41 protein-coding genes and 1 tRNA gene (2 of these 42 only partly in view) are annotated in these 57,671 nt (G+C 68.6%); 23 read left to right on the top strand and 19 right to left on the bottom strand.

Annotated features, from left to right (window positions below):
* Both ahcY and R5O87_RS06905 read left to right on the top strand, forming a co-directional pair.
* Nucleotides 1–1,374, top strand: partial view of an adenosylhomocysteinase gene (gene ahcY, locus R5O87_RS06910; protein WP_410555818.1) — the 3' portion only. The gene continues 108 nt to the left of window position 1, outside the view; 1,374 of the gene's 1,482 nt are visible here — the last part of the coding sequence; the start codon falls outside the window, past its left edge; its stop codon occupies nucleotides 1,372–1,374.
* Between the two features lie 151 nt (nucleotides 1,375–1,525).
* Nucleotides 1,526–2,758: a L,D-transpeptidase gene (locus R5O87_RS06905; protein WP_410555817.1), complete on the top strand. Its 1,233-nt coding sequence runs from the start codon at nucleotides 1,526–1,528 to the stop codon at nucleotides 2,756–2,758.
* A 61-nt stretch (nucleotides 2,759–2,819) separates the two neighbouring features.
* Here R5O87_RS06905 and R5O87_RS06900 read toward each other — a convergent pair whose 3' ends face one another.
* Entirely contained in the window at nucleotides 2,820–3,629 is an 810-nt protein-coding gene (locus R5O87_RS06900) for an RDD family protein (protein ID WP_410555815.1), read from the bottom strand.
* Nucleotides 3,630–3,699: 70 nt separating this feature from the next.
* Here R5O87_RS06900 and R5O87_RS06895 point away from each other — a divergent pair, with 70 nt between their 5' ends.
* Both R5O87_RS06895 and R5O87_RS06890 read left to right on the top strand, forming a co-directional pair.
* Nucleotides 3,700–4,692, top strand: a complete 993-nt coding sequence (locus R5O87_RS06895; RefSeq protein WP_410555814.1) for a stage II sporulation protein M — start codon at nucleotides 3,700–3,702, stop codon at nucleotides 4,690–4,692.
* 155 nt (nucleotides 4,693–4,847) lie between these two features.
* On the top strand, nucleotides 4,848–6,206 hold the full coding sequence (locus R5O87_RS06890) for a TIGR01906 family membrane protein (protein WP_410555813.1): 1,359 nt from the start codon (nucleotides 4,848–4,850) through the stop codon (nucleotides 6,204–6,206).
* 69 nt (nucleotides 6,207–6,275) lie between these two features.
* Here R5O87_RS06890 and R5O87_RS06885 read toward each other — a convergent pair whose 3' ends face one another.
* Complete coding sequence (locus R5O87_RS06885; protein ID WP_410555812.1) at nucleotides 6,276–8,105, bottom strand: AMP-dependent synthetase/ligase; 1,830 nt, start codon at nucleotides 8,103–8,105, stop codon at nucleotides 6,276–6,278.
* 55 nt (nucleotides 8,106–8,160) lie between these two features.
* Complete coding sequence (locus R5O87_RS06880; protein ID WP_410555811.1) at nucleotides 8,161–9,867, bottom strand: dolichyl-phosphate-mannose--protein mannosyltransferase; 1,707 nt, start codon at nucleotides 9,865–9,867, stop codon at nucleotides 8,161–8,163.
* Between the two features lie 186 nt (nucleotides 9,868–10,053).
* On the opposite strand from R5O87_RS06880, the gene rsmI reads away from it, so the two are divergent.
* Complete coding sequence (rsmI, locus tag R5O87_RS06875; RefSeq protein ID WP_410555827.1) at nucleotides 10,054–10,899, top strand: 16S rRNA (cytidine(1402)-2'-O)-methyltransferase; 846 nt, start codon at nucleotides 10,054–10,056, stop codon at nucleotides 10,897–10,899.
* Between the two features lie 312 nt (nucleotides 10,900–11,211).
* The gene (locus tag R5O87_RS06870) at nucleotides 11,212–12,711 is read left to right on the top strand and encodes an NAD-dependent succinate-semialdehyde dehydrogenase (RefSeq protein ID WP_410555810.1); all 1,500 of its coding nucleotides are present in this window, start codon (nucleotides 11,212–11,214) and stop codon (nucleotides 12,709–12,711) included.
* A gap of 104 nt (nucleotides 12,712–12,815) precedes the next feature.
* Here R5O87_RS06870 and R5O87_RS06865 read toward each other — a convergent pair whose 3' ends face one another.
* From R5O87_RS06865 to R5O87_RS06850, 4 genes are all read right to left on the bottom strand, one after another.
* Nucleotides 12,816–14,225, bottom strand: a complete 1,410-nt coding sequence (locus R5O87_RS06865) for an MFS transporter (RefSeq protein ID WP_410555809.1) — start codon at nucleotides 14,223–14,225, stop codon at nucleotides 12,816–12,818.
* Between the two features lie 240 nt (nucleotides 14,226–14,465).
* On the bottom strand, nucleotides 14,466–17,072 hold the full coding sequence (locus R5O87_RS06860; RefSeq protein WP_410555808.1) for a transglutaminase TgpA family protein: 2,607 nt from the start codon (nucleotides 17,070–17,072) through the stop codon (nucleotides 14,466–14,468).
* On the bottom strand, nucleotides 17,069–18,493 hold the full coding sequence (locus R5O87_RS06855) for a DUF58 domain-containing protein (RefSeq protein WP_462836398.1): 1,425 nt from the start codon (nucleotides 18,491–18,493) through the stop codon (nucleotides 17,069–17,071). Before R5O87_RS06855 ends, R5O87_RS06860 begins: the two co-directional genes overlap by 4 nt.
* A 14-nt stretch (nucleotides 18,494–18,507) precedes the next feature.
* Nucleotides 18,508–19,617, bottom strand: coding sequence for an AAA family ATPase (locus R5O87_RS06850; RefSeq protein WP_410555806.1), 1,110 nt, complete (start codon nucleotides 19,615–19,617; stop codon nucleotides 18,508–18,510).
* 223 nt (nucleotides 19,618–19,840) lie between these two features.
* Here R5O87_RS06850 and R5O87_RS06845 point away from each other — a divergent pair, with 223 nt between their 5' ends.
* The 5 genes from R5O87_RS06845 to R5O87_RS06825 all read left to right on the top strand — a co-directional run bounded on the left by R5O87_RS06845 (nucleotide 19,841) and on the right by R5O87_RS06825 (nucleotide 26,072).
* Nucleotides 19,841–20,728, top strand: a complete 888-nt coding sequence (locus R5O87_RS06845; protein ID WP_410555805.1) for a TatD family hydrolase — start codon at nucleotides 19,841–19,843, stop codon at nucleotides 20,726–20,728.
* A gap of 293 nt (nucleotides 20,729–21,021) precedes the next feature.
* On the top strand, nucleotides 21,022–22,182 hold the full coding sequence (locus R5O87_RS06840) for a ubiquitin-like domain-containing protein (RefSeq protein ID WP_410555804.1): 1,161 nt from the start codon (nucleotides 21,022–21,024) through the stop codon (nucleotides 22,180–22,182).
* Nucleotides 22,183–22,343: 161 nt separating this feature from the next.
* Entirely contained in the window at nucleotides 22,344–23,231 is an 888-nt protein-coding gene (gene rsmA, locus R5O87_RS06835; protein WP_410555803.1) for a 16S rRNA (adenine(1518)-N(6)/adenine(1519)-N(6))-dimethyltransferase RsmA, read from the top strand.
* Nucleotides 23,231–24,199: a 4-(cytidine 5'-diphospho)-2-C-methyl-D-erythritol kinase gene (locus R5O87_RS06830; protein ID WP_410555802.1), complete on the top strand. Its 969-nt coding sequence runs from the start codon at nucleotides 23,231–23,233 to the stop codon at nucleotides 24,197–24,199. The genes rsmA and R5O87_RS06830 overlap by 1 nt, the downstream gene beginning before the upstream one ends.
* A gap of 34 nt (nucleotides 24,200–24,233) precedes the next feature.
* Nucleotides 24,234–26,072 carry an ABC-F family ATP-binding cassette domain-containing protein gene (locus tag R5O87_RS06825; protein ID WP_410555801.1) on the top strand — a complete coding sequence of 613 codons (1,839 nt, stop codon included), beginning with the start codon at nucleotides 24,234–24,236 and terminating at the stop codon, nucleotides 26,070–26,072.
* A gap of 80 nt (nucleotides 26,073–26,152) precedes the next feature.
* Here the strand turns inward: R5O87_RS06825 and R5O87_RS06820 are convergent, their stop codons facing one another.
* Nucleotides 26,153–26,752, bottom strand: a complete 600-nt coding sequence (locus tag R5O87_RS06820; RefSeq protein WP_410555826.1) for a TetR/AcrR family transcriptional regulator — start codon at nucleotides 26,750–26,752, stop codon at nucleotides 26,153–26,155.
* Nucleotides 26,753–26,998: 246 nt separating this feature from the next.
* Between R5O87_RS06820 and R5O87_RS06815 the strand changes: the two genes are divergently transcribed.
* From R5O87_RS06815 to sufU, 9 genes are all read left to right on the top strand, one after another.
* Nucleotides 26,999–27,070 (top strand) — tRNA-Gln (locus R5O87_RS06815).
* Between the two features lie 124 nt (nucleotides 27,071–27,194).
* Nucleotides 27,195–28,685 carry a bifunctional UDP-N-acetylglucosamine diphosphorylase/glucosamine-1-phosphate N-acetyltransferase GlmU gene (gene glmU / locus R5O87_RS06810; protein WP_410555800.1) on the top strand — a complete coding sequence of 497 codons (1,491 nt, stop codon included), beginning with the start codon at nucleotides 27,195–27,197 and terminating at the stop codon, nucleotides 28,683–28,685.
* 5 nt (nucleotides 28,686–28,690) lie between these two features.
* Nucleotides 28,691–29,671: a ribose-phosphate diphosphokinase gene (locus tag R5O87_RS06805; protein WP_410555798.1), complete on the top strand. Its 981-nt coding sequence runs from the start codon at nucleotides 28,691–28,693 to the stop codon at nucleotides 29,669–29,671.
* 324 nt (nucleotides 29,672–29,995) lie between these two features.
* Nucleotides 29,996–30,610 carry a 50S ribosomal protein L25/general stress protein Ctc gene (locus tag R5O87_RS06800; RefSeq protein WP_410555797.1) on the top strand — a complete coding sequence of 205 codons (615 nt, stop codon included), beginning with the start codon at nucleotides 29,996–29,998 and terminating at the stop codon, nucleotides 30,608–30,610.
* Nucleotides 30,611–30,728: 118 nt separating this feature from the next.
* Nucleotides 30,729–31,313: an aminoacyl-tRNA hydrolase gene (pth, locus tag R5O87_RS06795; protein ID WP_410555796.1), complete on the top strand. Its 585-nt coding sequence runs from the start codon at nucleotides 30,729–30,731 to the stop codon at nucleotides 31,311–31,313.
* A gap of 174 nt (nucleotides 31,314–31,487) precedes the next feature.
* A complete protein-coding gene (locus tag R5O87_RS06790) occupies nucleotides 31,488–34,226 on the top strand; it encodes a helix-turn-helix transcriptional regulator (RefSeq protein WP_410555795.1) in 2,739 nt (912 codons plus the stop codon).
* The gene (locus R5O87_RS06785; RefSeq protein WP_410555793.1) at nucleotides 34,204–36,969 is read left to right on the top strand and encodes a LuxR C-terminal-related transcriptional regulator; all 2,766 of its coding nucleotides are present in this window, start codon (nucleotides 34,204–34,206) and stop codon (nucleotides 36,967–36,969) included. The genes R5O87_RS06790 and R5O87_RS06785 overlap by 23 nt, the downstream gene beginning before the upstream one ends.
* Nucleotides 36,970–37,474: 505 nt before the next feature.
* Entirely contained in the window at nucleotides 37,475–38,800 is a 1,326-nt protein-coding gene (locus R5O87_RS06780; RefSeq protein ID WP_410555792.1) for a SufS family cysteine desulfurase, read from the top strand.
* Nucleotides 38,801–38,842: 42 nt separating this feature from the next.
* Nucleotides 38,843–39,292 (top strand): Fe-S cluster assembly sulfur transfer protein SufU, encoded by a 450-nt coding sequence (sufU, locus tag R5O87_RS06775; RefSeq protein ID WP_387099937.1) that lies wholly within the window; start codon nucleotides 38,843–38,845, stop codon nucleotides 39,290–39,292.
* 25 nt (nucleotides 39,293–39,317) lie between these two features.
* Here the strand turns inward: sufU and nhaA are convergent, their stop codons facing one another.
* The 4 genes from nhaA to R5O87_RS06755 form a co-directional block, all read right to left on the bottom strand.
* A complete protein-coding gene (gene nhaA / locus R5O87_RS06770; protein WP_410555789.1) occupies nucleotides 39,318–40,685 on the bottom strand; it encodes a Na+/H+ antiporter NhaA in 1,368 nt (455 codons plus the stop codon).
* A 172-nt stretch (nucleotides 40,686–40,857) separates the two neighbouring features.
* A complete protein-coding gene (locus R5O87_RS06765) occupies nucleotides 40,858–41,079 on the bottom strand; it encodes an SCO4848 family membrane protein (RefSeq protein ID WP_410555788.1) in 222 nt (73 codons plus the stop codon).
* A 4-nt stretch (nucleotides 41,080–41,083) separates the two neighbouring features.
* Nucleotides 41,084–41,581, bottom strand: a complete 498-nt coding sequence (locus R5O87_RS06760) for a DUF2505 domain-containing protein (protein WP_410555787.1) — start codon at nucleotides 41,579–41,581, stop codon at nucleotides 41,084–41,086.
* Nucleotides 41,582–41,628: 47 nt separating this feature from the next.
* Entirely contained in the window at nucleotides 41,629–43,143 is a 1,515-nt protein-coding gene (locus R5O87_RS06755) for an SDR family oxidoreductase (protein WP_410555825.1), read from the bottom strand.
* Between the two features lie 272 nt (nucleotides 43,144–43,415).
* Here R5O87_RS06755 and mfd point away from each other — a divergent pair, with 272 nt between their 5' ends.
* Together mfd and R5O87_RS06745 are read left to right on the top strand one after the other, a co-directional pair.
* A complete protein-coding gene (gene mfd, locus R5O87_RS06750; protein ID WP_410555785.1) occupies nucleotides 43,416–47,186 on the top strand; it encodes a transcription-repair coupling factor in 3,771 nt (1,256 codons plus the stop codon).
* Nucleotides 47,187–47,191: 5 nt separating this feature from the next.
* Nucleotides 47,192–48,013 (top strand): metal-dependent hydrolase, encoded by an 822-nt coding sequence (locus R5O87_RS06745; protein WP_410555784.1) that lies wholly within the window; start codon nucleotides 47,192–47,194, stop codon nucleotides 48,011–48,013.
* Nucleotides 48,014–48,110: 97 nt separating this feature from the next.
* Here R5O87_RS06745 and R5O87_RS06740 read toward each other — a convergent pair whose 3' ends face one another.
* The 6 genes from R5O87_RS06740 to nirB form a co-directional block, all read right to left on the bottom strand.
* Nucleotides 48,111–48,344 (bottom strand): hypothetical protein, encoded by a 234-nt coding sequence (locus R5O87_RS06740; protein WP_410555783.1) that lies wholly within the window; start codon nucleotides 48,342–48,344, stop codon nucleotides 48,111–48,113.
* Between the two features lie 46 nt (nucleotides 48,345–48,390).
* Entirely contained in the window at nucleotides 48,391–49,146 is a 756-nt protein-coding gene (gene deoC, locus R5O87_RS06735) for a deoxyribose-phosphate aldolase (RefSeq protein WP_410555782.1), read from the bottom strand.
* 83 nt (nucleotides 49,147–49,229) lie between these two features.
* Complete coding sequence (locus R5O87_RS06730; RefSeq protein WP_410555781.1) at nucleotides 49,230–50,096, bottom strand: FAD-dependent oxidoreductase; 867 nt, start codon at nucleotides 50,094–50,096, stop codon at nucleotides 49,230–49,232.
* A 262-nt stretch (nucleotides 50,097–50,358) separates the two neighbouring features.
* A complete protein-coding gene (locus R5O87_RS06725) occupies nucleotides 50,359–51,537 on the bottom strand; it encodes a uroporphyrinogen-III synthase (RefSeq protein ID WP_410555779.1) in 1,179 nt (392 codons plus the stop codon).
* 14 nt (nucleotides 51,538–51,551) lie between these two features.
* Nucleotides 51,552–52,586 carry a uroporphyrinogen-III C-methyltransferase gene (gene cobA, locus R5O87_RS06720; RefSeq protein WP_410555778.1) on the bottom strand — a complete coding sequence of 345 codons (1,035 nt, stop codon included), beginning with the start codon at nucleotides 52,584–52,586 and terminating at the stop codon, nucleotides 51,552–51,554.
* Nucleotides 52,587–52,588: 2 nt separating this feature from the next.
* Nucleotides 52,589–55,249 carry a nitrite reductase large subunit NirB gene (nirB, locus tag R5O87_RS06715; protein ID WP_410555777.1) on the bottom strand — a complete coding sequence of 887 codons (2,661 nt, stop codon included), beginning with the start codon at nucleotides 55,247–55,249 and terminating at the stop codon, nucleotides 52,589–52,591.
* Nucleotides 55,250–55,545: 296 nt separating this feature from the next.
* Here nirB and nirD point away from each other — a divergent pair, with 296 nt between their 5' ends.
* On the top strand, nucleotides 55,546–55,911 hold the full coding sequence (gene nirD, locus R5O87_RS06710; protein WP_410555776.1) for a nitrite reductase small subunit NirD: 366 nt from the start codon (nucleotides 55,546–55,548) through the stop codon (nucleotides 55,909–55,911).
* Between the two features lie 30 nt (nucleotides 55,912–55,941).
* On the opposite strand, the gene R5O87_RS06705 is transcribed toward nirD, so the two are convergent.
* Nucleotides 55,942–57,671, bottom strand: partial view of a phospho-sugar mutase gene (locus R5O87_RS06705; RefSeq protein WP_410555775.1) — the 3' portion only. The gene runs 85 nt beyond the window's last position; only the last 1,730 of its 1,815 coding nucleotides appear in the window; the start codon falls outside the window, past its right edge; its stop codon occupies nucleotides 55,942–55,944.

Here is a 57,671-nt window from a genome sequence, read left to right as displayed (position 1 = left end):
TTCGGAGCCAGCCAGCCCCTCAAGGGCGCCCGCATCGCCGGGTCGCTGCACATGACGGTGCAGACCGCCGTGCTCATCGAGACCCTTACGGCCCTCGGCGCCGAGGTCCGCTGGGCCTCCTGCAACATCTTCTCCACCCAGGATGAGGCCGCCGCCGCCGTCGTGGTTGGCACCGGCACCGTGGAGGACCCGCAGGGCGTTCCCGTGTTCGCCTGGAAGGGTGAAACGCTGGAGGAATACTGGTGGACCGCCGAGCAGATCCTCACCTGGCCCGGTGCTGACACGGACCCCGAGCTGGGCCCGAACATGATTCTCGACGACGGCGGCGACGCCACGCTGCTGCTGCACCGCGGCGTGGAGTTTGAGGCGGCAGGCGCCGTTCCGGTCGCCGCAGCCAACGACCCCGAGGAATACGGGATCGTCCTGGACGTCCTGCGCCGGACGCTGGCCGAGGACCCGAAGAAGTGGACCCGGCTCGCCGCCGGCATCCACGGTGTCAGCGAAGAAACCACCACAGGCGTGCACCGCCTCTACCAGCTCGCCGAACAGGGCAAGCTGCTCTTCCCGGCCATCAACGTCAACGACTCCGTGACGAAGAGCAAGTTCGACAACAAGTACGGCATCCGGCACTCCCTGCCGGACGGCCTCAACCGGGCCACCGACGTTCTCATCGGCGGCAAGGTCGCCGTCGTCTGCGGCTACGGCGACGTCGGCAAGGGTGCCGCCGAGGCGCTCCGCGGCCAGGGTGCCCGCGTGATCGTCACCGAAATCGACCCCATCTGCGCGCTGCAGGCCGCCATGGACGGCTACCAGGTGGCCAAGCTGGAGAGCGTGCTGGAGCAGGGCGACATCTTCATCACCACCACGGGCAACAAGGACGTCATCATGGCCGAGCACATGGCCGGCATGAAGAACAAGGCCATCGTGGGCAACATCGGGCACTTCGACAATGAGATCGACATGGCAGGCCTCGCCCGGATCCCCGGCATCCGGAAGGTCGAGATCAAGCCCCAGGTCCACGAATGGGTCTTCGGCGGCGACGCGGCGGACAGCACCCGGTCCATCATCGTCCTGTCCGAAGGGCGCCTGCTGAACCTCGGCAACGCCACCGGCCACCCGTCGTTCGTCATGAGCAACTCCTTCGCCAACCAGACCATCGCCCAGATCGAGCTGTTCACCAAGAAGGACCAGCCCGAAGGCGAGCGGGAATACGAAAACCAGGTCTACGTGCTGCCCAAGATCCTGGACGAGAAGGTGGCGCGCCTGCACCTCGATGCCCTGGGCGTGGAGCTGACCGAACTGTCCAAGGACCAGGCCGATTACCTGGACGTGGACGCGGCCGGCCCGTTCAAGCCGGAGCACTACCGCTACTAGCAGCGCGTCTTACCCAGGATCCCGGCGCGCCGTGCACCTCACGGCGGCCGGGGTCAGCTATGCCGTGCGATAAAATTGGCTGGTCAGCGTTACCGCTGGGCACACGGACGGATGCCGATGGGCAGCCCGGTGGGACACGGAGAAACCAGTCATGACGGAAAAGAACAACCGGAAAACCGGCAAGATCATCGCCGTCGTTGCCATTTGCGCTGCTGTTGCGGCCGGCGGAATCGGCGTCGCCACCGCTCCTGGCTGGGCCAACCCGGCGCCCCAATCCGAAGCCTCCAGCCCCGTGCGCAACGAGCCCGGCCTGGCCACTCCTGTGGTTAAGGCCGTGGAGCTTGGCGTGACACCGCTCGACGGCGCCAAGGGTGTCAACCCCGCGGTGGCGCCCTCCGTCAAGGCGGTCAACGGCCGTGTCCAGGACGTTGTGCTGGAGCCGGCCGCCGGGGGAGAGGCCGTCAAGGGCACTGTCAGCGCCGACGGCAGCACATGGACGGCCGTGGACCCGCTGGCCTTCAACACGCCGTACAACTACAGCTACACGATCGTGGATGGGGCGGGCCGGGAAACCAAGAAGGTCCAGACCTTCACCACCGTGGAGCCCGCCAACGAGGCAGACGCCGCCGTGTTCCCGGAGAACGGCTCCACGGTGGGCGCGGGCCAGCCCATCGACATCGTCTTCAGCGAGCCCGTTACCAACAAGGCCGCGGTGGAAAAGGCCGTCAAGATTACGGTCTCCTCCAAGCAGCCCGTGGCCTGGCACTGGTACTCGGACCAGAAGGTCCGCATCCGCCCCGAGAAGTTCTGGGCCTCCAACAGCCAGGTCACCGTGGACATGAAGCTGTTCGGGCTGGACTTCGGCAACGGCATGATCGGCAACTTCAACGCCAAGGTGCAGTTCAAGGTGGGCCAGCAGCGCCTGGCGGTGGTGGACGACAACACCAAGACCATGAAGGTCTACTTCGACGGCAAGCTGGTCAGGACCGCACCGGTCACCCTCGGCGGCTCCGACTGGCTTTCCCCGTCCGGCTACGCCGTGATCATGGAGCAGGAACGGCACTCCAAGTTCAACGCCGGAAGCATCGGCCTGAAGCCCGGCGACAAGGGCTACTACCCGCCGCTGACCGTGGAGTACGCCAACAGGCTCACGTCCTCCGGCGTCTACGTCCACCAGGCGCTTGAGTCGGCATGGGGCTACGTCGGCGTATCCAACGTCTCGCACGGCTGTGTCGGGCTGCTGCCTGTGGACGCCTCCTGGTTCTTCAACAACATGAAGTCCGGCGACGTCGTCCAGGTCCTGAACACGGGGGCTGCGCCGGTGGAGCCCCTCGAGGGCTACGGCGACTGGAACATCCCCTGGGCCCAGTACGCGAAGCGCTGACGCGCAATACCAGGCGCTGACGCGCCGCGCCAAACGCGCCGCGCCTAACGCCAGGGCAGTACTAGCTGTCCGACGCCCTGAACGGCAGCAGGTGCAGCCGTTCCCCGATCCGGTTGCTTTCCGTCCGCGCCGCGCCCAGCCGGCGGAGTTCGCGCGCGCGGCGTTCGGCCAGCACCGCAGCCAGATAGTCGTCAGGAGTGGTTCCCGGCGGCGGTGACGGTGCCACATACCCGGACATCTCGGTGGCGAGGGCTGCGGCCATGCCGCTGCGCGACAACGGCGACATCCGCGGCGCCTGGCGCATGAACTGGGCGGCACGGCGCCCGAGGGCATCCGGAATCCGGCCGATGTCCGCGGCGTCCGCCCAGGCGGCGAGGTGCCGCGGCGTGACGGGGACGATCGTGGGCTCCACCGGGACCCGGCGCCGCAGTGAGTAGGTGCCCGCCACAATGTCGCCCAGCCGGCGGGACCGGCCATCGAAGAGGGCGACGGCGATGGCAACGCCGCCGAAGGTCAGGTAGATCTCCAGGAAGCCGACCAGCGCCCTGACGACGGCGTGGCGGAAACGGATGGCCCCGCCGTCGTCACGCACTATCCTCAGCCCGGCCGCCAGTTTCCCGAGCGAGAGGCCCCTGGTCAGGGTCTCCACGGTTGCCGGGATGATGACGAAGCACAGCACCACGCTGACGAGGGTCAGCGCCGTGGCGGCAGCCTCGTCGAACTCATCCCGGGCGGCGCCCACTGCCATCATGATGCCTATCAGCAGCGCGGTATGCACCACGACGTCGAGCAACAGGCCGAGGGAGCGTGCCGCGAAGGACGCCGGACGGAGTTCAAGGACAACTGCCTCGCCTGTGATGAGTGGACTCAAATTCCTGCCCCGTACGTCGTTCCGGCCACCGGTCGCCTAAGTCTAGTTCTCCGCAGGCTAGGGTAGGAGCGTGGACATGGACGCCTTCTCCGCCGTCAACTCGGACATATGGTCGCGGCTGCATCATCTGGCGAACAAGCGGCGCCTGAACGGTGCCGACGCCGACGAACTGCTGCGCCTGTACCAGGTCACCTCCGCGCACCTGTCCCTGCTGCGTTCCACCGGGCCGGAAAGCGGCCTGTCCGCGTCCCTGTCCGCCACGCTGGCGCAGGCGCGCACCCGCTTCACCGGTGCGCGGTCGAACTTCATGGAGGACCTGGCGCAGTTCTTTGTGCTCTCGCTCCCGGCCGCCCTGTACCGGATCCGCTGGCTGACCGTGGCCTGCGGCGCCGCGTTCTGCCTTGTGGGCTGCGCCTTTGCCCTGTGGATCGGCACCTCGCCCGAGGCCCTGCGGGCCGTTGCCTCGGAAGCGGAAGTCCAGCGGTACGTCGAGCAGGACTTTATCGACTATTACTCGGAGAACCCGGCGGCGTCGTTCGCCGGTGCCGTCTGGACCAACAACGCCTGGATCAGTGCCCAGGCGGTGGCCTTGGGCATCACCGGTTTCTGGGTGCCCATGATCCTGTTCAGCAACGCCCAGGGCGTGGGCGTGGCCGCCGGAGTGTTCGCCGCGGTGGGAAAGACGGACGTGTTCTTGAGCTATATCCTGCCGCACGGCCTGATGGAGCTGACGGCGGTGTTCGTGGCCTGCGCGGCCGGGCTGAGGATCTTCTGGGCTATGGTGTCGCCGGGCAACCGGACCCGGTCCCGCGCCGTCGCGGCAGAGGGCCGGTCCATGATCACTGTGGCGCTGGGCCTGGTCCTGGTGCTGTTCGTCTCGGGCCTCGTGGAGGGCTTTGTTACGCCCAGCGCATTGCCGGTGTGGGCGAAAATCAGTATCGGCGCGGCCGTGCTGGCGGCATACTGGTTATATGTGCTGGTGTGCGGCGGACGGGCCTACCGCTCCGGCGCCCGCGGCGACCTGGGAAGCCAGGACACCGGCTCTACTGAACTTGCAGCCTGATTATTACTGCCGGCCGATTATTCATGCAGGTGGCGGGGTGGCACATCGCGGTGCCGGAGCGGCTGACGGTAGGCTCTTGGGGAGATACAGAGCGCTGCGTGGCCCGGCATTCCCGGTGACCATGGAGTGTGGACGCCTACGGAAGTGAAGCTGCAGTGAAAGACAATACTCCGACACCGTCCGAACGCCTTGATCCGCGGCTGGATCCGGCGGCGAACCCCGCCCTGGATCCCGCGGAAGACACCGACGAGCCGGCGTTTGAATGGATGAAGCCCGCGCCTGCAGCGCGCGCCGAGGGGGAGGGCGCCGCCGGTGCTGCCTCCGCCTCTGCAGCACGTCCGGCCGCCGGTGCTGCCGCAAACCAGCCGGCTGGTGCCGCTTCACGTCCGGCAGCCGCTTCCGCTGCAGCCGGTTCGGCTCGAGCCGCTTCAGTTGGGGCCGGTTCGGCTGCCGTCCAGCCGGAAAGCCGTGCCGACCGCAAGGCGGCGGAGGCGGCTGCCGCCGGGAACGGCGAAACCAACCCGGACGCTGAAACCGACCGGGACGCTGGGCCCGGCCGGATCGCGCCGGCAGGCCAGGACGCCGGCTCAGGGCGGAGCGCGGACACGCGCCAGCCGGGCCGTTCCTCCGCCATGGGCACGCACTACAGCGAGCCGCTCCCCACATCGGCGCTGCAGGTCCGTCCCCCGCAGGAGGAAGTGGAGCGCCGCAACGCGGAGCGCGAGCAGGCAGCCAGGGCCAAGCCGGTGCTGCCGCGGTTCCTCCAGGTCCTGCTGGCCATCTTCTACCCGGTGATCCTCCTGGTCCTCGCCGTGCGCGCCGTGACCAGCCCGCTCTTCCTCTGGGCCGAGTACCACCGGCCCGGCTTCCCCGGGGACGGCTACGGCTTCAACGCGGACGACCGCATGACCTACGGCTCCTACGCCGTGGACTACCTGAGCAACTGGTCCGGTCCGCGCTACCTGGGCGAACTGGTCAACCGCAGCGGCGAAAAGCTGTTCAAGGACGGCGAGGTCAGCCACATGGCCGACGTCAAACTCGTCTTCCTGTCCGCCTTCGGGGCCGGGGCACTGCTGGTCCTGATCAGCATCATCGCCATCATCTACCTGCGGCGGCGCACGCCCGGCGGAGTCCGCCGGGGGCTGTTCGCCGGCTCCATCGTGACCCTGGTGCTCATCATCGGCCTGGGCACGCTGGCCGCCCTCGGCTGGCAGCAGTTCTTCACCGAGTTCCACCAGATCTTCTTTGCCGCCGGATCCTGGACGTTTGCGCTGGAGGACACGCTCATCCGGCTCTTCCCCGGGCAGTTCTGGATTGACGCCGGCCTGGTCATCGCAGCGCTTGTCCTGATCTTGGCCGTGGTGACGCTGATCCTGACCTGGCCCACCCGCAGGCGCCGCGGTCTGGCCCCGGCCCGGAAGGGCCGCAAGGGCGGCGACGCGGAGGACAGCGGCGTGAAGGACGACGCCGACGACGTTCCGGAGACGGGCACAGCCCGGCCCGTCAACCTGTAGCGGCCGGCCCGCACCGGCTGGCCGGCGGTGGCCGGTTAGCTGGACAGGCGAGCCGGCCGGAAGGCCCGCTCAGCCGTACAGCTGCTCGATTTCCGCTTCAAAGTCCTTGACGACGGCGGCCCTCTTGAGTTTGAGGGAGGGCGTCAGGTGCCCGGACTCCACGGTGAAGGCGGCATCCAGTACCCGGAACTTGCGGATGGATTCGGCCTTGGACACGAGGCTGTTGGCCTGGTCCACCGCCTCCTGGAGGGCAGTCCGCACCGCGGGATCCGTCCGGGCTTCCGCGGGGCTGAGCAGCGGAACGCTGTTCGCCGCGCACCACTGCTCGAGGCCCTCGGGGTCGAGGTTGACCAGGGCGGAAACGAACGGTTTCCCGTCACCCACCACCACGGCGTGGCCCACGAGCTGGTGTTCGCGGATCTTCTCCTCAAGCGGCCCGGGAGCAACGTTTTTTCCGGCGGCGGTGACCAGCAGGTCCTTTTTGCGGCCCGTGATGGTGAGGAACCCGTCGGCGTCCAGCGAGCCCAGGTCCCCGGTGCGGAAGAAGCCGTCCGTGAACGCCTCGGCGTTGGCCGCCGCGTTGGCGTGGTAGCCCTTGAACACGCCGATGCCACGGACCAGGACCTCACCGTCCTCGGCGATGCGGATGGTGGTGCCCGGCGCCGGGATCCCCACCGTGCCCACCCGGGTGAGCCCGGCGGTGTTCACCGTGCACGGCGCGGTGGTCTCCGTCAGGCCGTAGCCTTCGAGCAGGGCGATCCCGGCACCCCGAAAGAAGTGCGCGTCGCGGGCGTTGAGGGGGCTGGCGCCGGAAACGGCGTACTTCATGCTGCCTCCGAACACCTGGCGCAGCCGGGGATACACGAGGCGGTCGAACAGTGCGTGCTGGGCCCGCAGCAGGGCTCCCGGACCGCTGCCTTTCCCGCGCGCGGCGGCGTCCAGCGACTCCGAGTATCGGACGGCCACCCGTGAGGCGGCACTGAACAGCCGCGACTTGCCCGCGTCCTTCGCTTTTTGTTCCGCCCCGGCATGGACCTTCTCGAAGATGCGGGGTACAGCCAGCAGGAAGGTCGGCTTGAACGTTCCCAGGTCATCCAGCAGCTGCGCGGCGCCGGAGCTGTGGCCGAGGGTCACTCCGGCCGTGAGGCACACCACCTGCACGGCCCGGGCCAGCACGTGGGCCAGCGGCAGGAACATCAGGGTCCGGGCGTTCTCCTGCTGCAGCAGCTCGGGCAGGAAGGCCACGACGTTCCTGGCCACGAGGGCGAAGTTGCCGTGCGTGATCTCACAGCCCTTGGGCCGGCCCGTGGTGCCGGAGGTGTAGACGAGGGAGGCGACGTCCTGCAGCGCGGCTGCGGAGCGGTGCCGCTCCAGTTCTGCGTCTGACACCCCGGCTCCCGCGGCGGCGAGGCTGGCAAGGTTGGGGGCTTCGCCGTCGTAATCCATCCGGACCACCGGCACCAGGCGGCCGGCGAGCACGCTGGAGGCGGACAGGACCTGGTCCAGCAGCGCCGCCTTCTGGCGGTCCTCCACGAAGATCCGCCCTGCGCCGGAGTCGGACAGGATCCACTCCACCTGGCTTGCTGAGGAGGTTTCGTAGATGGGCACGGTCACGCCGCCGGCAAACCAGATGGCGAAGTCCACCAGCGTCCACTCGTAGCGCGTGGCGGAGAGCACGGCCACGGTGTCCCCGGGTGCCAGGCCGCCGGCAATGAGGCCTTTGGCCAGGGCCGTGACCTGGTCAAGAAAGTGCCCGGCGGTGACGTTCTGCCAGCCGCCGGTATCCCGGCGGGCGTAGACGGCGTGTGAAGGATTGTGCCGGTAGCAGTCCAGGAGCAGGTCGGTGACGTTGCTGCTGTCCTCCAGTGCAACCATCAGTTCCGTGCTTGCTTCCCTCACAGGCGGGTCTCCATATCGTTGATGATCACGTCCGGGTTCCACCTGCAATCGTGCCTCAGATCCAGGAAGGCATCCACATTCTGAACCGCCAGTCCTGGTAGGTGATCATTTCGGCGGTCCAGACGGGGTAGAAGAAGGAGGAGATGAGCACCGCGGCCACCACGAAGAGGGCAACCCCGTACAGCCCGGAGCGCCGGCGCCACGGCGGATCGGTGGATTTCCCCAGCACCAGTCCCAGGCAATACACGAGCGCCAGGACCAGGAAGGGCTCAAAGGACACCGCATAGAAGAAGAACATGGTGCGTTCCGGGTACATGAACCACGGCAGGTAACCGGAGCCGACGGCGGCCAGCACCGCTCCGGCGCGCCAGTCGCGTCTGCCCGCCCACCAGAACAGCAGGATGACGAGCGAGATGGCGGCGCTCCACCAGATCAGCGGGTTGCCGACCGAGAGGATGGCCGTGGTGCAGTTGGTGAAGTCGCAGCCGGGAGTGCCCTGCTTGGGGGACTCGTAAAAGAACGAGGTGGGCCTGCCCATCACGAGCCAGCTCCAGGCGCTCGCCTCGTACGGATGCTCGGAGCTGAGCCCCTGATGGAACTTGTAGGCCTCAAGGTGGTAGTGGGCCAGGGACCGCAAGGAGTCCGGCAGCCAGCCCCATTCCGCGCTGGGGTTCGTCTCCGCCCATCGCCGGTAGTAGGCATCGGTGGACCGGAACCACCCGGTCCAGGTGGCTAGGTAGGTCACGGCAGCCACGGGCACGATGCTGACGAAGGCGAGGAGCCCGTCCTTGATGATGCCGGCGCTAATCCAGCCGCGGATGCCGGCGGTCCGGCGGGCGCTCAGGTCCCAGAACACGGTCAGGAGCCCGAAACCGGCCAGGAAGAACAGCGCCGACCACTTGGTGCCGACGGCCAGGCCCAGGCAGATGCCCGCCACTATCCGCCACCAGCGGACGCCCAGCCACGGGCCGGACAGCAGCTGGAGCGCTGATGGCCTGCCGGCAGGGGAGGCGGCCGCCTGCCTCCCGAGCCTGGCCGCGAGTCTGCGCCGGCCGTCGTCGCGGTCCAGCAACAGCGCGCCGAACGCGGCCAGGACCCAGAACATCAGGAAGATGTCCAGCAGCGACGTACGGGACATGACCAGATGGTGCCCGTCGACGGCGAGCAGCAGGCCGGCTGCCCCGCCCAGGATCAGGGAGCCGAAAAGCTTCTGGGCTATCAGCGCGAGGAGCGCGACGGACAGGGTGCCGGTCAGCGCGGCGGCGAACCGCCAGCCGAAGGGGTTGTCTGCCCCGAACAGCCACATGCCCGCCGCGATCATCCATTTGCCCACGGGAGGGTGCACCACGTATTCGGGGGTGTTCAGCAGCACGTTGGGGTTGCCGGCCACGAATGCGTCATTGGCCTTGTCCGGCCAGCTCCGCTCGTAGCCGCTCACCAGCAGCGAATAGCCGTCCTTGACGTAGTACGTCTCGTCAAACACGAGGGCGCGGGGGACCTCCAGCCGGACGAACCTCAGGATCCCGCCCACGACGGCGGTTATGGCCGGAACCAGCCAGAACCAGAGCCGGAGCGACGGCGGGTAGTCCCGCCAGGTGCGGATGCCGCCGATCAGGCGCCGGGTCAGGGCATCTGCCGTGAAGGCCTCCGAGGGGCGGGCGATCCAGCGCTTCCCGTGCAGGCCGCGGCCTTCCGCGGCCAGTGCGGAAGGCGGGGTACTTGCTGGTTCGGCCCCGTCAGGCCGCACGGAGGTCTGCGTCACGAGCCCATGCTACCGTTTGCGGCTGGTTCGAACCCGAAGAAAGGCGTGAAGGCCGGGCGGCAGTAGGCTGGATCCGTGGACCATGAAGCGAGCACCGCCCCTGACAGCAGTTCCGACCCTTCCGGCAGTGCAGAACCGGCGGGCAGCCCCGAAGCGGCGGGCACCGCCGGCAGAACCCAGCAGGACCTGCGCAGCGGCGGCCCCGGACGGATTGTCCTGGCGGCAACGCCCATCGGCAATGTGGGCGACGCTTCCGCCCGGCTGGTGGAGCTGCTGGCAACGGCGGACATTGTGGCGGCCGAGGACACCCGCCGCCTGCACCGCCTGGTGCAGAGCCTGGAGGTCGCCGTGACCGGGCGGATCATCAGCTACCACGAGCACAACGAGGCCACCAAGACCGCTGAGCTTCTGGAGCAGGTCCGCTCCGGAAAAACGCTCGTGATGGTAACCGACGCCGGCATGCCCGCGGTCTCCGACCCCGGCTTCAGGCTGGTCGAAGGCGCCGTGGCCGCCGGCCTCACGGTCACGGCCGTCCCCGGCCCCTCCGCGGTCCTCACCGCGCTGGCCCTGTCCGGCCTTCCCACCGACAGGTTCTGTTTTGAAGGGTTCCTGCCGCGGAAGGCCGGCGAACGCGCCTCGCGCCTGGCGGATCTCGACGCCGAACGCCGCACCATGGTCTTCTTCGAGGCGCCGCACCGGCTTGAGGCCATGCTGCGGGCGCTGCACGAGCGCTTCGGCCCGGACCGGCGCGCGGCAGTATGCCGCGAACTCACCAAGACCTACGAGGAAGTCCTCCGCGGTTCGCTCCGCGAGATGCTGCAGTGGGCGGAGGCCAACGAGGTGCGCGGTGAGATCGCCGTGGTGGTGGCAGGCGCACCGGAGCGCGCACCCGGCACGCCGGAGGACGGGGTGGCCGCCGTGAACGAACTCGTGGCCAAGGGTGTGCGGCTCAAGGAAGCCGTGGCGGCCGTCGCCGAGGAAACCCGCGTGAGCAAGCGGGAACTGTATTCAGCGGTGCTCGCGGCGCGGTAATCCCCTCACAGGAGACTCTGCTCCGGTGAGCTGGTCCCAGCGCTGCCCACGCACCCCGCCCCAGCGGTGGCGATTGGCCTGAGGCGGCCGCTTGGTGGTGCGCTTTCAGCCGCCCCGCGGCGCCGCCGGAGCTGCTGTGCAGCTGCACAACAAATGGCCGGACGGGCAGTGCGCCGATGCGTAGACACTGCCGAGATTCCGGCAGTACCGTGGCTTTAATCCAGCCAAGCAAGCAGCGGGCGGCAGGCGGCGGCAAGCCGTGTGCAGGAGCTGCACATAACCGGCAATCCGATTGCTGACGAGGGAGTCACCGTGTCTGTTACTACACAGTCCACTGCTACCGCAGAACGCGAAAGCGAATTGCTCGCGTCTGTTCCCACCGGCCTGCTCATCAACGGCGAGTGGCGCCCCGCGGCGTCGGGCAAGACGTTCGACGTCGAGGACCCGGCCACCGGGAAGACGCTGCTGAGCATCGCCGACGCCGGTCCTGAGGACGGCAAGGCGGCGCTGGACGCGGCCGCCGCTGCACAGGAGTCCTGGGCCAAGGTGCCGGCGCGGGAGCGCGGCGAGATCCTGCGGCGCGCCTTTGATCTGGTCACCGAGCGGGCCGAGGACTTCGCGCTGCTGATGACCCTGGAAATGGGCAAGCCGCTGGCCGAAGCCCGCGGCGAGGTCACCTACGGCGCGGAGTTCCTGCGCTGGTTCTCGGAGGAGGCCGTCCGCGCCTTCGGCCGTTACTCGGTCTCCCCGGACGGCAAGTCCCGGCTGCTGGTGACCAAGAAGCCGGTGGGTCCGTGCCTGCTGATCACGCCGTGGAACTTCCCGCTGGCCATGGCGACGCGGAAGATCGCCCCGGCCGTCGCGGCCGGCTGCACGATGGTGCTGAAGTCCGCGAACCTGACCCCCCTGACCTCGCAGCTGTTCGCGGCAGTCATGCAGGAGGCGGGCCTGCCCGCCGGCGTCCTGAACGTGATCCCGACCTCCACGGCAGGTGCCACGACCGGCCCGCTGATCAAGGACCAGCGCCTGCGGAAGCTCTCCTTCACCGGTTCCACCGAGGTGGGCCGCCGCCTGCTGTCCGACGCCTCCGAGACGGTCCTGCGGACCTCGATGGAGCTCGGCGGCAACGCCCCGTTCGTGGTGTTCGAGGACGCGGACATCGATGCCGCCGTCGCCGGTGCCATGCTGGCCAAGCTGCGGAACATGGGCGAGGCCTGCACCGCCGCGAACCGCTTCATCGTGCACGAATCCGTCGCCGATGAGTTCGCGGAGAAGTTCGCGGCGAAGATGAAGGACATGACCACCGCCCGCGGCACCGAGCCCGAGTCCAAGGTCGGCCCGCTCATCGACGCCAAGAGCCGGGACAAGGTCCACGAACTGGTCACCGACGCCCTCTCCTCCGGCGCCACCGCCGTCGTGGGCGGCGCCCCCGTGGACGGTCCGGGCTACTTCTACCAGCCCACCATCCTCAAGGGTGTCACCGAGGGAACCCGGATCCTGGCCGAGGAGATCTTTGGCCCCGTCGCCCCGATCACCACCTTCTCCACCGAGGACGAGGCCGTGCGCCTGGCCAACAACACCGAATATGGGCTGGTGGCCTACGTCTTCACGAAGGACCTGAACCGCGGCATCCGGATGGGCGAGCGGCTCGAGACCGGCATGCTCGGCCTGAACGCCGGCGTTGTCTCCAATGCGGCGGCACCCTTCGGTGGCGTCAAGCAGTCCGGCCTGGGCCGTGAAGGCGGCCTGGAAGGCATCGAGGAATACCTGTACACCCAGTACATCGGCATCGCCGACCCCTACGCCGGCTAACGAGGCAGGCTCCGGACACACGCAGCGCAACGACAAAACGGCACTGGCCCGCAGGAATCCTGCGGGCCAGTGTCGTTTTGTGTGCCGGGAGGCTCTCCCAGCGTTTAGCGTGCCGCGGCCCGGGCCTGCGCGTACTCGTCGCGGGAGACCGGGGTGGCGTCCGGCGTCCCCAGCTGCTGGAGCGGAATGCGGTGCGTCTCCCTGGCGGACCAGGCCGCTATGGCCCCGATGACGGTGATGCCGAAGCAGATGGACCCGACGGTGAGCGGAACGTTGGCCGAACCCGGGGGAGCGACCACGGCGAAGAGGCTCGGAAGGAAGGATGTGATCAGGAGGCCGATGTTCTGGGAGATGGCGAAGCCGGTGACCCGCGTGCGCGAGGGAAAGAGCTCCTGGAAGAAGCTGGCGAAGGTGGCGTTCCAGACCTGGTACAGCGTGCCCCACATGAGGATGGCGAGGACGATGGTGAGCGGCACGTTGTTCTGGCTGACCGCGTACAGGTATCCGTACGCCAGCGCGCCGGAGCCCAGCGAGCCGACGATCATCAGCGGCCGGCGGCCGAACCGGTCCGAGAGATTGCCGAACCACGGTATGAGGGCGAGCGCGATGACGTTGGCCAGCACCGGAATCCAGAGATAGACCGTGGTGCTCATGCCGATGCCGTACCCGGGCTGCGTGGCGTAGGCTGCGCCGAACACTGCGACGGTGACGCCCACAACGTTGACCAGCGTCATGCAGACCGCCCGCACCACGTTCAGCCCGCTTTCGCGCAGAACCTGGACCACCGGCATCCTGGGAACGTCCTTGTGCGCCTTCTCCTCAACAAAGACGGGAGTCTCCTCCACGCGTCGGCGGATCATGTAGCCGGCGAACACCACCAGGGCGCTGAGGAGGAACGGGACCCGCCAGCCCCAGGCATGGAAGTCTTCGGAGGACAGCACAGCCGAGAGCGGGAGGAAGACGGCAGCGGCGATGATCTGCCCGGCCTGGGTGCCCTGGAGGGCGAAGCTTGCGTAGAAGCCGCGGCGTCCGAACGGTGCGTGCTCCACGATCATGGCACTGGCCCCGCTCAGTTCCCCGGCCACGGCGAAACCCTGGACGAGGCGAAGCACCAGCAGCAGGGCCGGGGCCAGGAGGCCGGCCTGGTCGTAGGTCGGCAGCAGGGCCACCGCGAAGGTGGAGACGCCCATGAGCAGCATGGCCAGGACCAGGACGTTCTTGCGGCCGTGCCTGTCACCCCACTGGCCGAGGACGAAGGCGCCGATCGGGCGGGCGACGTATCCCACGGCGTAGGTGCCGAGCGAGGCGATCAGCGCGACGGTCGGGTTTCCGGCAGGGAAGAAAACGGTGGGAAAGGCCAGGGCGGCTGCCTGGGCGTAGATGAACCAGTCGTAATACTCCAGGGCGCTGCCCACCCACCCGCTGGCGGCAGCCTTCCTGGTGCTGTTCGACCGGCGCGTACCGTTCTGAATCGATTCAGTCGATGTCCGCAGCTTGTGCGTGTCGCTCTTCATGTCGTCCTCCTTTGGACAAATCGTCTGCCCCGCCGGATCCCTGCATTGGGTTTCGGATCCTGCGGGAAGGTCGCGCCTTGCGCCGCCGGGCTTGCTGCTCCGCGAGCATCTTCGATGATTGCCCACCATTGGATGCCGGACCGGACTACCTTGGAATGCGCTTTCCCACTGCCTCAACGATAAGGTGGCGGCCGTCACATGTCAAACGTCAGGACGAGCCTTCATGACGGGGCCCGCCGGCTAGCCTTCCCGGAGGCGCCGGAGTCCGCTGCGGGTCCTGCGCCACAGCCCCGAGGCGGCGCGTCCCACCCGGAGCGCTACCCGGCCGAGGACGCGGAAAGGCCATGCCGCCACGGCTCCCCAGCGGGAGAGAACCGAGGGGGGCAGCCAGTCGGCGCGGAGCCTGCCGACCATGCCGGCATTGCGGCGCAGCGTCTGCCGCACCTGGCCGATGTGCTTGACGGCGGTTTCCTCCTGCAGGCCGCGGCGCGTGCCGTCCTGGCCGGCGGGCCGGCCGTACTGATGCCGCTCGTAGGCATCCGTCAGGTCAGTCACTGCCTGGACGGTTCCGGCGTCGGGACTGTGTCCGGTGTCTGGCCCAGTGCCGGACCCGGTGCCCACGCCTGCTCCGGTGCCCACGCCTGCTCTGGTGCCTACGCCTGCTCCGGTGCGAGGGTCGGGTTCTGGCCCGGCCCGCCGCCCCATGGCTGCGGAGCCGCGCAGCCGGGCCGAGAACGTCCGCGGAGTCTCGCTCGGTTCAGGACGCACACCGTAGTCCGTGGCCAGATCCTGGAGCTCGGACCAGACGAGTGGCGGCTCAGCCAGCCGGTCCCTGCCGGTGCCTGTTCCCCTGAGGCGCCTTGCCCTGATGCTTCCGCGCACCAGGCGGGGCGAGGCGGCCAGGAGGACCAGCAGCAGAACCCCGGCGGCAGTGTAGAGCGCAGGCGCCAGCTGGTTCCCGGCGTCGGCCGTTCCGCTGCCCGGCAGGGGCAGCGGGGCCGGTGCCGGCACCGACGGTGCCGTGGCACCGTTGCTCGGCACCAGGCCGTCGTTGTTCTGGTCGTTGGTGCTGGCGCCGCCGGACGTTGAGGAGTCCTGCGCGTAGGGCGGCACCACGCCGCGCGAGGGGGTGGGTTCAAACGGAACCCAGCCGAGGCCCTGGAAGTACAGCTCGGGCCAGGCATGGGCATCACGGGCGTCGACCTCGAATTCCGGGAGCGCTCCCTGGCCGGCAACGGACACCGTGGCGCCGGTCAGCCTGCCCGGCGCGTAGCCCACGGCGATCCTGCTCGGGATGCCTTCGAGCCGGGCCATCACCGCCATGGCGGAGGCGAAGTGGATGCAATAGCCGCTCTTCTGGGTCAGGAAGTCCGCCAGGACCGACAGTCCGTTTCCGTCATAGCCGCCCTGGACGGGTGACTCCAGGGAATACGTGAAGTCCGGGCCGCGCAGGAAACGCTGGATCGCCATTGCCTTGGCATAAGCTGTGCGGCCGTTGGCCGTGACGGACTCGGCGGTGGTCCGCACGATGTCCGGAACATTCGACGGCGGCCGGATGAACTCCTCGGGGATGCCCCGGACGGGGGCGGAGGACGCGTCCAGCAGTTCCGTGGTCAGCTTCGGGACCGAGGACTGCACCAGATACTGCTGGTCGCGGGAGTTGGTGTCGGTGCCTTTAATGCTCAACGTGGCGGGATCCCAGCTCCACCGCCCGGTCAGCCCGTTGACGGATTCGGGGGCGTACGGGACCGGGAGGTACGGGCTGGTGAAGTCCCCGGTGTTGACCACCGTCACCTGCCGGGTCTGTTCGGGTGCCAGGATCTCGTGGCCCACGTCCATCCGTCCGGTGCCTGCCCGGCGGCTGGAATTCCGGTCATCCGGGGACCACGACTCGCCGTCGAAGCGGTCAACGGTGACAGAGCGCAGGTAGAGCGGTGTGCTGGCGTTGGTGGCGTAGGTGATCCTGCCCTCGCCCGTGGGGGTCCGCAGGCTGTTGCCGAGGCTGATCATGGGGTTCAGACCCGTGGCGGTACCCCAAGGGTTCAGCCGGGAACCCTGCGGGAACGTCCCCTGGTCGAAGCCGGGAACCACAATCTGGAGCAGCAGCGTCACCACCACGGCCACCGCTCCGGTCAGGGTGGCCCGCCTGAGCTGGCCGGGGTTGCGGGCCGTGTCCGCCTGCGTCCGCGCATCGGGGGCAAACCACTGGCTGCCCGCGAGGATCGCCAGATAGCCCGCCGCCGTCACCACGAAGCCCAGCCATCCGACACTCTGCGGCTTGATCATGGCCGGAACCACCAATACCGCCAGCAGGCCCAGGCCGCTGGTGGCGGGCATGCCCAGGGGGACGGCCAGGGCATCGACGAGGATGACGACGAGTCCCAGCGCCGCGCACGTCACCAGCACGATGCCGGCGTTGGGCGCCACCGGCGAGCTCTCGGCCAGCACCGTCTCGCTGGCCCGCCGAAGATGCCTGCCCAGCGCGTCGAGCGTGGCCTGGGACGGGAGGAAACCCGCGATGCTGTCACGCCGGAAGAAGGTGAACGTCAGGATGAAGGCCAGGGACACCAGGCCTCCGGCCGCTACCAGCACGGGTGCGGCGCGGAAAGTGCGGAGCAGGGCCATGGTCAGCGAGACCACCACCACCGTGGTCAGGACCGGCAGGAACCATGCCCATCCCCGAAGGACGCCGTTGAGGGCCACGGACGCGCCGCAGACGGACACCGCCACTGCGCCGGCCATGACCCACGGGTACGCCCCGGCCCCGAACCGTCCGCCGCCGGGGGAAGCCGGCGCGGGCTGGGGCTGGGCACCCGCTTCCGCCTGCCGGTGTGATGTCAGTGTCATCGCCCTACCTCCGCCCCGCGGCGGACGTCCGCCGCAGCCGTCCACATGGCGGCGTCGCCCTCGTCGAAGTACATCCAGGCTGCCGGCAGCGAGGTGGACGCCTCGACGGCGACGGCGCGCCAGCCGCCCAGCCGCAGTGCCTCAAGCACGTCGTGGCAGTCCGCAGCTTTGTCCGTGATCACCACGGCAAACGCGTTGGCGGCGTAGCCGGCTGCGGGGGCGAGCGCCCGTGCCTCGGCGAGGGAGATCTTCCCGAGGAGCGCCAGGACCGGGCCGCGCATCCGGTGCGCCGCGAGCTTGTCCATGAGCCGGTCGTCAAAGACGGACTGGGCCGGATCGGCACCTCCCGCATGCTCGCGGCGGCCGGCGTCGTGCTCCCTGCGCGCGTGGTGCGGGCCCGTCAGCTGGATCGCGGCCAGGCTTTCGGCGATGGACTGCAGGCCGGCCGCGCCGCTGTACTCCTCGTTGTCCGGCTCCGGGGCCGAGGACGAACGGTGGAAGGCAGGCTCGCCGGCCGCATCCAGGAACCGCAGAGAGTAGTTGAGCTCGGCGAGGTGGGCGCCCACGGACATCGCCGCGGTGACGGCCCACTCGAAGGTATCGCTGGTGACGAGGTCGCTGCCGTCGTCGCCCGGGCTGCCGAATACCGAGCCGTAGCCCGAGGAATGGGCCACGAACCGGTGGTCCAGAATGACCGTGGCCTCGGGGGTGGTGACGGATTCCTCCTGCCGGACCATGAGGGCGCCGTGCCGGGCGGTGGCCGGCCAGTGCACCCGGCGCATCGGGTCGCCGTGCCGGTATTCGCGCGTCATGACGTCGTCGTCGCTGGGGTTGGCCCGGGTCCGGGTGGCGGTGATTCCGTCGTTGCCGCGCGCGCCGGCAAGGCCGGTGGACGGAAGTTCGACGGCGGCCGGCGTCACGGTGAGCGTGTCGCCGTCGTCGATTGAATGGCGGTGCAGGGACAGCCCGAACGGATCCGTGAATTCGGCGGTGACGGGGCCGATGGTGAACTGGCCGCGCTTTCCCGAGCGGAGGTGGTACTCGTAGCGGCTGGTGCCGCCGGAGGCGGACCTGGCGGGAAAGCGGAACGCCGGGGATTCACCGAACCGCGGCGGCAGCCTCTCCTCCATGATGACCCGGCCTGTGCCGAGCCCGGTCCGGGCGACGGCGAGCCGGACCGTGGTGATGGAGTCTGTCTCGACCGTGGAAGGACTGAACTCCCGGTACACCCGGAACCGCGGTTTGACCACCCTAATGCCGGCCAGCGAAACGAGCGGCAGGACAACCAGCAGGACGCCGAGGGCCAAGAGGTCGCGGCGGCCCATGACCTGGGCGCAGAGCAGCGAGACGGCACCGGCCGCCAGGAGTCCCCAGCCCCGGGAGCTAAAGAGATGTCGGGGGAGGCTGTCCAGCAGTGCCACGGTGACGGTCCTGACTAGCGGCTATGGCGGAGTTCGGGCGATGTCCGCCCGGCGTTTGCCGTGTCCGTCATCTCCTGGCTGACGGGGATCCGGGCCAGAATGCCGCGGATCACGCCCTGCGGGGTCTCGCCCGTGCTGGCGGCCTTGCGGTCCAGGATGATGCGGTGCGCCAGCACCGCCTCCGCAACGGCCACGACGTCATCCGGCAGCACGAAGTCACGGCCGTCCAGCGCCGCCGTCGCCTTCGCAGCCCGGAGCAGCTGCAGCAGGGAGCGCGGGCTCGCGCCCAGGCGCAGCATGGCGCTGTCCCGGGTGGCCCGCCCGACGGCCACGGTGTACTCCTTGACGGCTTCGGAGACGAAGACCTGCTGGACGGTGGCGATCATGGCGGCGACGTCCGCCGCGGTGACGACCGCCTTGACCCGGGCCAGCGGGGACGTGGCCTGGTGGGTCTCGAGCATTTCGATCTCGGAGTCCTTGTCCGGGTATCCCATGGAGATCCGGGCCATGAAGCGGTCCCGCTGGGCCTCCGGGAGCGGATACGTCCCTTCCATCTCGATGGGGTTCTGGGTGGCCACCACCATGAACGGCTCGCCCAGCTTGTAGGAGTGTCCGTCCACCGTGACCTGGTGCTCCTCCATGCATTCGAGCAGGGCGGACTGCGTCTTGGCGGAGGCACGGTTGATCTCGTCGCCAATCACGATGTTCGCGAACACGGCACCCGGACGGAACTCGAACTGGCGCGAGGACTGGTTGTAAATGGAGACGCCGGTGACGTCGGAGGGAAGAAGGTCGGGGGTGAACTGGATCCGGCTGACGGAACAGTCGATGGTGCGCGCCAGCGTCTTGGCCAGCAGTGTCTTGCCCACTCCGGGGACATCCTCCAGCAGCAGGTGGCCCTGGGCGAGCAGGACCGTCAGTGCCAGCTTCGCGGCCTCGGCCTTGCCATCGATGACGGTGTTGATGGCGCTGAGGATGCGTTCGCTCGCCGCCCGGAAGGCGGGGGCCTCCAGGGGGACGGTCTTGTGTCCGTTGAGGGGGTTGACGCCGCGCGCAACGCTTCCAGTGAAGCCCTGTCCGCCGGGAAGTGCTTCGTCGATCGTGATGCGTCGGTGCGGTTCCATCGGCAACCTTTCAGCCCAGAATGAAGCGGAACGAAGCGGCGGAGGTCTGCCGTTGCCCTCGTAGGCGCTCACGTCCGTCCGTATCCAGCGTACTAACACAACTGCCGTGGCTAACAGAGAGTTCCCCGTAAATCTCCGGGTAATGCCGAGCATCATCTTCTGGCACTGCAGCCGGGATGATTGGGTGCGAAGGACGCGGCCGGGCGGCCGCTAGGCTGGAGGAATGCGGCATTCCCTGACTCCCCGGCCCTACCGTGCTCCCGGCAGCGACGGCTCCGGCAGGCGCGGCTTCCCGCCGGCGCCCGAACCGTTGCCCGTTCCCGTGATGGACAACCACACGCACCTGGACTTCCCGACTGACGATGTCCGGGTGGACATCGCGGCTGCCCTCGACGCCGCTGAAGCGGTGGGTGTCTGTGGTGCCGTGCAGGTCGGCTGCGACCTCGAATCCTCGAGGTTTAGCGTGCGCGCCGTGGACCTGGATCCGCGCCTTTTGGGGGCGGTGGCCCTCCACCCGAACGATGCGCCGGAGTACGCCGCCCGCGGCGAGCTTGAGGACGCCCTGGCGGAGATCGAGGAGCTCGCCGCCCACCCCCGCGTGCGCGCCATCGGCGAAACCGGCCTGGACTTCTTCCGCACCGAAGGCGAGGGGCTTGCCCATCAGCGATACTCCTTCCGCAGGCACATCGACATCGCGAAGCGGCTGGACAGGACTCTGCAGATCCACGACCGGGACGCGCACGACGACGTGGTCCAGGTCCTGCGCGAGGAGGGCACTCCGGAACGGGTGGTTTTCCACTGCTTTTCCGGGGACGCGGAGCTCGCGCGGATCTGCAACAGCGAAGGGTGGTTTATGTCCTTCGCGGGCACGCTGACCTTCAAGAACGCCACCAATCTCAGGGAGGCTCTCGCCGTGGCCGACCCGGAGCTGGTGCTGGTTGAAACCGACTCGCCGTTCCTCACCCCGCACCCGCACCGTGGGCGCCCCAACGCCAGCTACATGGTGCCGTACACCGTGCGATCAATGGCGGAATTGACAGAAACGGACCTGTCCGAGCTGTGTGCCCAAATAAGCACAAATACCGTGCGGGCATACGGATCCTGGGACTAGGGCACGGGGGACTGCGCGCGCCAAAATACATACTTGGTAGGCAAATATTTTGGACGGTTTATAACGCTTCGGTTACAGTGAAAAACTATTAGCCGGGGTCGGGGAAGGCCTCCGGATGATGTAACTCACTTTCGTGACAGGCGGGGCGCCCTCGGATGCCCTGCCATGTGAGTGTGGCGACGCACATGCCTGCGGCATGCTCCGGCCTGCCCGGGGCCACCTTTCGGTGACCGCCGCGGGTACTCCTGTGCGTTTTTCCCCGTGCCCGGATGGCTCAAAAGTTACGGGCAATCGTGGTCAACTTCTTCACGTCAGACGGCAAGTTCAGTTTCATCAAGGTCGGCACGCAGCTGGTGGTGCTCTCGGCCCTCGTGCTGGGGCTTGTTGCCTTTGTGGGCAGCAACAAGACGGTCACCCTGAATGTCGACGGGAAAGTAAGCTCCGTCCAAACCTTCGGCGGCACCGTCGAGCAGGTGGTCAAGAGCGCGAACGTCGAGCTGCACCCGGCCGACCGCGTCTCTCCCGCGCTGGATACCAGTGTTGAGAACGGATCCGTCATCAACGTGAACATGGCCAAGGCCGTGAAGGTCAGCCTGGACGGTGCGGAGAAGACCGTGAGCACCACGGCGCAGGACGTCGGCGGCCTCGTGACCCAGCTCGGCGTGGCCAGCTCGTCGGAGCTTTCCGTGCCGAAGAGCGCGCAGTTGGCCGTGGACGGTTCGTTCGTGGCCATCTCGACGCCGAAGACCGTCAGCATCATCGCCGACGGGAAGGCCAAGAAGACCACCACTACAGCAGCCAACGTCGGCGAGGTCCTCAAGGACGCCGGGATCCGTCTCGCCGCCGCAGACCGGACGTCGCAGCCGGCACACGCCCCGGTGGTCAACAACATGGTGATCAAGGTGTCCCGCGTCACCGGCAAGACGGCCACCGTCACCGAAGAGGTCGCGTTCCAGTCCCTCAGCACGGACAGCGCAACGCTTCCCAAGGGTGAAGAAAAGGTCACCCAGGAAGGCGTCCCCGGCGAGACGACCCTTACCTACAAGCTGGTCTTGGTGGACGGCCGTGAGGCCTCCCGGACGCTCGTCTCCAAGACCACCACCCGTGAGCCGGTAACCGAGAAGATCACGGTCGGCACCAAGGAAGCCCCCAAGCCGGCAGCAGCGGAGGCCGGCGGCGGGAACACCGGCGCGGCAGCCCCGGCCATGATGAACGTGGGCATGTGGGACAAGATCGCCCAGTGTGAATCCGGCGGCAACTGGTCCATCAACAGCGGTAACGGCTACTACGGCGGCCTGCAGTTCGACATCCAGACCTGGATCGGCGCCGGCGGCGGCGCCTACGCCCCGAACGCCAGCCAGGCGTCCAAGGCGCAGCAGATCGACATTGCCAACCGCATCTACGCCGAGCGCGGCCTGCAGCCGTGGGGCTGCGGCTGGGCCGCCAGCAGCTAGCCCGCGGCGCGAGCACTGGCGTAACCCAACCCCCGCCGCCGCGGCAGCTGACCACAGCCGCGGCGGCCGCGAAGGCCGTACCCGGAACTCCGGGCCCGGCCTTCGCCGTCCCCGGAACACAGAACCCCGTCCCATATGGGTCGCCGGGATAGGATACCTAGGTGACTGACCCGACCCCCTCCGCCTCCGGCACCGCGCCCGCTCCACTGTTCGGTGCCTCCGATATCCGCAGGCTGGCCGGGGAGATCGGCGTCCGCCCCACCAAGACGCTTGGCCAAAACTTCGTCATCGACGGCAACACCATCCGCAGGATCGTGGCCGCCGCCGGCATCGGCCCGGACGAGACGGTACTCGAAATCGGCCCCGGGCTGGGGTCGCTGACGCTGGGGCTCCTCGACGCCGCCAAAGCTGTGGTCGCCGTCGAAATTGACCCAGTCCTGGCCGCTAAGCTGCCGGAGACCATCAGGCAATGGCGGCCCGACTCCGCCGGCGACTTCCACCTGGTCCTCGCCGACGCCATGAAGGTGACGGAACTGCCGGCCGAGCCCGCAGCGCTCGTCGCGAATCTGCCCTATAACGTCGCGGTGCCGGTGGTGCTCCACCTGCTGCAGCACTTCCCGTCCATCCGGCACGGGCTCGTCATGGTCCAGGACGAGGTTGCCGACCGGCTGGCCGCCGAACCCGGATCCAAGATCTACGGTGTGCCGTCGGTCAAGGCTGCCTGGTACAGCAGCATGCGCAAGGCCGGCGTCATCGGCATGAACGTGTTCTGGCCCGCACCCAAGATCCAGTCCGGCCTTGTGGCCTTCACCCGGCGTGAGCCGCCGGCCACCACCGCCAGCCGCGGAGAGGTCTTCGCAGTGGTGGACGCCGCATTCGCGCAGCGCCGCAAGACGCTCCGGGCAGCCCTGGCCGGCTGGGCCGGCAGCGCCGCCGAAGCGGAACGCTGCCTGGTGGCGGCCGGGGTCGATCCCACTGCACGCGGCGAAGTGATCGACATTGCCGCGTTCGCCAGGATCGCCGAAGCCCGCAACGCCGCGGACGTCTGATGGCGCTCCACGGCCTCAAGGGGCGTTTTGCGGCGAGGACCGTCCGCGTCAAGGCCCCGGGCAAAGTGAACGTCTCGCTGGATGTGGGGCCGCTGCGGCCGGACGGCTACCACTCCGTGGCCAGCGTCTACCTGGCGGTGTCGCTGTACGAGGAAGTCGCGGCCACCAGCACAACATCCGACGCCATCACCGTCAGCATCAGCCCGGACAGCACCCTGGACCTCGACGGCGTGGACATCCCGCTCGATGAGCGGAACCTGGCCTACAAGGCGGCCGCCATCATGGCCGACGTGTCCGAACACTCCACCGGCGTGCACCTTGAAATCACCAAGCGGGTGCCCGTCGCCGGCGGCATGGGCGGCGGTTCCGCGGATGCGGCCGCCACGCTCCTGGCGTGCGACGCGCTGTGGAACAGCGGCCTGTCCCGGGACGAGCTCGCCCAGCTCGCCGCGGAGCTCGGGGCAGACGTTCCCTTCGCCCTGCTCGGCGGCACGGCCGTGGGGCTCGGGGTCGGGGATGACCTGTCGCCTGCCCTGGCCAAGGCCCAGATGGACTGGGTGCTGGTGACAGCCGAATTCGGGCTGTCCACCCCGGAGGTCTTCCGCACCCTGGACCGGCTCCGGGACGCCGAGGGCCTGGACGTCGAGGAGCCCACGGCGGTGGACCCGAAGATCCTGCAGGCCCTGCGCAGCGGCGACGCCGATGCCCTGAGCAGGGTGTTGGTCAATGACCTGCAGCGGGCGTCCATCGAACTCGCCCCCGGCCTCCGGGATACCCTGGGCCTCGGCGAATCCTGCGGAGCCATCGCCGGGATCGTTTCCGGTTCCGGACCCACCGTGGCCCTTCTGGCCCACAATCCCGAAGCGGCGGAGGACCTCGCCGGGAAGCTGGAACACAAGGGCCTCACCGCCCTGGCCGTCCACGGCCCGGTGCCCGGCGCCCGCATCATCTCCGATACGCTCCTTTAATACCTTCCACCTTCACAGCAGAAAGCAGTTCCCCGTGGCACACCTGCTCGGCGGCGAGAACCTCAAGGTTTCGTACGCAACCCGCACCGTTCTGGACGGCATCACCCTTGGGCTCGAAGAGGGCGACCGGATCGGGATGGTGGGCAGGAACGGCGACGGCAAATCCACGCTGATGCGGCTGCTGGCGCTGCGGTCCACCCCGGATTCCGGTCGCGTCACCAAGCGCGGGGACGTCAACATCGGCTACCTGGACCAAAGTGACGTGCTCGACGCCGACCTGACGGTGGGAACGGCGATCGTGGGTGACAAGGCAGACCACGAGTGGGCGGCCAATCCGCAGATCCGCGAGATCATGGGCGGCCTGGTGTCCGACGTCGACTGGCACGCCAACGTGCACGCCCTGTCCGGTGGGCAGAAGCGGCGCGTCGCGCTGGCCAAGCTTCTCATCGAGGACCACGACGTCATCATGCTCGACGAGCCCACCAACCATCTCGACGTCGAGGGCGTGGCCTGGCTGTCGCGGCACCTGAAGACCCGGTGGCGGCCCAACCAGGGTGCCTTCCTCGTGGTCACCCACGACCGCTGGTTCCTGGACGAAGTCTGCAACAAGACCTGGGAAGTCCACGACGGGATCGTTGACCCGTTCGACGGCGGTTACGCCGCCTACGTGCTGGCCCGCGCCGAACGCGACCGCATGGCGGCCGTCGTCGAAAGCAAACGCCAGCAGCTGGTGAAGAAGGAACTGGCCTGGCTGCGCCGCGGCGCCCCGGCCCGGACGTCCAAGCCCAAGTTCCGCATCGAGGCGGCCAACGCCCTGATCGCCGACGTCCCCGAGCCGCGCGATACAACGGCCCTGAACAAGATGGCCACCGCGCGCCTGGGCAAGGACGTGCTGGACCTGGAAAACGTGTCGCTGGATTTCGAGGGCGGCGATCCGGAGCAGGACGCCGGCCGGAAGCTGTTCAACAACATCACCCTGCGGCTGGCACCGGGGGAGCGGCTCGGCCTCGTCGGCGTCAACGGTGCCGGCAAGACCACCCTGCTCAAGCTCCTGAACGGCGAAATCCAGCCCTCGGCCGGCAAGGTCAAGAAGGGCAAGACGGTGGTCACCGCCGTGCTCACCCAGGAGGTCAAGGAGCTCGACGACGTCGCCGACCGGCGCGTCATCGAGGTCATCGAGCGCGAAAAGCGGTCCTTCAACGTGGGCGGCAGGGAGTTCACGGCCGGCCAGCTCGTGGAGCAGCTCGGCTTCACCAACCAGAAGCAATGGACGCCGGTGCGGGACCTGTCCGGCGGTGAGCGGCGGCGCCTGCAGCTGCTGCGGCTGCTGGTGGGCGAGCCCAACGTGCTGATGCTGGACGAGCCCACCAACGACCTCGACACCGACACGCTTGCCGCCGTCGAGGATGTCCTGGACGGCTGGCCCGGCACCCTCGTGGTGGTCAGCCACGACCGCTACCTGCTCGAACGCGTCACCGACCACCAGATGGCCCTGCTGGGCGACGGCAAGATCCGCGGACTTCCCGGCGGCGTCGACCAGTACCTCGAACTCCGTGAGAGCGCCCTCGCCGGCTCCACCGTCACGGGCGGCGGAAACCCGGTCACCGGCCCGTCCGCCACCGCAGACGCAACCCCCGCCGGACCCTCCGAAGCCGAGAAGCGCGAGGCCCGCAAGTCCCTCAACCGCGTGGAGCGCCAGCTCAACAAGCTCGCCCAGCAGGAAGAGAAGATCCACGTCCAGATGGCCGCCAGCACCAACGACGGCGACTTCGAACGCCTCGGCGACCTCAACAGGCAGCTGAAGGACCTGACCGACGAAAAGGACGCCCTCGAGCTCGAATGGCTGGAGGCCTCCGAAGTCCTCGGCGACTAATTGGTTCCGAGTTTTTGTCCAGATATTGGCCGCTAAAGGCCTCCGAAGTCGCGGTATCTGGACAAAAACTCCATCCTCTCCTAGGGCTCGCTGCGGAGTTCCGGGTCCTTCTTGAGGCCGGTCAGGCCGTTCCAGGCGAGGTTGACGAGGTGGGCGGCGACGGCGCGTTTGTCGGGCTGGCGGGCGTCCTGCCACCACTGGCCCGTCATTGCCACCATGCCCACCAGCATCTGCGCGTACATGGCGCCGTCGGCTGCGCTGAACCCGCGGCGGGCGAATTCGTCGGACAGGATGTGTTCAACGCGGGCGGTCACGTGCGAGAGCAGGGTGGAGAAGGCGCCCTCGGGCTGGGACGGGGGAGCGTCCCGCATGAGGATGCGGAACCCGTCGGTGCGTTCCTCGATGTAGGTGAGCAGGGCCAGAGCGGCGCGTTCCACGAGGACCCGCGGCTTCGCCTCCTCGGCCAGGGCGTCATTGATGGCGGCGAGCAGGATGCGGAACTCGTACTCGACGACCTGCGTGTACAGGCCCTCCTTCGAGCCGAAGTGCTCGTAGATCACCGGCTTGGAAACTCCGGCGGCGGCAGCGATTTCCTCGATGGTGGTGCCGTCCAGGCCCCGGATCGCGAACAGGGCCCGCCCCACCTCAATGAGCTGGGACCGGCGCTGCGGTCCGGTCATCCGCGACCGGGGGATGCGCCCCGGCGCTGCTTCGGGCCTTGCTGGCAGGTTCCCCGGACCGTCAGTTGTCCCTGTGCTGTTGCTCACCGTCCCATCATGCCTTATGTCAAGCGGCGGGCAGGGGTGGCGGCGGGTCCCGGCGCGCTGCCCCGGCCGGTGCCGGCGCAGCCGAATTGCCAGGGTCGCACGAGCGTCAACGTTCGTGGCAGAATTGGTTCTCGTGCCCAGGCTTAGCGCCGGGCATGGTCCGCTCTGGTGTAATGGCAGCACCCCGGCCTTTGGAGCCGTGGAGTATAGGTTCGAATCCTATGGGCGGAACAGCTGCATCAGAGGTGTCCAGTAGGATGAACCCTGTTGCCGGTTCCGGGCACAGGCTCGGACACCGCCGCGCGCAGGCAGCCGCGGATGCAGTACAGCGCAACCGAGCAAGGAGAGCCCGTACGTGAGCCCCGAGAAATCCGGCCCAGCCGCCGTTATCGTCCTAGCTGCAGGCGCCGGTACCCGGATGAAGTCCCGTACCCCCAAGATCCTCCACGAAATCGGCGGCCGTTCGATGGTGGGCCACGCCCTTCTGGCCGCCCGCAGCATCAGCCCCCAGCGCCTGGCCCTGGTTGTCAGGCACGAGCGTGACCGCGTCGCCGCCCACCTCACCGAACTGGACCCGGACGCCCTGATCGTGGACCAGGACGAGGTTCCCGGCACCGGACGCGCCGTCGAGGTTGCCCTCGAAGCCCTGGACGCCAAGGAACCCGTCGCCGGAACCGTCGTGGTCACCTACGGCGACGTCCCGCTGCTCACGGGCGAAATGCTCTCCGAGCTGGTGTCCACCCACGAGCGTGAGGGCAACGCGGTCACCGTGCTCACCGCCATCCTGGACGACGCCACCGGCTACGGCCGCATCCTCCGCGGCGAAGACGGCACCGTGACCGGCATCCGCGAGCACAAGGACGCCACCGACGCCGAGCGCGCGATCCGCGAGATCAACTCCGGCATCTACGCCTTTGACGCCGCCGTCCTCCGGGACGCCCTCGTCCACGTCACCACCGACAACTCGCAGGGCGAAAAGTACCTGACCGACGTCCTCGGGCTCGCCCGTGCGGCAGGCGGCCGCGTGGCCGCCGTCGTCACCGCCGACCGCTGGCAGGTCGAAGGCGCCAACGACCGCGTGCAGCTCGCCGCCCTCGGCGCCGAGCACAACCGCCGGATCGTGGAAGCCTGGATGCGGGCCGGCGTTACCGTCGTCGACCCTTCCACCACCTGGATCGACTCCACGGTGACCCTGGCGGAGGACGTCCGGATCCTGCCCAACACCCAGCTGCACGGCGCCACCAGGGTGGCGAGGGACGCCGTCGTCGGCCCCGACTCCACGCTGACCGATGTCAGCATCGGTGAGGGCGCCAAGGTGACCCGGACCCACGGTTCCGGTGCGGAGATCGGCGCGGGGGCCAGTGTGGGCCCCTTCACCTACCTGCGCCCGGGAACCGTTCTGGGGGAGACGGGCAAGATCGGCGCCTTCTATGAAACCAAGAACGTCAGGATCGGCCGCGGCTCCAAGCTGTCCCACCTCGGCTACGCCGGGGACGCCGAAATCGGCGAAGACACCAACATCGGCTGCGGCAACATCACCGCGAACTACGACGGCGAGAAGAAGCACCGCACGGTGATCGGCTCGGGCGTCCGCACCGGCTCCAACACAGTATTCGTCGCTCCGGTCACGGTGGGGGACGGTGCCTACAGCGGCGCCGGTGCCGTGATCCGGAAGGACGTGCCCGCCGGTGCCCTGGCGCTGTCCATGGCAGCACAGCGCAACGCCGAAGGTTGGGTTGCCGCCAACCGTCCGGGCACGCTGTCCGCGGATCTGGCAGCAGCCGCCGCGGCCCGCGAAGGCCGCACTGATTCCTCAAATTCCCCCGCATCTACAGAAGAGGGCTAGCAACCATGACCGAAATTACGGCTCACGGCGAGAAGAAACTGGTGCTCGCCGCAGGGCGTGCACACCCGGAACTTGCCCGGGAGATCGCCAAGGAGCTGGGCACGGAACTGCTGCCTGTGGACGCCTACGACTTCGCCAACGGCGAGATCTACGTCCGCGCCGGGGAGAGCGTCCGCGGAACCGACGCCTTCGTCATCCAGGCGCACCCCGCACCGCTGAACAACTGGCTCATGGAACAGCTGATCATGATCGATTCGCTGAAGCGTGCCTCCGCCAAGCGGATCACCGTGGTCTCGCCGTTCTACCCGTACTCCCGCCAGGACAAGAAGGGCCGCGGCCGCGAGCCCATCTCCGCCCGCCTCGTGGCCGACATGTACAAGACGGCCGGCGCCGACCGCATCATGAGCGTGGACCTGCACACCTCGCAGATCCAGGGCTTCTTCGACGGCCCGGTGGACCACCTCATGGCCATCCCGCTGCTCGCTGACTACATCCGCACCCGCGTCAGCGCCGACAACATCACCGTGGTCTCGCCTGATACCGGCCGCGTGCGCGTGGCCGAGCAGTGGGCCGAGCGCCTCGGCGGCGCGCCGCTGGCCTTCGTCCACAAGAGCCGCGACCTGACCGTGCCCAACCAGGCCGTCTCCAAGACCGTGGTGGGCCAGATCGAGGGCCGCACCTGCGTGCTGATCGACGACATGATCGACACCGGCGGAACCATCTCCGGCGCTGTGCAGGTGCTCAAGAACGCCGGCGCCAAGGACGTCATCATCGCGGCCACGCACGCCGTGTTCTCCGACCCCGCCGCCCGGCGCCTCTCCGAGTCCGGCGCCCGCGAAGTGGTGGTTACCAACACGCTGCCCATCCCCGCGGACAAGCAGTTCCCCGAGCTCACCGTGCTGTCCATCGCGCCGCTCATCGCCCGGGCCATCCGGGAAGTGTTCGACGACGGTTCGGTCACCAGCCTCTTCGACGGCAACGCCTAACGGCGCGCAGGCGTTGGACTGGGCCCACGCCTGCCGGGTTCCCTGGGCGAGCTTGCGAGCTTTTGGGGGCAGGTGGGGAGGAACCGTGGTTTCGACAGGCTCGACCACCGTGCCCGGCCGTTTTCAGTAAACGGGCCGGGCACTGGTAAGCTATTTCCCGATACCTTGGCGAGGGAGAGCACCTCCGGAAATCCGGACTGCTGGTCTCCGTTATCGACTGGGTCTGAACCACCCTTCTGGTGGGGCCGCCTTCGGGCCGCCCGGCGTTGAAGGTCACTCCAGACCTCCGCCCTTGCTGAACCAACAATCCACCAGGAGATTCACATGTCTGAGCAGAAGCTCGCAGCAGAAGCACGCACCGAATTCGGCAAGGGCTTCGCCCGCCGCGCCCGCGCCGCCGGCCAGATCCCCGCCGTGATCTACGGCCACGGCGCAGAGCCGATCCACATCACCCTGCCGGCCAAGGCCACCACGCTGGCTGTCCGCACCGCCAACGCCCTGCTGTCCCTGGACCTCAACGGTGAAGGCCACCTGGCCCTCGTCAAGGACGTCCAGCGCGACCCGATCAAGCAGATCATCGAGCACATCGACCTCCTGACCGTCCGCCAGGGCGAGAAGGTCACCGTTGACGTTCCCGTACACGCCGTGGGTGAAACCGCCCCGGGCACCGTGCACAACCTGGAACTGACCGTCGTGTCCCTCGAGGCCGAGGCAACCCACCTGCCCGAGGCCGTCGAGGTCAACATCGAAGGCCGCGCCGCCGGCGAGCACATCCACGCCTCCGACCTCACGCTCCCCAAGGGTGCCGTCCTGCTGACCGACGCCGAGGCCCTGGTCGTCAACATCTCCGAGGCCGCCGCACCGGCTGAAGAAGAAGAAGGCGCAGCCGAGGAAGCCGCCGCTGAAGAGGCTCCGGCCGAAGAAGCTGCTGCCGAGTAATTCGGGCACAACCCTTCCCGCGCTGCATCCAGCGCGGACCGGTGGCCGGGTCCCTTTCGGGCCCGGCCACTGCCGTCCCTGCCCGCCTGCGTGCAAACCCCGCCCTTAGGATTGATTCATGACTGACACCTGGCTGATCGTAGGCCTTGGCAACCCCGGACCCGAGTACAGCGGCAACCGGCACAACGTCGGCCAGATGGTGCTGGACGGCCTGGCTGAGCGGATCGGCGGGAAGTTCAAGGCCCACAAGGCCAGGGCCTTCGTCGTCGAAGGCCGCCTGGGGATCGGCGGTCCCCGCGTGGTGCTGGCGAAGCCCGGCACGTACATGAATGTCTCCGGCGGTCCGGTCTCAGCGCTCGCCAGGTTTTACGACGTCGAGCCGTCCCGGGTGGTGGCCGTCCATGACGAGATCGACATCCCCTTTAATACGGTGAAGCTGAAGATCGGCGGCGGCGAGGGCGGGCACAACGGCCTTCGGGACATTTCCAAGTCCCTCGCCACCAAGGACTACCTCCGCGTCCGCGTGGGTGTCGGCCGGCCGCCGGGCCGGATGGACACCGCGGACTATGTGCTGCGGGATTTCGGCACCGCGGAAAAGAAGGAACTGCCGTTCCTGCTCGATGATGCCGCCGACGCCGTCGAGCTCCTGATCAGGGAGGGCCTGACAGCCGCACAGCAGCAGTTCCACACCGCCAAGGTGTAGCGCCTCCCGCCACGGTTTTTCCTCCCCGCCGCACCAACCCTCAAGGTCGCATCAAGGTCTGCGAAATGTGAACGCAGTGCCCTATATCCCTGCAAAGTAACGGGGTAGTCTACTTTCTAAGCGGGGGAGGCGATGGAGCCTTTATCCTGCCGGGCGGGATGTAAGGAAAAGTTCATGTCAATTGAGCCACTGAGCTGGGGACGTGGGTCTACGGCGGGCGTTCTGGCGGGACCGGCGGGCGTTGCGGGCGGGACGGACCTCCAACGATGGTCGGTTCCGGCGCGCAGCGCAGACCTTGACGCCATCCGCACTGCGCTGACAGATCCCGAGTCCCTGGGCGTAGTCATCACCGGTGCCCGCGGTGTGGGGAAATCGTCGCTGGCCCGCACCGCCGTGGCCGAGCTGGGTCCCGACGTCTGGGCGCTTCAGCTGCGCAGCCCCCTGTCCGGCTCACAAACTTCGTACGGCTGCCTCGCGTTCCTGCTGGCAAGGCTCCCGCAGGCGGCCCTGGCTTCCCCCACCGCCATCCTCCAGGGCATCACCTCCCTGATCCGGTCCGACTCCGCCGGCCGTGACTGCGTCATCACCTTGGACACCACCGGCCAGATCGACGACATGAGCGCCGGCGTCATCCTGAACATCATGCTGACGCACACGGCCCGCATCATCGCCATTGCGCCCAGCACCAGCGACCTTCCGGCCGACTTCCACTGGCTGCTCACCGACCGGCGGCTGACGGAAGTCCGGCTGGAGAACCTCAACGAACTGCAGACCCGGCAGGTCCTGCTGACGCTGCTGGGCCACCGCGTCTCGGCCTCGCTTGTGAGCACGTACCACGCCATCGTGGGCGGCAACCCGCTCCTGCTCAAAGCGCTCGTCACAGAGCAGCAGCAGTCCGGAAACCTCGTCCTGTCCGATTCCGTCTGGACGCTGCGGGACAGGGTGGTGCTCGACGGCGCCACCGGCCTGGATGACATCGTCCGGTCCCGCTGGTCCCGGGAAGAGCCGGAAACCCGCGAGGTCATAGAGATGCTTGCCTGCGCACGGCGGGTCCCGCTGGCCAGGCTGTCCGAAATCTACGGCACCGCCACCGTGGCCGACATGGAGGACGCCGGGCTGCTTACGGTCGCCGACACCGGGGACCGCTGGGTTTCGCTGCGGGAACAGTACCTTGGCGACGTGGTGCGCTCCTGGCTGAGCATCTCCCGCCGCCGCGAACTCCGCACCCTGCTGCTGGGCGGCCACGAACCCGAGCTGTCGGCCCTGACCATGGAGGAGCGGATCGAGTTCGCCGCGTGGACCAGGGAGTGCCAGGCCGAGCTCAGCCCTGCCATGGCCGTGGCCGCGGCAGAGGCTGCGGTGCAGCTGTTTGACCCGCGGTTCGCGATCGCCTGCGTTGAAGGCCTGAAGAAGACCGACGACGTCTGGGTTGACGCCCAGCTGCACAAGGCCGCCGCCTACCTCCTGCTTGACCTTCCGGTCCAGGCAATGGCTGCCCTCGACGACATCACCCAGGGACAGCTGGACGCGCTCGATGAGGAGGCCTTCGCCCGCATCGTGGCGGCCAAGAGCCGGGTCATGGTCTGGCTGCCGGAAATGTGCAACAACGTACCGGACGAGCTGGCAGCTGCGCGGAAGCGGCTTGGCGTTGCCTCGGGAGTTGCATCCAGCTGGCCCGAGCCGCTGGGCACGGCGTCGGACGCCATCACCCTGGCCGAGTTCGAATACAAGTACTTCATCGGCGACTACGCCTCCATGGTCGCGGAGCTGGAGGAGGCCGTTGACCCTGCGGTCAACAAGGACCCGGCCTTCAGGATCCAGGCTGCACTGCTCCTGATGCCCACCCTGTCGGCGGTCGGCCGGGAAATGGACGCCCTCCAGCTGATGCGCCGTGTCGGCGGACAGCTCTCGGACGCCGGGCCGCTGACCGGCCTGCGGGAGCGGTTCGCGCTGACGGCCTTCAACGTGCTGCTGCAGGCCGGCCAGTGGAAGCGGTGCCTGGAGCTGGTCGGCCCGCCCAAGGGGCAGGAGGAGCGCCGGCTGGCCTACAGGACGTCCGCCACGGAACTGGCGGCCGGCATCGCCTACGTCTTCTCGGGCCGCGGTGCGGTGGCCCTTGACTCGCTGCTGTCCGCCGTCGCCCAGCTCGAGCTCCGGCCCGTGCTGAACATGCTGCAGGCCGCCTACGCGGCCACGGCCTTCGCCTACGCCCAGATTGGCAACGCCGGGCAGGCGCACAAGTACCTCGACAAGCTCCGCGGCGTGCGCGGCCACTGCAACTTCGGCACCCTGTTCGTCACCGAGTTCTGCGCGGACATGGCGGGGCGATGGCTGGGGGACACCGACGCCGTGAAGCGCCTGCTCGAGGCGGCGCACCGCGACATCGACGCCGGCCGCTACACGCTGGCGGGCATCAGCCTGCTCGGAGCCACCGTGAACGGGACGGACGAGGACTTCCGCCTGATGGAGGAAGTGGCAGCCCACCGCCAGGGGACCCTCGCCGAGATCTCGCGCCTCATCGCCGTAGGCACCCGCACCAAGGACGCCAAGGTTCTGTTGGAGGGCGCGCACCTGTGTGCCGAACTGGAGCTCGACGCCGTGGAGGCGCGGTGCGTTGCGCTCGCCGTCGACTTTGCCCGCCACTCCGGCGATTCCGCCTCCGCCCGCGTTGCCCAGGCCCGGCTGGACAGCCTCACCGCCACGGTGCCCAGCCTGCCGATCGTTCCCAGCAGCGGAAGCCCGCTCCTTACCGCGCGTGAACGCCAGATCTCCCGGCTGGCCGGCAGAGGCGTGTCCAACCGCGACATCGCCCTGGAGATGGGCGTATCGGTCCGAACGGTGGAAGGCCACCTCTACCAGGTCTTCACCAAACTCGGCGTGACATCCAGGGGTGATCTGCCTGGCCTCGTCTAACAGCTCCTTACCCAACGGTGCCTCACTGAACTCTTCGTCCCACGGCGCCTCGTCCAATGGCCGCGGCTCCAAGGCGGAGTCAGAAGTCCGCCAGCTGACCGGCCGACGTGAAGCGATCGAGCATGTCTGCACCATCATCCGCAGCCGCGCCAGCCAGGCCGTCTACCTGATGGCGGGCCCCGGCGTCGGAAAGACTTCGGTGACGGACGCCGTTCGCGAGAAGCTGGCGGGGGAGATGACGGTGCTCCGCATCCACGGCAGTTCCTCGCTGGCCAAGGTCCCCTACGGCGTGCTGGCGCCCTACACTTCCGGGCTAGCCCCCGAGGAAGCCGACTCGCCGGTCGCGGTGCTGCGGGCTGTCTGGGCCCACTTCCAGGAGCTGAAGGGAAGCAGCGGCCTCAAGGGCGGCGCCGATGCCCCCGTGCTCCTGGTGGTGGATGACGCCCACCACCTCGATGACGCCACGGCCAGCATGGTGGTGGACATGACGTCGGCCGGCTGGGCGACCGTGCTGGCGGCCGGGCGCCCGCGGCCGGGCCTGCCCCAGCCCCTGAACCAGCTCTGGTATGACGGTCTGGCGGAACGCATCGACCTCCGGCCGCTCAGCGGCGAGCAGGTCAGGGAAGTCGTGGAACACACCCTGCAGGGCACAGTTCCGGTCAGTACCGTCCAGTCGCTGTGGTCCTGCTCGGGCGGCAACCCGCTGCTCCTCGACTGCCTGCTGAGCGACGCAACAGCCGCCGGAATCCTGGTCCAGCGGAACGGGATCTGGGTGCTGCTCGGACCGTTGCCGGCTGACGGACCCAGGCTTTCAGACCTCGTGGTCAAGGACCTGCTCCGGAGAACGCCGGAGGAGCAGGATGCGCTCAAGGTGATCGCCCTGGCCGAGCCGGTGCCCAGGCGCCTGATCGAGGACGTCTGCGGCGCCGGCGTCGTGCGTTCCCTGCTTGACAACCAGGTGGTGACCGAATCAGCCGCGACGCAGACCGAGCTGCGTCTCACGCACTCGATCCTGGGCGAATCGACGCGGCGCCAGGTGTCCGTCTCGCGGAGCCTGCAGCTGCGGCAGAAGCTTGACGCCCACTTGGATCCCGCGGCCGCCAGCGCGGAGGGCAGGCTGCGGCTGGTCGAATGGTCGCTGGAATGCGGCCTCGACGTGCCGGATCAGGACCTGCTGGACGCCGGACTCCTGGCTGCTACCACGTTCAACAACGCCGGCGCCCGGCTCATGGCCAGTCACGTGCGGGCCCCCGGCCTGCAGGCCCATGCACTCGCCATCACCGCACGGGCGCACTTCAACGAGGGCAAGTACCGCGAGGCCGCCGAACTCCTGGACAGCTGCTGGCTTGACCTGGCGGTGGATCCGGAAGCACCGCAGGTCCTTATGCTCAGGGCGTCTTCCCACATGGCGCTGGGAAAGGCCGTGCCGTCGCTCAGGGCCGAATCGCGCCACCAGCTGGAGGAGGCAGGGATCGCCCCGGACGGTGCCTGGCAGGACAGGATCCACGCCCTGCTGGAGATGGCTGCCGCCGGCGACCACGAAGGCATCAACGCCGTCATCGCTGCCCTGGGGACCGCGGATCCGGAATCCGCGGCGGGCGTGGAAGCAACGCAGCACGCCGTGGCCCAGGCCCTGCTTGCCCAGGCGCTGGTCGCTGCCGGACGGTCACACCAGGCCCACGCCGCAGCGGTGGCCGCCGGCCCGTTCCTGCCGGCGCTCAGCGGCGGCCTGTACTTCTTCAACGAGTTCGTCCTGACCCGGCTGGCCATCAGCACTCTCGCTGCCGGCAACTGGGAGTCTGCCGAGCACGAGCTTTCCGGTTATCCTGCGGAGCGAACCGAGGGCGCCTCCACCTTCGGCGGCGGGATCCAGGCGCTGCGCGGCCTGGGACTGCTCCGGCAGGGCCAGCTGGAGCGCGCCTACCAGGTCCTCCTGCCCGCGGTCGAGGCCCTCCGCATCAATGACCCGCTGCAGGAGTTCAGGTTCGGCTCGTCGCTGGCCTTCTACGCCGCGGCACGGCTGGGTGACACCGCCCAGGCAAAGCGGCTCGAACAGGACTTCATCTCGGCCCGGCACGCCAGCGGACCCGGCTGTGACGCCGTCGCGGAAGCCTATGCTGCCGCCGCCGCCGAATATCTCGACCGGAAGGGCAGCGGACTGGACAGGCTCCGTGAGCTGGCGGGGTCCGAGTCCGTCACGGACCATCCCGGAACCAGGATGGAGTGCCTCATCCTTTGCTCGGATCTGGGCGAGCGGTCGCTGGCCCGCGAACTCGCGGCCCTCGCCGCCACCGTCGAGGGCCGCTGGGCGGCCGGCTGGCGGCAGCTGGCCCAGGCCTGGGCCTCGGAGGACGCCGACGTTCTGATGGACACCGCCGCCGCCCTGGAGGAAGCCGGCCTGCTGAACCTCGCGCGCGAGGCGTACGCCAGGGCAGGCGCCCTGCTGGATGCCGCGGGGGAGCGGCGCCGCGCCCGCCAAGCGATCGCCCACCGGGAGAAATGCGACCAGGAGCTGGGCGAGCGGTTCCGGGAAAGCCCGTTCGTCGCCTCCGTCCCGAGTGTCCACCTGACCCGCCGTGAGCGGGACATCGTGGAGCTGGCCGTGCAGGGTCTTTCCGACCGCGAGATCGCCCAGCAGCTGATGGTGTCCGTGCGGACCGTCGAGGGGCACCTGTACCGCAGCTACGTCAAGCTCGGCGTCCGCCGGCGCGACGAGCTCGCGCTGGCCCTGCCGAAGAAGTAGCCCTTCCGCAAATTGATTTTCTGGCCCCCCGGGGCAAATTCCGCGCGGTTGCGGGCCGGACCGCGGCACCTGCGGGAACCAGTAGTTAAGTACTCGGAAAAACGAGTACCGGATACTGGTGCCGCCGGCGCCGGTACGCGATTAACTATTAGTGGCAGCGGAAGCAGGGCTGATCTCCCCCCGAAGCTGCCACCAGATTTTCCAGGTCTCGCACCAGATTTTTCCGGCCTTCGGGTCCGGGCAAGGCGGGGCCGGCGACGTCAGAGCCTTCTGAGACCGAGGCTCTCCCCCCAGCCGTCGCCGGTCCTTACAGGTAGTCCGCAACAGGCGGATATCAAATGGCGTTGATAAGGGCGGCCCGCAGCGACGGGGGCCGCCCTTCGCATGTGCCGGGCCAGGCAGGCCGGCCAGGCGGGCCCGGCCAGGTGGGAGCCGCGCTGCCTCTGTTGCGCCGGAGGTGCTGTGGGACAATTGAGAGGTACCTCAAGGCACCCAAGGAGTCCCATTGGCCGTAGTATCAACGCCAACCACGCTGACGCGTGCCCTTTCTGCGATGGACAATGCCGAGGTCCTGCGGATCCGCAACGACTTTCCCGTGCTGAACCAGACGGTCAACGGACGTCCGCTCATCTATCTGGACTCCGGCGCCACCTCGCAGAACCCGCTGAGCGTGATCGAGGCGGAACAGGAATTCTACGAGCAGCGCAACGCTGCCGTGCACCGCGGTGCCCACCACCTTGCCGTCGAGGCCACTGAGGTGTTCGAGGACGCCCGGCAGACCGTGGCCGACTTTGTCGGGGCGGACTATGAGGAAATCGTCTGGACCTCCAACGCCACCGAGGGCCTGAACGTCATCAGCTATGCGTTGTCGAACGCCGCCCTGTGGGTTGCCCAGGGCCGCGGCGACGCGAAGCTGCGGGAGCTCGCCCTGGGGCCGGGCGACGAAATCGTGGTCACCGAAATGGAGCACCACGCCAACCTGATTCCCTGGCAGGAACTGGCGTACCGGACGGGTGCCACGCTGCGGCACATCCCGCTGGACGACGCCGGGGTGCTGCGGATGGACGAGGCAGCGGACATCGTGGGGGAGCGCACCCGGCTGCTGGCGTTCACCCACGCCTCAAATGTGCTGGGCACCATCAACCCGGTCAGCGAACTCGTGGCCCTCGCCCGCCGGGCAGGCGCCCTGGTGGTGCTGGATGCGTGCCAGTCGGCGCCGCACCTTGCCCTCGACGTCAACCAGCTGGATGTTGACTTCGCGGTGTTCTCCGGCCACAAGATGCTGGGTCCCACCGGCGTCGGTGTGCTGTACGGCAAGCAGGAGCTCCTGGACGTGCTCCCGCCCGTCCTGACCGGCGGTTCCATGATCACCACCGTGACCATGGAACGCGCGGAGTACCTTCCCGCGCCGCAGCGGTTCGAGGCCGGGACCCAGAAGATTTCGCAGGCCGTTGCCCTTGCCGCCGCAGTCAACTACCTGACGGAAACAGGCATCGACCGGGTGCACCGCTGGGAGTCCGAGCTCGGCCAGCGCATGGTGGCAGGCCTGGAAGCCATCGACGGCGTCCGTGTGCTGGGTCCGGCGGCCGGCCAGGACCGCATCGGCCTGGCGGCCTTCGACGTTGCCGGTGTCCACGCGCACGACGTCGGCCAGTTCCTTGACGCGCGGGGCATCGCGGTCCGCGTGGGCCACCATTGCGCGCAGCCGCTGCACCGGCGGCTGGGCCTGACGGCCACCACCCGGGCCAGCACCTACTTGTACAACACCACCGACGACGTGGATGAGTTCCTGGACGCCGTGTCCGGGGTCCGCGCCTACTTCCGGGCCTAGCCTCCACAGACTGGCCCGATCCCCGACGACAGGTACCTGAGCATGAGCCTCGACCAGCTTTACCAGCAGATCATCCTCGACCACTCCAAGGCCCGGCACGGCAGCGGACTGGCCGCTACGGCTGCCCCCGACGGCGCGTCAACCGGCCAGTCGCACCAGCTCAACCCCGTGTGCGGCGACGAGGTCACCCTCCGCGTGGCCGTGGACCACGGCACGGTCACGCAGCTGGCATGGGACGGGGCCGGCTGCTCGATCTCCATGGCCTCCGCCTCCGTGCTGAGCGAACTCGCCGAGGGCATGACCGTGGACGAACTCCGCTCGGTGATCGGCAACTTCCGTGAGGTCCTGCGGTCCCGCGGAAAAGTCCCGGCCGACCCGGAAATCCTGGGTGACGCCGCCGCCTTCGAAGGCGTGGCCCGCTATGCCGCGAGGGTCAAGTGCGCCATGATCTCCTGGGTCGCGGCCGAGGATGCCCTGAACCAGGCGGCCTGACCGCGCACCGCGGACCCGGGCCCTCTTAGCCGTCCTGTTCGGACCGTTCGAAGACATCCGGGACCCCGTCGCCGTCGTCGTCCCTTGCCTCCTCCGCCTCCAGGCGCCGGAAGTGCCTGTTGCGGGCCTTAAGCACGACGGCGGCCAGCACCGCCGCGGTCAGCGAACCGGTGAGGATCGCCACCTTTGCATGGTCGTCGTGGGCCGAGCCCGACCCGAAGCCCAGCTCTGCGATCAGCAGCGAGACGGTGAAGCCCACGCCGGCCAGGAGGGACAGCCCGGCGACGTCCACCCACCTCAGGCCGGCATCGAGCTGCGCGCGGGTGGTTTTCGTGACCAGGAATGTGGCCCCGAAGACGCCAACGGCCTTGCCCGCGACCAGTGCTGCCATGATGCCCACCGCCACGGGGTCGGCCAGGGCGGACGTCAGTCCCGAGGCGCCGCCGAGCGCCACGCCCGCCGAGAAGAACGCGAACACGGGGACCGCAAAACCCGCAGACAGCGGACGGAAACGGTGCTCCAGGCGTTCGGCCATACCGGTTTCTTCACTGCCGCCGTCGGAAGCCATGCTGCCCGGCTGGTGGCGCTCCCGCCGCGAGGCGGCCACCGGGACGGTGAAACCGAGCAGGACGCCCGCCACCGTGGCGTGGATGCCGGAGGCGTGCACCAGGCCCCAGGTGGCAGCAGCGAGCGGCAGGAGCAGATACCAGTGGGTGACCCGCTTCTGCACCAGCCAGGCGAACAGGGCCAGCGGGACAAGGGCCGCGAGCAGCAGGCCCGGCTGGAGCCCGGAGGAGTAGAAGAACGCAATGATGCCGATGGCGATCAGGTCATCAACCACGGCCAGGGTGAGCAGGAACGTCCTCAGCGCCGAGGGCAGATGCGTGTTGATGACGGCGAGCACCGCCAGCGCGAAGGCAATGTCGGTGGCGGTGGGGATCGCCCAGCCCCGCAGGGCCTCGGCCCCCTGGTTCCAGACGATGACCGAATAGATGATGGCCGGCACGGCAACGCCGCCCACGGCAGCCGTTACCGGGACCACCGCCCGGGACGGCCGGCGCAGGTCGCCGGAGACAAACTCGCGCTTGAGCTCGAGGCCGGCAATGAAGAAGAACAGTGCGAGCAGTCCGTCGGAGGCCCAGTGCCCCAGGCTCAGCTGCAGGTGCCAGGGCTCGTAGCCCAGCTTGAGGTCCCTCAGGCCAAAGTAGGCGTCAGCGGCGGGGGAGTTGGCCCAGATCAGCGCGGCCGCCGTGGCGGCCAGGAGGAGCGCGCCGCCGACCGTCTCCGTCCGGAGGATCGCGGCAATGCGCAGGTACTCGGGATAGGTGGAGCGGCTGAAAACCCGGAATTTGCGGGAGGGGAATTTGCGGGACGGGCGGGACGGCTTGGGCATCGGAGCTCCTCGCGAGGGATCGGCTAACGTCTTGCCGACCAGACTTCCCGGCGCACCTTGAATACAGCTTATCTGACCCGCGACCCTCCGCGGTTGGGCTTGCCGCCGCCGGTTGGGCTTGTCGAAATCCGGTTTCGACAAGCCCGACCAGCGGACTCTCAGCCGGCGCCGGTCAGCTGACCAGCGCCGCGATTCCGATGGCGGCGGTGGCGGCACCCAGCACCATGGATATGGTCACCAGGACCACGTGGACGGTGAGGAACTTCGTGGCCTTGCCGGCGGCGTCCCGTGCCCGCGGGTCCTTCATGACGCGGCGCAGGAACTGCGGCCACACCACCAGGGACCACACGCCCGAAACGATCAGGACCAACGCAATAAAGGCCGGGACGTCCACGTGACTAGTGGCTTTCGAGCCAGGCCTGGGCCTGCTGCGACTGGATGTTCAGTGCCTTGCCCACCATCGGTTCGGCGGCATCGGCGATCTTGCCGCCCAGGAACGGCACGGAGGACGTGACGTTGCCCTCGAGTTCAACCCGCGTGCTGCCGCCGTCAGCAACGAGACGCTGGACTGCGGACACGTCGATCGGCGCGCCGGAGATCTTCAGGGAGATGGTGCTCTGGCGCGAACCGTCGGCCGCCGGAGCTTCCCAGTTTTCCACCTGGGTCACCTTGAGGCTCTCGCCGACGAACTTGCGGGCGATTTCCGGCAGGCGGGTCGTCGGGAGCGTGCGCACGGACGTGGTGCTGAACTCTCCGGCGATGTCGCCAGCCACGGTGAAGGACTCGAGGCTGCCGCCGACGTACTCGCTGGTGTGGCGCTGGAAGTCTTCGTTCGCGAAGACTGCGGTGACGCTGTCGACGCCGTGGGGAAGTGTGGTGGAAGCACTCAGTGCCATTGATCCTCCGTCGTTGTGGGGTCAGAACGCTTTTTGCTCACCACATCCTACGGGGTTGGCCGCGCTTCGCCGGCACCGGGACGTCCGGCACCGTGCTCTGCGACGCCGGATTCCCCCTCGGCGGCAAGCCTCCGGGCCGCCGCGGTAATGTTGCGCGACATGGCCGGGAAGATGATGCTGTGGAACGGCAGAACGGCAAGCCAGTAGAGCCGCCCGCTGAGTCCTTTGGGGAAGAAAATGGCCCGCTGGCGGTACCTGCTTCCGGTGCCCGCGGGCTCCACGCAGAGTTCCAGCCAGGCCCGTCCCGGGGCGCGCATTTCTGCCCGCAGCCGGAGCAGGCGGCCGCGCTCAATCCGCTCCACGCGCCACCAGTCCACCACCTCACCGGCCACCAGATGGTGCGGATGCCGCCGGCCGCGGAGCAGGCCGGCCCCGCCCGTGAGCTTGTCCAGCCAGCCGCGGACGCTCCACGCCAGCGGAAGCGAGTACCAGCCGTTGCGGCCGCCAATCCCCTCGATGATCGTCCACACGTGCGACGGGTCCACGTCGCTGGCAAAGGTCCGTTCGTCGACGTACACCCGGTACCCGGCCCAGCCCGGATCGCTCGGCAGCGGGTCGGCGTCGGCGCCGGCGTTGGCCCAGGTGGTTTCCACCTGTCCGTCGCGTTCCTTACCGAGCGCCAAGGCAACGGCCCTGCGGTAGCGGGTCAGGCCGCCGTCGGGCTGTTTGATGTAGGTGTCGATGTCGTGTTCGGCGGAAATCGCGTCGTGCTGCAGGGACTGGACAAGCGGCACTGACATGGACAGCGGTATCGGGGTCACCAGGGCCACCCACAGCCCGGCCAGCCGGGGTGCCGGCACCGGAAGCGCCAGGACCGGGCGCGGCGGCAGGCCTGCCTCGGCTGCGTACTCCTTCATCATGCCGGCGTACGTCAGGACATCCCGGGAGCCGATGTCGAAGGTGCGGTTGAGCGGTTCAGCCAGAGATGCCGCCCCGATCAGGTAATGGAGCACGTCGCGTACGGCGATGGCTTCGATCCGGTTGCGGACCCAGCTGGGCGCCGGCATGAGGGGCAGGGTTTCGGCGAGGTGGCGGATCATTTCGAACGACGCGGAGCCGGAGCCGATCACCACACCGGCCTGGAACACGATGGCGTCGACGGGACTGTCGAGGAAGACCTGGCCCACCGCCTCGCGGGAGCGCATGTGCGTTGAAAGTGCCGTGTTGCGCGGGTGCAGGCCGCCCAGGTAGACGATCCGCCGGACGGCGGCTGCCGCGGCGGCGCCGGCCACAAGCTCGGCCATGGCTTTTTCCTTGGCTTCGAACCCGGAGCCTGCCGCCATGGAGTGGACCAGATAATACAGCACGTCCACGCCCTGCAGGGCTTCCGCCAGGGCAGCGGAGTCGTCGAGGCTGCTGCGGACCACCTCGACGTCGTCGAACCACGGCACGCCGGCGATCTTCTCCGGGGACCTGACCAGCACCTTGACACGGTGGCCGGCGTCCAGCAGCCGGGGAACCAGCCGGCCGCCGATGTACCCTGTGGCGCCCGTGACCAGCACCGTCTGGGCGCCGGTGCTGTTGCCGGCGGCTGCCGTGCCTCCGGCGCTGCTGTCATTTCCGCTGCTGTCATTTCCGGTCTGGTCGCTCACGGGAGTCTCCTTGGGGCGGCGGCATGGCTGAGTACACCTGCTCAGCAAGCTTAGCAATGCGGCATTCTGGACCCGGATGCCGCGCTCATGCCTGCAGGGGTAGGCTGGAAGCCCCGGCATTCGCAAGAATCTCGGCTTTTCGTGTTGCCTGCGTTCGAATGAGATTCCAGGAGTTCCCGCCCATGAACCCCAAAGGCCAGCGCCCCACCGGCCAGCCCTCCAATGGCCAGTCCCTGAACGGACTGCCACTCAACGGCCTGCGCCGCGTCCTGCACGCGGACAAGACGTTCGCCCGGGTGCAGGCCGAGGCCGGACGGAGCTTCAGCATCCGCAGCGAGGACTACCAGATCAGCGCCCCGGCAGGCCTGCGGCCCGTGCTCCTGGCCGAGATGGCGGACGGCCTGCTGAACGCGGCGGCCGACGGGAACTCCGCTGACCACAGCGCCGACCACACCGCGCCGGGTGTTGTCCTGGCTGTGACCGCGACCGGACGCGAGGCCGAGGACCTGGCCGCCGCCCTCCGCGCCTACCTGCCGGCCAACGCCGTGGCCGAGTTCCCCAGCTGGGAGACCCTCCCGCACGAGCGGCTCTCCCCGCGGTCGGACACCGTGGGCCGCCGCCTGTCGGTCCTGCGGCGCCTCGCCCATCCTGAAGACGCAGCCCGTCCCGCAGATGCACACCCGGAAAATACAGCCCATCCGGAAAACGCAGCAGGCCCGCTGCGCGTGGTGGTGGCCCCCGTCCGCGCCGTGGTCCAGCCGATCGTGGCCGGCCTGGGGGACCTGGTTCCGGTGACGCTGAAGGTCGGCCAGGAAGTGCCGTTCACCGACGTGATCAAGAACCTGGCGGCCGCCGCCTACGCCCGCGTGGACATGGTGACCCGCCGTGGTGAGTTCGCCGTCCGCGGCGGCATGCTCGACGTCTTTCCGCCCACCGAGGACCACCCCATCCGGGTGGAGTTCTTCGGTGACGAGGTGGACCAGATGCGGTGGTTCGCCGTCGCCGACCAGCGCTCGCTGTCCGCTCCCGGCGTGCACCATCCCACCGAGCTTCATGCCCCGCCGTGCCGCGAAATCCTCATCACCCCGTCGGTGATGTCCCGGGCCGCGACGCTGAAGCCCCAGCTGCCCGCGGCTGCCGACATGCTGGAGAAGATCGCCGGCGGCATTGCCGTGGAAGGCATGGAATCCCTCGCGCCCGTCCTCGTGGACGCCATGGTCCCGTTCATGGAACAGCTGCCCGCAGGCTCCATCTCGGTGATCATCGAACCGGAGAAGGTCCGCACCCGCGCCCACGATCTCGCAGCCACCAACGAGGAGTTCCTGGAGGCCGCATGGTCCACAGCCTCCGACGGCGGGGCCGCGCCCCTGGACCTCAGCTCGCAGGCCTCGGCAGCCCTGCATTCCGCCAGCTTCCGTTCCCTGGCCGAGACCCGCTCCGCTGCCCTCGGGAACGAGGTGTCCTGGTGGTCCATCACATCGCTGGCCACGGACGAGGAACTGACGCCGGACATCGACGTGCTCAACCTCCACGCCCGCGAACCGCGCGGCTACCAGGGCGACGTGGCCGAGATGATGGACTTCATCGGCTCGCACGTGCGGGACCAGTGGCGGATTGTCGTGGCCACCGAGGGCCCCGGCCCGGCGCAGCGCCTGGCTGAACTGTTCCACGACGCGGACATCCCCTGCGCCCGGGTGGACACACTGGACCACGAGCCCCAGGCGGGGATCATCGAGGTGACGACCGCCGCCGTCGGACGCGGTTTTGTCCTGGACGGCCTGAAACTCGGTCTCCTGACCGAGGCCGACCTGCTGGGCCGCACCTCCGCAGGCTCCACGAAGGACATGCGCCGCATGCCGTCCAAGCGGCGGAACGCCGTGGATCCGCTGCAGCTGGTGGCCGGCGACTTCGTGGTCCATGAACAGCACGGCATCGGCCGGTTCGTGGAACTCCTTCAGCGCAAGGTGGCCGGCGGCAGCGACGGGGTGCGCGAATACCTCGTGCTGGAGTACGCGCCGTCGAAGCGCGGGGCACCGGGGGACAGGCTGTTCGTCCCCACTGACCAGCTGGACCAGGTGACCCGCTACGTCGGCGGCGACACCCCCGTGCTCAGCAAGATGGGCGGCGCCGACTGGGCCAGCACCAAGTCCAAGGCCCGCCGGGCGGTCAAGGAAATCGCCGGCGAGCTCATCCGGCTCTACTCAGCGCGGATGGCCTCGCGCGGCCACGCCTTCGCGCCGGACACGCCGTGGCAGCGCGAGCTGGAAGAGGCCTTCCCGTATGTGGAAACCCCGGACCAGCTCACCACCATCAACGAGGTCAAGGCCGACATGGAGCGCGAGATCCCCATGGACCGGCTGGTCTCCGGCGACGTCGGCTACGGCAAGACCGAGATCGCCGTCCGCGCCGCCTTCAAGGCCGTGCAGGACGGCAAGCAGGTGGCGGTGCTGGTGCCCACCACCCTGCTCGCCCAGCAGCACTACGAGACGTTCACCGAGCGGTTCTCCGGCTTCCCGCTCCGGGTGAAGCCGCTGTCCCGGTTCCAGGCGTCCAAGGAGGCCAAGGAAACCGCCGAGGGCGTGAAGAACGGGTCCGTGGACGTGGTGATCGGCACGCACCGGCTGCTGTCCAAGGATTTCGAGTTCAAGGACCTCGGCCTGGTGATCGTGGACGAGGAGCAGCGTTTCGGCGTCGAGCACAAAGAAGCGCTGAAGAAGATGCGCACCAACGTGGACGTCCTGGCCATGAGCGCCACCCCGATCCCGCGGACGCTCGAAATGTCGCTCACCGGCATCCGCGAAACGTCCACCCTGGCCACGCCGCCGGAGGAACGCCACCCGGTGCTCACCTACGTGGGCCCGTACACGGACAAGCAGACTTCCGCCGCCATCCGCCGCGAGCTGATGCGCGAGGGCCAGGTGTTCCTCGTCCACAACCGCGTCTCCACGATCGAAAAGACCGCAGCCAAAATCCGCGAACTCGTCCCCGAAGCCAGGGTCGAGGTGGCCCATGGCAAGATGTCCGAGAGCCGGCTGGAGCAGATGATCGTCGACTTCTGGGAGAAGCGCTTCGACGTCCTCGTATGCACCACCATCATCGAAACCGGCCTGGACATCTCCAACGCCAACACCCTGATCGTGGACGGCGCGGATAAGTACGGCCTGTCGCAGCTGCACCAGCTGCGCGGCCGCGTGGGCCGCGGACGCGAACGCGCCTACGCCTACTTCCTCTACCCCTCCGAGAAGCCCCTGGGCGAGGTGGCGCTGGAACGGCTGAAGGCCGTGGCCACCCACAACGAGCTCGGCGCGGGCATGCAGCTGGCCATGAAGGACCTGGAGATCCGAGGCGCCGGCAACCTGCTGGGCGGCGAGCAGTCAGGCCACATCCAAGGCGTCGGCTTCGACCTCTACATCCGCCTGGTGGGCGAGGCCGTGGCCGAATACCGCGGTGAAGCCGAGGAGAAGGCCGCCGAGATGAAGATCGAGCTGCCCGTCAACGCCCACCTGCCGCACGACTACGTGCCGGGGGAGCGGCTGCGGCTGGAGGCCTACCGCAAGCTTGCGTCCGCCGTGACCAACGAGGCCATCGACGAGGTCCTCGCCGAGCTCGTCGACCGCTACGGCGAGCCGCCGCTGCCCGCGCAGAACCTGGTGGCCGTCGCGCGCTTCCGGGTGGGTGCCCGCGAGGCCGGGCTGTCCGACGTCGCCCTGCAGGGAAACTTCATCCGCTTCTCCCCGGCGCAGCTGCCAGAATCGAAGACCATGCGGCTCAACCGCATGTACCCGGGCGCGCAGTCCAAGCCTGCCCTCGACGCCGTGCTCATCCCCAAGCCGAAAACGGCCAGGATCGGCGGCCGCGACCTCCAGGACGCCGAAATCCTGGAATGGGCCGACGGCGTCATCCGCAACATCTTCGCCGACGCTCCGGTCCCGCTCGAAGCCACGAAGGGCTAACCGTGATGGGAGGGCACCACGCCGCGTCGGGAGCCGCGGCGTGGGTGGCTGTTGCCGCGACGGGGCCGTACACGCTTGGCTGGTATCCGCTGGACCCCACCGGCGTGCTGATCGGCGGCATGGCGACGGCGGGCACCGCCCTGGTGTGCGACTGGGACCACCGCTCCAGCACCGTGGCGCACTCGCTGCCGCCGCTGTCCAACATGATCGCCGTGGGCATCGAGAATGCCAGCGGCGGCCACCGGCAGGGCACGCACTCGGTGTTGGGGGCGGCCATGTTCGTGCTGCTCGCCGCGGTTGCCGCGCAGGTCCAGGTGGAGACACCGTGGGGTGTGCTGTCCGTCGGCGCCGGGCTGTTGTGCATGTTCATGATCAACATCGCCGCCAAGGCCCTGAAGCTGTTCCCGAAGTCCGGGTGGATCAGCAACTGGATCTTCGCGCTTGTCATGGCCGGCCTGGTGACCTGGTTCGCGCCGCACCAGTGGACCTGGCTGCCCATGTCCATGCTGATCGGCGTCGTGGTCCACATCGTGGGGGACATGGTGACCACCGGCGGTGTTCCGCTCCTCTGGCCGCTGGTGATCAAGCCGCCAAAGTTCCTGCGCCGGCTGTGGGTGCTGCGGAACTTCTGGCGGCCCAACGGTGCCTTCTCCATTCCGCTGCTGGGCCGTGCCGGGTCGCGGCGGGAGTGGCTGGTGCTGATCCCGGTGAGCGGCTACGCGATGGTGGGGATGTGCCTGGCGGCCTGGTCCCTGGCCGGTGCGCATTTCCCCGCTGCCCTGGCCCTGGCCGGCCGGCTGGCCAGCAGCCTGCTGGGACTGCCGTGACTGAGAGTTAATGACCGGGGCCCGCGGGCTGACTGAGAGTTAAACGACTGAAGCCCCGGCAAATTCCGGGGCTTCAGTCTTTAAGGCTGCGTGGCGTTTAGTACTCGCCGGCCGAATCGGAGCGGCCGGTGATGGTCTGCGGGATCCAGAATGCGAGGGCGAAGAGGCCAAGGCACACGGCCATCGGCCACGGGTTGCCCAGCGTCAGGAAGGACAGCGAGTAGATGGCGCCCAGGAACAGGGCCATGATCACCACGAAGAGGACGATGCTGCCGGCCAGCGGGTTCTCGTTCTGGGGCGTCTTTACGTGCTGGTCGGTCTTGCTGGACATTCATTCCTCCTCGGCCCCGCGGGGCTCAAACTGTGGCTGCCGCCGGTCAGTACGCAGACGAACCCTGTTCGCCTTTGACGATTGCAATACCGGAGCTGGCGCCAATACGTGTTGCACCTGCAGCAATCATAGCCTGTGCGTCCTCGAGGGAGCGCACGCCGCCGGACGCCTTGACACCCAGGTCCGGGCCCACGGTGCGCCGCATAAGGGCGATGTCTTCCACGGTGGCGCCGCCGCCGTTGAAGCCCGTTGAGGTCTTGACGAAGTCGGCCCCGGCCTCCACGGCCGCTTCGCACGCCAGGACCTTCTGGTCATCGCTGAGCAGCCCAGTCTCGATGATGACCTTGAGGACCGCCTCCTCGGCGTGCACGGCCTCGGCCACGGCCTTGATATCGTCCACCAGTGCGCCCTTGTCCGAAGCCCTGGCGGCGGCGATGTCGATGACCATGTCCACTTCATCGGCGCCGTCCAGCACGGCCCCGCGCGCCTCGAACGCCTTGACGTCGCCGGGCGTGGCGCCGAGCGGGAATCCCGCCACGGAACACGTGAGCACGCCGGTGCCCCTGAGGGCTCTCTTGACCGTCTTGACCCACAGCGGGTTCACGCATACCGACTTGAATTTGTACTCGGCGGCCTCGGCACACACCTTGAGGATGTCCGCCTCGCTGGCCTCCGGCTTCAGCAGCGTGTGGTCGATGTAGGAAGCGATGCCCGGCGCCCCGCTGCCTTCCCCTGCACGTTCGCTGTGGGATCCTGCGGGGCTGGTCGCGGTGCCCGTTCCGGGGCTGGCTTCGTTGCTCATGCTGGTCCTTTCCACGGGCCTCAGGCCGACGGCACCGCGGGTATCGCGGTGCCCTTTCGAACCATCCTGCCACAGCGGGATAGCTACGCAGCGGTGGCCAGTTGTCCCCGGGAAAGCGCCGCCATGAGCTCCGCAGCGCAGGCGCCGGCGGCGGACCCGGACGCCACCAGCAGACCCAGCCGCACGCCGTCGAACGCTGCCGCATCCCCGATGGCCCAGATGCCCGGCACGGAGGACCGGAAGTCGCGGCCAACGACGATCCCGCCCGATGCTGCCGTCTTCACCCCGGCGGCGGCAGCCAGGCCGTCCCGGGGCGTGCGGTCCTCGGCGAGGACCACGAGGTCGCCGTTCATCCGGCTGCCGTCCTCGAACACGATGCCGGCAGCCGGCAGCACGGAACCGGCAAGCGTGGGCACGACGGCGGCGGGCCGGGCGGTGGTGCGCACGGGACGGACGCCGCGGGCACGGAGCACCGCTTCGGCCTGTCCGGCGGCGGGACCGGTGCCCACCAGGATGCCCAGCGGCCTGCGGCCAAGGACCCGGGTGACTTCCTTGACCGCGTGGCCGATCTTGGCGGCGTCGTCGATGGTGGAGTAGCTGAGGCAGCGGCCGGAGCCGTCCACCGGCGAGTCCACCGGGGCCGAGCCGGTGGCGATGACCAGTTCGTCGTAGCCGAATTCCATGCCGTCGGCGGTGGTGACCACCTTGGCCGCAGCGTCGATGTGGCTGGCCGGCTGGCCCAAGCGTACGGAGACGAACGGCAGGGCGGCCAGCTCCAGCAGGTCGTCGTCGGCGTCGTCGCGGCTGCTCAGCACGGTGACGGTGCCAGCGAACTGTGCTGCGGCCAGCCGGGCCACGAGCGCCCGGGCGGCCGGGCCTGCCCCGGCGATAAGGATCCTGGCGGAGGCGGATGCGGTATTGGTGGACGGAAACTGTGCCGGAGCGGACATGTGCGGGCCCTTTCGAATGCTGCACCAGGCGGGCCGGTCTGGGGCCCTGTTGTGCTGATGGGACCCAGCCTAGGGGGAGCGTTTTTCGCGGGTGTTTCCCTGCCGTTGCGGAATTGTCCCCGGCCGTTCAATGCTTTTTACCGCCCGGTAACAAAAGGGAGTTTTCGTCCAGATATCGCGCCCTAAACCACGTTTAGAGGCCATTATCTGGACAAAAACTCCCTTTGTTATTCGCGTCACGTTATTCGCGGCGCACCTGCCGCTAGACGCGGATGCGGTAGCCGCGCTTGACCACGGTTTCCACGAGCTTGCCGTCCGGCAGGGAGGAGCGAAGCCGGCTGACCGTCATGTCCAGCGCGTGCACCGAGCCGCGCAGTTCCAGCAGCTCGGACAGCGACTCCCGGGACAGGACCGCCCCGCCGGCGCCCAGCAGCGCACGGAGCAGCAGCAGCGGGGCCGGGGCGATCTCCACGGCCTCGCCGTCGATCCGCAGCGACCGGCCGCGCAGTTCCACATTCCCGGACCGCGTGTCCAGGCGGCGCACATGGTTCAGCGCCAGGTGCTCGCAGACCAGCCTGATCAGTGCGCCCATCCGGAAGCGCTCCGGCACCAGGGGAGTGATGCCGGCGTCCAGCAGCGGCTGGGCGGTCACGGGACCGACGACGGCGGTCGTCACGGTGGTCTTGAGGCTCTCCACGAGCTGCTTGTACAGCCCCATCTCGTGGGCCGTGCTCCACATGGCATCCACGGCCGGGGCGCTCGTGAACGTCAGGACGTCCAGGTTGCCGCTGCACGCAGCCTCGATCAGGCGGGGGAGGCGGTCGGCGCCGTCGGGCTTCACCCAGCGGTACGGGGTCACGGTCAGGACCGTGGCGCCGGACATCCGCAGCCGCTCCAGCTGGCGGACGTCAGTGTAGCCGTGCAGCTGCACTGCCACGGTCTTGCCGCGCACACCCTCGGCCAGCAGCATGTCCACCAGCGTTGCGGTGGTCTCGTCGCTGCTGATTCCGACGTCGGCCAGGCCGGCCGCGCGCACGGCGCCGCGGGCTTTGGGTCCCCGGACGAACATCCGGGTGGCGCCCAGCGTCTCCAGCAGCTCCTCGCCGATGCCCGACGCGTCCGCCGCCTCGCACCAGCGGCGCATGCCGTAGGCGGTGGTGGCGATGCAAAGGTCGGGCTTGGCCGCGATGATCGCCTTGGTGTCCTCGATGAGGCTGATGTCCTCGTTCACCGGGGCGATCTTCAGGGCCGGGGCGTGCAGGACCTCGGCGCCGCGGCGTTCCAGGGCCTCGATGAGGTCCCGCGAACGGCGGTGGGACGTCACCCCGATCCGGAAGCCTTCCAGCGGTGCCTCTGCGGATGACTCGGGCGCGGTTTCGGCCTGTGCTGTCTCAGCGGGCGCGGTTTCGGCAGGTGCTGTTTCGGTGGCTAGTGCATTCATTGCGTTCATGCCTATCACGAACCCAGCAGCGAGGCCGCCAGGCGGTCGAGCTCCGCCGCGGCCTCGGCATGCCCGCGGTTGGCCTCAGCCACCCGCACCACCTCGCCGATCACCAGGACGGCGGGGTTGCTGCAGCCGGCGGCGGCAGTGGCGATATTTCCCAGTTCCGCGATGGTGGTCTTCTGGCCCGGCCGGTAGCCGCGCTCCACCACAGCCATGGGCATGTCGGTGCGCATCCCGGCGCGGCGCAGGCCGGCGGCGAGATGGTGCAGCGTGCCGATGCCCATCAGCACCACGATGGTTCCACCCAGGCCGGCAAGATGCATGAGTTCCTTCTCCGTGAGCGGCGCGTGGCCGGACACCACCGTGAACATGTGGCTGACTTCACGGTGCGTCACGGGGATGCCGGCGGCTGCCGGCACGGAGATGGCGCTGGTGACGCCGGAAATGACGCGGACGGGGACGCCGGCGGCCACGCAGGACGCCACTTCCTCGCCGCCGCGGCCGAAGACGTACGGATCGCCGCCCTTGAGCCGCACCACGTTGTTGCCTTCCAGCGCGGAGGCGACCATGAGCTTCTCGATGTCGCCCTGGCTTACCTTGTGGTGTCCCGGACGCTTCCCGACGTCGACCAGTTCGGCTGAGGTGAGGGACGCCAGCTCCTGGTACGGGGCCAGCCGGTCGTAGAACACGACGTCGGCATCACGGAGGGCCTTGACGGCCGCCACGGTCAGCAGCTCGCCGGTGCCCGGGCCGCCGCCAACGAGCGTGACATGGCCCGCCCGGCCGGCGGCCGGCTCGGCCGCCACGGGAATACCGGCGGCGCGGCAGCGGTCCAGCAGCGGCTCCCAGCCCGGCTGGCCATCGTCGACGGCGGCAACCAGGAAGGGGCGCTCGGGCAGCGGGCCGTCGTGCCCCGCACCCTGCGGGGTGCTGAGGCGGGAGACGACGGCGCCGGCTGCCTCGTAGCGGCGGACGGCCTGGCGGGCGGCGAAGTCGGAGCCGGTGACCAGGACGTCGCGGCCGGTGAGATCAATGCTGAGCTGCATGCCTATACCTCCTTCTCGTCAAGCAGTTCCGGCGTGGAGGGCCGCACGGGGATAGAGGCCCCGATCAGCACTGGCTGCTGAACGGCTTGCGCCTTCTCCTCAGCCGTTGCCGGGCGCATCTGGCCGCGCTCGTCCGGGACGAAGGTGATGGAATCATCCTTCTGGTCGGGGGCGTTGACGAAGGAGCGGAACCGGCGCAGGCGCTCGGGGTCCTTCAGGGTGTCGGCCCACTCGTCGATGTAGGTGTCCACGTGCTTGGCCATGGCTGCCTCGAGGTCCTCGGCGATGCCCAGGGTGTCCTTGACCACCACGTCCTCCACGTGCTTGATGCCGCCGTCGAGCTCCTCCTGCCAGCGCGCGGTGCGCTGCAGGCGGTCGGCGGTGCGGATGTAGTACATGAAGTACCGGTCGATGTACTTGATCAGGGTCTCGTCGTCCAGGTCCTTGGCCAGCAGCTGGGCGTGGGCCGGGGTGGCACCGCCGTTGCCGCCGACGTACAGGTTCCAGCCGTCCGCGGTGGCGATCACGCCGACGTCCTTGCCGCGGGCCTCGGCACATTCGCGGGCGCAGCCGGAGACGCCCATCTTGAGCTTGTGCGGGCTGCGGAGGCCGCGGTAGCGGAGCTCCAGCTGGATGGCCATGGCCACCGAGTCCTGGACGCCGAAGCGGCACCAGGTGGAACCGACGCAGGACTTCACCGTGCGCAGGCTCTTGCCGTAGGCCTGGCCGGATTCGAAGCCGGCGTCCACCAGTTCCTTCCAGATTTCGGGCAGCTGCTCCAGCCGGGCACCGAACATGTCGATGCGCTGGCCGCCGGTGATCTTGGTGTACAGGTTGTACTTTTCGGCGACGGCTGCGATGACGCCGAGCTTCTTCGGGGTGATCTCGCCGCCGGCGATGCGGGGGACCACCGAGTAGGTGCCGTCCTTCTGCATGTTGGCCAGTGCGCGGTCGTTGGTGTCCTGCAGGGTGCCGCGGCCGGCGTCCAGGACGTAGTTGCTGTTCTGGCTCGCGAGGATGTTGGCGATGGTCGGCTTGCAGATGTCGCAGCCCGCGCCGGTGCCGTACTTGGCCATGATCTCCTCGAAGGAGGTCAGTTCCAGGACACGGATGGCGTCGAACAGTTCCTGGCGGGACAGCTCGATGTGCTCGCACAGCGCCTTGGAGACCTCGACGCCGGACTTGGTCAGTTCGGTTTCCAGCAGCTTCTTCAGCATCGGCACGCAGGAACCGCACTGGGTTCCGGCGCGGGTGCAGCCCTTGAGTTCGCCCAGTTCCTGGACGGGGGCGTTGCCGTCGCAGGCGCCGCAGCCGTTGATGGCGTCGCGGATGGTTCCGGCGGTCACGTTGTTGCAGGAGCACAGGGTGGCGTCGTCCGGCAGTTCGGTCTCGGGGGCTTCCCCGCCGCCGGCGGCCGTGAGGTAGGCGCCGGGTTCTGCCGGGAGCTCGCGGCCCAGGAGCGGGCGGAGGCTGGTGTAGGGGGCTGCATCGCCAACGAAGATGCCGCCGAGCAGGGTCTTGGCGTCGTCGGTGGTGACGATCTTCTGGTAGACGCCGCGGGCGGGGTCTGCGTAGACAATCTCGAGGGCGTGCTCGGTCCTGGCGAACGCATCGCCAAAGCTGGCCACGTCCACGCCGGAAAGCTTGAGCTTGGTGGCGGTGTCGAAACCGGGGAAGGTGGCCTCGCCGCCGTGCAGCCGGTCGGCGACGATCTCGGCCATCGTGTTGGCCGGGGCCACCAGGCCCAGGCACATGCCTTCGAAGTTGGCGACCTCGCCGATGGCCCAGATGCCGGGCACCTGGGTGGCGCAGTAGTCGTTGATCACCACGCCGCCGCGGGGGCCAAGGTCAAACAGGGACTCTTCGCCTTCGGCGGCCCGGAAGAGCTCATCGCGCGGCTTGACGCCGATCGCCACGATGACGATGTCGGCCGGAATGATGCGGCCGTCGGCCATCAGCACCCCGGTGACCTGGCCGTCGTCGTCCGCCTGGATTTCGGACGGGAACACGCCGCCGTGGACTTCGAAGCCCTTCGCCTCGATGAGGCGGCCCAGCGCCTGGCCGGCGCCTTCATCGAGCTGGGTGTTCATGAGCCAGGGGGCGCCGTTGATGACAACGGGGGTGGCGCCTAGCTGTTCGGTGCCGGCCGCGGATTCGAGGCCGAGGAGGCCGCCGCCGATGGTCACGGCGTTGACCTTGCGGCCGAGCTTTTCGGTGAGTTCGGCGATGGACTTGTTGATGGCCCAGACGTCTTCGAGGGTGCGGTAGACGTGCACGCGCTCGGCACCGGGCAGCGGGAGCCGGGCGGCATCCGAACCGGTGGCAACCACCAGTTCGTCGTAGTCATAGGTGTTGCCGGCGGCGGTTTCAACGGACTTGCCTGCGGTGTCGATCTTCACCACGCGTTCGCCGGTCTGCAGGGTGAGCGACTCGTGGTCCCACATGGAAGCCGTACCCAGCGTCAGGTCAACGGTGCTGTCCGTGAGGGCCTTGCTCAGGGCAACGCGGTCATAGGGCAGGTGGGCTTCCTCGGTCAGAACAGTTACCTGCCAGCCCTCGAGGCCGCGGGCATGCATGGCGTCCGCAAAACGGTGGGCTGCAGGGCCGCCGCCGGCGACCACAATGCGGCGCGGAGTCGATGAGGTTGAAGTCTGTTCGGTCACTGTGGGCCTTTCGCATGGGCCGCAGACGGTGCTCTGCAGCTTGTGCATTCAGCCTAGGGAGGCGCAGTTTCGCTTCAGTTTCCCGTTTGTTTCGTGAACTTAACTTCTGCATCACGGGATTGTTTCAGGCCATGTGAGGTGTCTTTTACGTTCTTGACACATTGAAAGCACCCCCTCGAAACACCTGGGTCCTAGCTTGGGTATACGGCCGCAGCGGCGCCAAAAGCAGGCGGAATGACACGCCTCGCAGGACCGGGCCGCCGCCGGAAAGCACGCAAAAGGGAGAGGAGCCGGACATGACGGCAACACTGGAACTTGAGGATCTCGCCACCGGATATGCAGCAGGCTGGCACCGCGTCTGCGCGGTGGAGGACCTGGAACTCGCCTGGGGCGAAGCGGCACTCGTGGCAGGCCGGCAGGTGGCCCTGTTCCGCACCGCCCCCGGTGAGGTTTTCGCCGTCGCCCAGGAGGACCCGGCCACCGGCGCCTTCGTCATGGCACGCGGCATCCTCGGATCACGGGGCACGCGCCCCACCATCGCGTCGCCGCTGCACAAGGAGGTCTACGACCTCGAGACCGGCGAGTGCTTCGGCAACGCGGACCTGCGCCTTGCCGCCTTCGGCACGCGCATCGTGGACGGCTTCATTGAGGTCGAGCTCTAAGTCTTTCCTGGCGGCCCAGCAGCGAAGCGCTTACAGTCCCAGCGCCTCGCGCACGTCGGTCAGCACGCGGTCCAGCGCGGCCCTGGCCGCCAGCCGGGCTTCGGGCAGTTCAGCGGCCGAGCCAACGCTTTGGATAACCTCGAGGTAGCACTTGAGCTTGGGCTCCGTGCCGCTCGGCCGGATGATCACGCGGCTGAGGTCGCGGGTCACGTAGAGCAGCCCGTCGGTCGGAGGCAGGTGTTCGCTGCCTTCGGCCAGATCCACGAACGACTCCACGGCCGAACCGCCAAACGATTCAGGCGGGTTCACGCGCAGCCGGTTCATCATGGCGTCCAGCAGGCCGAGGTCACCCACGCGGATGTTCAGCTGGTCACTCGCGTGGAGCCCGTGGACCAGGTACAGCTCGTCCAGGGTGTCGAAGATCGTCTTGCCTTCCGCCTTGGCGGCGGCGGCGAGTTCCGCGATCAGCACCGCGGCGGACAGCCCGTCCTTGTCACGGACAAGGTCCGGCGCGACGCAGTAGCCGAGCGCCTCCTCATAGCCGTAGACGAGGCCCGGCACCCGGGAAATCCATTTGAACCCGGTGAGCGTCTCCACATGCGCATACCCGGCCGCCGCGGCGATGCGGGAAAGCAGCCGCGAGGAAACGACCGAACTGGCGAACACGCCGCCGCCAGCGTCTGCTGGGGGGCCGTCTGTTCCGGAACCGTCCGTGCCGGAGCCTTCCGCTCCGGAACCGTCCGTTCCGGAGGCAGCCAGCCTGGAGGCTGCCAGCCGCGCCACGACGTGTGCCCCCAGCAGGGCGCCCACCTCATCGCCCCGCAGCATCCGCCACGCACCGGTGTCCGGGTCCTTGGCGGCCACCGCGGCACGGTCGGCGTCGGGGTCGTTGGCCAGGACAATGTCCGCATCCGCCTGCATCGCCGTCCCGAGGGCCAGGTCCAGGGCGCCGGGTTCCTCGGGGTTGGGGAAACTGACGGTGGGGAAGTCCGGATCGGGCTCGGCCTGCTCGCTGACCAGCGTCACGTCGGTGAATCCGGCCGCCCCGAGGACGGAGACGGCGGTGCTGCCGCCCACGCCGTGCAGCGGTGTCAGGACGATCTTCAGGTCCCGGGCCGGGAAAAGCCCCCGGTCGGCCAGCCCTGCCGTGGCGGCCTCGTAGTCCTGGACGATCCCGGCGTCCAGGACCGTCCAGCCGTCCGCTGCCAGGGGAATTGAGTCAAGTTCGCCCACGCTGCTGATTTCGGCGGCGATCCGGGCGTCGTCCGGCGCCACGATCTGCGCGCCCCGGCCGCTTTCCTCCACGGCATGCCGGCCGAGGTACACCTTGTAACCGTTGTCCTGCGGAGGGTTGTGGCTGGCTGTGACCATCACCCCGCCGTCGCACTCCAAAGCCCGGACCGCATAGGCCAGCAGCGGGGTCGGCAGGGCGGCCGGCAGGACGAACGTCTCGATTCCGGCCGCGGTGAACACCGCCGCCGTCTCCGCGGCGAAGATGTCTGAGTTGTAGCGGGCGTCATAGCCGACGACGGCGCGTGGCCGGGTGCCGGGGGAAGCCTCCGCCACCGCCCGGACCAGGAAATTGGCGAAGCCCGCCGCTGCGCGGCGCACCACCACGCGGTTCATCCGGTTGGGCCCGGGGCCCAGGGCGGCACGAAGGCCGGCCGTTCCAAACTGCAGCGTTCCCCGGAAGCTGTCTTCGAGGTCCTGCCGGGCGGCCGGTGTGCCGGCCTCGGTGAGCTTCACGAGTTCGGTGAGCG

The organism is Arthrobacter globiformis (assembly GCF_046536215.2).
GTDB lineage: Bacteria > Actinomycetota > Actinomycetes > Actinomycetales > Micrococcaceae > Arthrobacter > Arthrobacter globiformis_E.
The sequence above is the reverse complement of the archived record's forward strand: the minus strand, read 5'-3'. Positions and strand labels throughout refer to the sequence as shown.

Excerpts from the sequence above, each read along its gene's own strand:
- cobA (WP_410555778.1), bottom strand. The coding sequence starts at position 52,586 with ATGCAGCTCAGCATTGATCTCACCGGCCGCGACGTCCTGGTCACCGGC.
- R5O87_RS06830 (WP_410555802.1), top strand. The coding sequence starts at position 23,231 with ATGGCGCTCCACGGCCTCAAGGGGCGTTTTGCGGCGAGGACCGTCCGC.
- R5O87_RS06745 (WP_410555784.1), top strand. The coding sequence starts at position 47,192 with ATGGGAGGGCACCACGCCGCGTCGGGAGCCGCGGCGTGGGTGGCTGTT.
- R5O87_RS06820 (WP_410555826.1), bottom strand. The coding sequence starts at position 26,752 with ATGACCGGACCGCAGCGCCGGTCCCAGCTCATTGAGGTGGGGCGGGCC.
- deoC (WP_410555782.1), bottom strand. The coding sequence starts at position 49,146 with ATGAGCAACGAAGCCAGCCCCGGAACGGGCACCGCGACCAGCCCCGCA.
- R5O87_RS06845 (WP_410555805.1), top strand. The coding sequence starts at position 19,841 with ATGCGGCATTCCCTGACTCCCCGGCCCTACCGTGCTCCCGGCAGCGAC.
- R5O87_RS06760 (WP_410555787.1), bottom strand. The coding sequence starts at position 41,581 with ATGGCACTGAGTGCTTCCACCACACTTCCCCACGGCGTCGACAGCGTC.
- R5O87_RS06905 (WP_410555817.1), top strand. The coding sequence starts at position 1,526 with ATGACGGAAAAGAACAACCGGAAAACCGGCAAGATCATCGCCGTCGTT.
- nhaA (WP_410555789.1), bottom strand. The coding sequence starts at position 40,685 with ATGCCCAAGCCGTCCCGCCCGTCCCGCAAATTCCCCTCCCGCAAATTC.
- sufU (WP_387099937.1), top strand. The coding sequence starts at position 38,843 with ATGAGCCTCGACCAGCTTTACCAGCAGATCATCCTCGACCACTCCAAG.
- R5O87_RS06805 (WP_410555798.1), top strand. The coding sequence starts at position 28,691 with ATGACCGAAATTACGGCTCACGGCGAGAAGAAACTGGTGCTCGCCGCA.
- R5O87_RS06800 (WP_410555797.1), top strand. The coding sequence starts at position 29,996 with ATGTCTGAGCAGAAGCTCGCAGCAGAAGCACGCACCGAATTCGGCAAG.
- R5O87_RS06865 (WP_410555809.1), bottom strand. The coding sequence starts at position 14,225 with ATGAAGAGCGACACGCACAAGCTGCGGACATCGACTGAATCGATTCAG.
- R5O87_RS06740 (WP_410555783.1), bottom strand. The coding sequence starts at position 48,344 with ATGTCCAGCAAGACCGACCAGCACGTAAAGACGCCCCAGAACGAGAAC.
- R5O87_RS06730 (WP_410555781.1), bottom strand. The coding sequence starts at position 50,096 with ATGTCCGCTCCGGCACAGTTTCCGTCCACCAATACCGCATCCGCCTCC.
- nirD (WP_410555776.1), top strand. The coding sequence starts at position 55,546 with ATGACGGCAACACTGGAACTTGAGGATCTCGCCACCGGATATGCAGCA.
- pth (WP_410555796.1), top strand. The coding sequence starts at position 30,729 with ATGACTGACACCTGGCTGATCGTAGGCCTTGGCAACCCCGGACCCGAG.
- mfd (WP_410555785.1), top strand. The coding sequence starts at position 43,416 with ATGAACCCCAAAGGCCAGCGCCCCACCGGCCAGCCCTCCAATGGCCAG.
- R5O87_RS06790 (WP_410555795.1), top strand. The coding sequence starts at position 31,488 with ATGTCAATTGAGCCACTGAGCTGGGGACGTGGGTCTACGGCGGGCGTT.
- R5O87_RS06860 (WP_410555808.1), bottom strand. The coding sequence starts at position 17,072 with ATGACACTGACATCACACCGGCAGGCGGAAGCGGGTGCCCAGCCCCAG.
- R5O87_RS06850 (WP_410555806.1), bottom strand. The coding sequence starts at position 19,617 with ATGGAACCGCACCGACGCATCACGATCGACGAAGCACTTCCCGGCGGA.
- R5O87_RS06725 (WP_410555779.1), bottom strand. The coding sequence starts at position 51,537 with ATGAATGCACTAGCCACCGAAACAGCACCTGCCGAAACCGCGCCCGCT.